Genomic DNA, 57671 nt, shown 5'->3' with positions numbered 1-57671 from the left:
TCAACCTTGGCTCACATACCGAAAGCTAAGTACGGAAAGTTGAAATTGAAACAGCATAGAAATAAAAGTAAAAATGATGAGGATATTCCATATGCGAAAACTATCTACTAATTCGACATCAGTCGCCTTGAAGCAAATTATACATAACTCCACGACCTCAGAAGCATATCGTTCATTGAGATTTAATATTGAATGCTCCGTATTCGGTCGTGAGGCCAAGACCATTACGATCACTTCAGCAAGTCGGGGTGAAGGCAAGACAACAACTGCGGTTCAATTAGCTGTCGCCTATGCTCAGATTGGAAGTAAGGTCATGCTGCTTGATGCGGATTTACGAAATCCATCGATTCACTCGGTATTTGGCGTTGAGCCTAGTCATGGGTTAACGAACTATCTGGAAGGGCAAATTTCCATTAATGAAATCGTACGAGAGACGATCGTAGAGAATCTCGAATTAATCCCGTCGGGATCGAGGACGCAGAATCCTTCGGGATTGATAGCCTCTAAGTTAATGGATACCCTACTCGCAACGCTGAAAGAGAACTACGATATTGTCATTATTGACTCCTCCTCGTTACTGACAATTACGGATGCCAAAATTATGGGATCCAAGAGTGATGGTGTCCTGCTTATTGTTGAACATGGCAAACTCAAACGTGACATTGCGAAGAAAGTGAAAGAAGAGCTCATGTTAACGAATATGAAGTTGATTGGCGTTGTACTTAATGAAGTGAAAGACCATCAGGCAGATGCTTATCTCTAATCAATTCTTTTGAAAAAATAAAGTAAGGGGAGAGAGTTTATAGCGAATGAGACAAAAAAGAAGAAAGCCACAGTCGCGAACTGTAAGAATTGCTTCTATTTTAACACTCAGTATTGGAATTTTGGCGGGATGTTCGGACACCGCGATTGTGAATACAGACGCAAATTCAGTCTACACTGATCAATCGCAACAACCGGTTAGAGTGTTCAAAGTGATTCCACAAAAAATTGGAGACTCGCCAGAGCGCGTCGCAGAAGTACAATTTTCTGCTCAATTTAAAATAATGTCTAAAGCAACCGGTGAAATTGAGCAAATTATGAAGAAGCGCGGCGATATGGTTCAAGAGGGCGATGTCATTCTGAAGTTAAAATCCAGTGAAACTCTTGCAGGGCGGGAAGCAGCTGCTGCAACCGTTCAATCGCTGCAGGACGCGATTGAAAAAGCGAGAGTAAGAGGAAAGAAGGAAACAGAAAATCAGAAATCTGAATTAAGTAATAGCATTCAAAAAATGGAACTGGGGATGACCTCGCTTGTCCGCAGCTACAATAAAATGAAGAATGACTTTGATATTGGACTCGCAACCAAAGCTCAGCTGTACCAAATGGAAACACAGATGATGAATGCTCGGATGGATCTAGATCAAATGAAGGTTAAATTACAAACATTTGACCCCATTGATATGACATCGGAAATGGATTCGCAACTAAAAGCAGCTAAGCTTACCTTGCAGCAGGTTGAGCAATCGATCCAGAATCTTGAAGTAAAGGCTACCGTCAGCGGTCTTATGACGGAGATGCCATTTGAAGCTGGAATGGGTATTCAGGCAGGAGCCCAGATTGCCATGATTCAAAGGTTGGATCCTATCAAAATTAAGTCTCAGCTATCCGATGAAGAGATGAAGCTAGCCAGTGGGAAGAAGGAAATGTCGTACTTACTTCCTAACAACAAAACCAAGTATCAAGGGGCTATTAGCTACCTCTCCAAAGTCATGGACCCTGAAACGAAAGCATATGAAATTAATCTTGAAGTACCAAACAAGGATCTTAGCTTAAAGCCAGGTACAAAGTTGAAACTGCAACTGTCGGAGGAAAAGGATCTCATCGTGTTGACCGTACCGACCTATAGCATTGTTAGAGAAGGCGATAGTGCTTATGTATATGTAGTCTCGGGTGATACCGTAGAGAAACGTAACATTCAACTGGGCAGATTAAACGAACCTAAGCAAGAGGTGCTTTCTGGTCTTAAGGAAGGCGAGATGGTTGTGAAATCCAATCCTAGCGCTTTAACGGATAAAGCGAAAGTTCAAGTAGCGGCAGTTGAAGAGCAATAAATAAAAATGGAGTGACTTTATTTGAAAATACATTGGAAAAAAACAACGATAATGTTCATCCTAGCCGTTTCTCTGGTCATTCCATCGGCATCCTTCCATGTTGCTGCTGATGAGAAGTATTCACAATCCTACACACTTAGTCGTTACCAACTGACGGAATCTCTACAAGTTGATGTTAAAAGCGTATTAAATGAACCTACTTCAGAGGGAACCAGAATCGGCGCTGTTGTTCGTTACTATAACGCTGGTGAGCGCTTAGTCGGTGTCCCTGAGTATGAAGTTCGTGTCAAAACGAACGAGGGTTTGGAATACATTATGCGTCCTAGTCAAGCAAATGCGAGAAATATTCAGCCGAAGGAAACCATCGAGCTCAGCTATTTCAATGTCGTAGATCGATATGATGTATTTGCCTTAGATGAGCTATCATGGTCGGATGTGGATGAATTCGTCTATCCGAAGGTGGAAAAGCGAATTATCTCTCTGCCTATCGCGGATCTGGAGTGGAAAGGGGATAAAGCAAACCTTTCAGACCCAGCTCAAATCAAGCAGTGGCAGGATACATTCACCATCCCTATGCTTACGGACAAAATTCAATATCAACCTGTGAGTTTGAATGAACAGAATACGGCCAATGGGATCAAAACAGTCGTCGGATTCCTTGCAACCAACATTGGAGACAAGCCCATCACTGTGCCTGATTTTCGAATAAATGGGAAGTCAGGGAATAAAGTATTTATTGGTGAAAGACTAGAGCAAGATGAGCTGATACTAGATCCTGGTGAGAAGAATTATGTGCACTACGCCATACCGGTTAAGAGCCGAGCGGAGTTGAAAAACTTAACAGTGCTAACGCCGGAGGATTTTGTAGCAGATGATAAAACGCATACCTCTTACACCATCGGTAGATTGATGATCAATTTAGTAGGTGCAACCAATTCAACTCGATTACTGAATCCATTAGGGTCTTATGAGTTGAATAAGCCGATTCAGTTCGATCCCATCAGTCAATTGATTCGATCGGATATTGAGGTATCCATGGTTGACCTGAATATGAGCGAGAGCGCAGGCGGCGGTTTCAAAGCCGTGGTTGCCAAGTTTAAATTACTGAATAAAAGTGGCGATTCCGTCCCAGTTCCTTCCTTCCAGACGGTGCTGACAATTGCTAATGGTAAAAAGTTCTCAGGTACTAGGCAGGATACGAAGGTAGATTTGCTGATCCCCAATATTAGCTACGTTATCTACTATACGTACATTGTGCCAAACTCAGAGACAGGTGAGCGTCTAACGATGGAGATTCTTGATGGCAAAAAGGTTGAGCCCTATAACTTCACCATCGCTGCGTTCAAGACGAAAGTTATGGATACAACAGACAGCACCCTAGCTTTCTATCCATTTCAGGTTAAAATAAATGACACGTCATTGCAAAGAAGCTTCAATGTAGGAAACGGACCTAATTATTCCTATAAGTTAGGTGTGGCCTTTGATATTAAACTGCAGGATGAGATTGTCGTGGATCAGAGCTTTTCCAAGCTGAGATTAGAGGTAGCGGATGCCTCAAACCGAATTATGACATCGAAAGTATATTCGTTCGTGGGCGAGAAAAAGCTGGTGACGGGTACAGAAATCCTGACCTTCGATGCAGATACTTTAGAAGCTACGTTAACCCTTCGTCTCTATGAGGTGATAGATACCCCATTCGGAGAAGTAAGAAAACTAGTTCAAACGTTGAAAGAATAGGAGAGAAGAAAAGATGGAAAATGAGGATCTGAAACAAAAAGTGTATTCTCCACCCATGGTGTTAAGCCAGCAACCAGTCAGGTTTGAAACAGCCCAGAGCTGGAATAAGGGTCATGGTAATCTAAATCATCCAGGGAACGGTAATGGTGGCATTAACTATCCGAATCCTCCCTACACAGGGCCGCATAATGGAAAGGGCAATGGAAAGCACTAGAAAAAGCTATTCTGTGGAGGTCAATGAGATGCTGTATGGAGCAAGTTGGCCTCCCCTATTAATGAAGTCTCGAGGGGTAGAAGCATGGAACACATATATACGATAATTGGTGAGCATTGTATTCAAGTGCAGAGTCAGTCGAAGAAGATCATAGATTGGATCCGGAGAAATTTCACAATTATACCCGCGTCACCGTCTACCCCTCATCTAAGGGTTAGGCTTCATGAAGGATATGGTGTTCCGTTTGTAAATTATGAGGTATCCATCAAACAGGAAGAGAACAATCAAATTGTCTATCGAAGGTCTGATTACMTCATCGTGGTTGATAGTGATTATCGTGAAGCATCGATCTCTGTGCACAATGAATTAGCATTAAAGCATGCGTTCATGAATCTTTACAGCTCATTTCTCGTGCATACGCAGTGGGGACTACTCATTCATTCGTCTTGCGTGATCGAGAAGGATAAGGCTTATTTGTTCGCTGGTCACTCTGGCGCTGGCAAATCAACCGCAGCGAAATTGTCTGATCCTCGTGAGCTTCTCTCCGATGAAGCTACGATTGTCAAAATTACACCAGATACCATAACGGTGTTTGATTCACCTTTTCGAAGTGAATTATCTCGATCAGGCAGTATGGAAAAGAGTTCACTAGCAGGTATTTATTTATTGAATCAAGCTTCCTCTAATCATATGGTCACACTTAGCAAGTCAGATGGTTTTCTACAACTTGTTAATAAAGTATTTTATTGGTCACATAGCTTGGAAGAAACGGTTAATATCCTGCATTTGTTACTGGATTTAGCCAAAGCAGTCACGATTTGCGAATTGCATTTTCAGAAAAATGATACTTTTTGGGAGTTGATCTCGTAATGACGCAATATGTACGAATGAATAATTATGAGTCTATTGAGCTGGATATGGAATGGATTATTCTCAATACGGATGAGTATACGTTAACGAAGCTGAATGGTGTGGGTGGATTTTGCTGGTCTCTTCTCGGCACGGCACAGTCTATAGATACAATTGCTGATGCGGTACGCAATGAATTTCAGTCGGTTCATAGCGATGTTGAAACAGATGTCGAAGTATTTTTGCATGATATGATGAATCGGGGTCTTGTTCAGCTTGCTGGATCATAAGGACATCGATCAGGTCATTGCACAAACCATGGAGAAACGAGGTTGGATTGATCTGCCTGCGCAAGGTATGAGCATGTATCCTTTTATTAAGAAGGGGGATATTTGTAGATTTGTGCGCATAGAAGCATCACATATGAAAAAAGGAGATATTCTCTTATTTCGCGCCCGAGACGGTCATTTGATCGCCCATCGGTTGTCCCGTATCGTGATGAACAATCAACAACCACAATATCTGTGCAAAGGTGATACGAATGTAACGTATGACGAATGGATTGGACAGGATCAGATCATCGGAAGAATGATTTGGAAAAACCGCAATGGCCGGCTTATTCAAATTACGAATCTAGCTTCAAGTACATGGGGCTGGGCTATACTTACACTCCCTCAGTTATCGCGATTAGTTCAATTCTATTTGGTTCGAAGCAAACTGGCGAAATCGTAGAATGAGTAATGGAGTGTCGATGAAATGAACGGTTTATTGAAAATGAAAGAAACCCGCAGAACGTATAACGTTTTGAAGCCCTACATCAGGAAACATCGCAGATCTTACATAAGTCTCCTCCTCTTACTCTTCGTTGAAATTATGCTAACTATTGGATTCTCATGGTTTTTTGGTTCGATCACAGATGCAGCAATTCATAGTAACATCTCACGGATGAAATGGTTAGTACCTCTTGGTATCGCACTTGTTCTACTTAGTATTACCTCCACTTATCTGAATACCCTTTGGGAGACGATTGCCACCAATGCCGTTAAAAGGGACTTCTCCGAGCACCTATTCAAACACATTTTACAATTACCAGGCAAACAAGTAGATCGTATTCATTCTGGCGATTTATTAGCTCATTTCACGAATGATATTCATAACTTAGATGGCATTATTGGCAGCAGCCTAATAAATTTGATTAAGTTACCTTTTATTTATGGTGCTGTTCTCATTTATTTACTGCACATCAATTGGAAACTAGCGCTTATATGTGCATGTGTAGCACCAGTGGCCATGGTTTCTGGGGTTATCTTTGGCATATTACTGCGAAATAATAATCGGCGAATTCAGAATTTAGTTGTTCAATTCAATGTGCTGTTAAATGAAACATTTCAAGGCTTTTTCGTTATTCGCTCCTTTCTTATGGAGAAAGCCGTATTTACGAAATATGCAATTAAAAATAAGAAGCTCTATGCGTTGGAACTGAACAATGCCAGGCTGCGTGGATGGTTTTATGTGGGGAGTCAAGCTGCCGCTTCAATAACATTTCTAGTCAGCTTATGTTTGGGTTCCTATTATATCTCCATGGGTCTGTTATCTGTAGGAGCTTTACTAACTTTTATCAACCTCGTCAATCATTTGGTGTATCCATTAACCGAGTTCGCCGGACAATGGGCTGGCTTGCAGAAATCGATGTCTGCAATGGAGCGAATATTTAAAGTATTGGAGATCAAAGCGGAATCAGATGATTTCCCAGCAGCGATGAAAGTTGAACCCTTTGTGTCCTCCATTGCCTTCCACGATATTACGTTCCAGTATGAGGGGCAAGCCACTTTATTTGAACATCTGAATTTACACATTCCAGCTGGGAAAATCGTTGCCATAGTAGGTTTAAGCGGAGCTGGGAAGACCACTTTGTTCAATTTGCTCCAGGGTTTCTATAAACCGCAGGCGGGTGAGATTTCAATTAATGGACGCCAAATTTCATGCCTGTCGCTTTCTGAGCGAAGAAGTCTGTTCGCTCATGTTTCTCAGGAAACGATGCTGTTCAGTGGTACTATAAGAGATAATTTGCTAGTTGCGCGGCCTGATATTACCGATAGGCAAATGATCGAAGCGACTAAAATGGCGGGAATTCATGCCTATATTTCATCGCTGCCTCAGGGCTATGATACAGAAATTGGTGAAAACGGGATGAAGTTTTCGGGTGGACAACGACAACGGTTGGCGATCGCAAGAGCGATTTTGAAAGATGCACCTATACTTTTATTAGATGAGGGCACGTCAGCCCTAGATAGTGAGACGGAATACCATGTGAAAGCGGCATTGGATCGCCTAATGCATAATCGGACCACGCTCATTATTACACATCGCCTAGCTTCCATTCACAAAGCAGATTACATTATCGTGATGGACAAAGGGGAAATTGTGCAAATGGGACGACATGAGGAGATTATGCAAAAGGAAGGGGTATATCGTCGTTTACATGGAATGGAATCAATGAGGGGGGAGTGGGGCTATGCTGATGCCTTTAATCAAAGCGTTGTATGATCCCCAAGCTTCTCTTCCGGAGGAGTCGATATTGTATGAGAAGGCACTCGAGGAAATCAAACGATATTCCATAGGGTCACAAATGTATGGTTTAATCCATCAGCAGGGAAAATGGTCCCAGGTTCCTACCTTTTTTCAGGAACGTTTAATGCAGTTCTCTGATGAGACGCGTTGTCTTAATTTTTTCATCAAAAATCAACTTGACCAAATCCTTCGACAGTTTGAGACATCGCGTATTTCCGTCATTCCGTTAAAAGGTGTTCGTTTTGCTGAAAAGTATTTCGGCCATTTTGGCGCTAGAGCGACTTCGGATATTGATGTATTAATCCAGAAGTCCGATTTATATACCGCGATTCGATGTCTAAAATCTCTCGGATTCGACATTGAGGAGCTGAGGTCTCCATCTCATTTCCATTGGAGTTTCTCCAAACGATTGCCGTCTAGTCCGATTCCAATGACCGTTGAGCTTCATTGGAATGTACTTGTGGAACAAACATCCAATATCAATATGAGTGAATTCTGGGAGCATGCGACGCCATTCGCATCGTATCAGCATGTGAAGGAACTTTCCGTCTATCATACGTTCTATATGATTTGCTTGCACGGTTGGAGTCATTACATGGACTCGCCTAAATATTATATGGACATTATGCAAATGCTCCATCGGCATCCTGATGACATTAACTTTGAAGTGCTCTTTAAAGATGCTGCATCTCATCAAACGTTAAGAAGAATACACCGAACCTTAGTGAACGTGTACGGCCATTTCCCTCATCTAGGGGATATTAAAGAGCTGCCTGTCTCTTATAAGAAGGCAAGTAGTACGTCTGGCAGCCGTTATTGGGTGGCTTTAGCGAATAAGATTCATAACAAATTCTTTAACTTTGATTCGGCTTCGCATACCTGGGCTGCGCTGATCCATGCCTTCTATAACTTGGGAAATTCAAGGTTTTCTAGCAGAATAAAAAAGTTTTAGAAAGGCAGTTGACAGTGCAGATTGAAGGTGATATTCTGATATTGTTCTCGATAAAGAACGGCAAGTGATCGAAAGAGAATCTTACTAATGAAATGAAATTTCCTAAATATAAAGTTAAATTGCATAGGAACGTTCTTTAATAAGAACTTTGAATAAAGATGATTCATTAAGTGAAGAGGGTGAACTGATGAGTGCCATTGCTGGAATATACAACTACAATCAAGAGCCAATTCAAATCGAGAATGGATATCGCATGATGTTCGATTTAGAGAAATTTCCAGCAGATGACATTCAAACATGGCACCAAGATCACGTATTCCTCGGCTGCCATGCACAATGGATAACGCCAGAATCCGTCGGTGAGCGATTGCCCTACTATGATTTTGCAAGAAAATTAGCCATCACTGCGGATGCAATCATTGATAACCGAGATGAGTTATTTGACAAATTACAAATTGAACGCGAACGAAGAGCGAAGATGCCGGATAGTGAGCTGATCTTGCTGGCGTACCATAAATGGGGCGAGGAGAGTCCAAAGCATTTAATTGGGGATTTCGCTTTCATGATATGGGATGAGAGAAAGCAGCGAATGTTTGGGGCTAGGGATTTCTCGGGGAGTAGGACGTTGTATTTTCAACGAACCTCGAATCGGTTTATCTTTTGTACCATAATAGAACCCCTGCTTTCTTTACCAGGAGTTGAGAAAAAACTTAACCAACAATGGGTTGCTGAGTTTCTTGCTATTCCTTTGACTACAGATGCATTGGATTGCTTTTCTACCGTATATGAAAATATAGAGCAATTGCCACCTTCTCATTCAATTACTGTAGCAAATGGAAGAGTGCATTTTTCAAGGTACTGTACGTTAACTAAAGGAAAAACATTGAAGTTAAAGTCAAATAACGAATATGAAGAAGCATTTCGTGAAGTTTTTAGCCTAGCGGTAAGAGCCAGGATACGAACACACCGACAAGTCGGCGCGCATCTAAGCGGGGGGCTAGATTCCGGGTCAGTTGCTAGCTTTGCTGCAAGAGCGTTAAAAAATGAAAATAAACAATTACATACGTACAGCTATGTTCCAGTTGATGATTTTACGGATTGGACACATAAAGGTAGATTTGCTAATGAAAAACCGTATATTCAATCAACTGTTGACTATGTGGGGAATATTAAAGAAAACTATCTGGATTTTAAAGGGCTTAGTCCATTATCTGAAATCGACGATTGGCTCGATACGATGGAGATGCCTTACAAATTCTTTGAGAATTCTTTTTGGCTGAAAGGGATTTACGAGAAGGCTCACCAGGAAGGCGTGGGTGTTTTGCTCAACGGGCAGCGAGGCAACTGGACCGTATCTTGGGGGCCAGCGCTTGATTATCAAGCTATTCTAATGAGAAAAATGAAATGGATTCAGCTTCACCATGAAGCCAAACAGTATAGCTTGAATATGGGGACTGGAAGGAAGCGAGTCCTTTCGTTGGTAGGAAAGAAAGCTTTTCCATTTATAGGGAGAATGATAACACCTAAAGAGGCCGAATTTCCGAGTCTAATAAACCCGGATTTTGCACAAAGGATTAATGTTCACGCAAAAATTCATGAGCATGGTTTCGATAGGATGGATTACTCCAATCAAAGTGCGTATGAAATCCGAAAAAACCAGTTTGAACAACTTTACTATTGGAGTTTGAACGGTACGATTGGGACGAAATTATCTTTACGCTACTCACTCTGGGAACGGGACCCAACTAATGACTTAAGGGTCGCTCGTTTTTGTTTATCTGTACCAGAAGAGCAATACGTTCAAAATGGTGTTGATAGATCATTAATCAGGAGAGCAACCAAAGATTATTTACCTGACAAGGTGAGACTGAACCAGCGAACGCGAGGTGTTCAAGGTGCAGATGGTGTTCACCGGATGGCTCCATCGTGGGATGCATTTATTCATGAGCTAGAACAGCTTATCCAGAATCCTATGGCTTCAGAATATTTGAATATGAAAGAATTGCAATCTGGACTCGCTGCAATAAAGTCAGCAGCTAAACCTCAATATGTATACGAATTTGGTTTTAGAATATTAATGCGAGGCTTAATATTTTCTCGTTTTATTAAAAGTTTCACATGAGAGGGGGTGACTAAATGCAAACTAAAAAAGTATGGGAAACTCCGACAATAGAAGTGCTTGATGTTAAGATGACAATGGCAGGGCCTGGGAAGGCAACCCCTGACGCTGTTCAACCTGACCCGGATGAGATAACTCATTTCAGCTAATCGACTTATAATTAATTAGGTAGTACCAACTGCCCTTATACAGTGACAGGTATAAGGGCGTTTATTAAAAAAGGAGCATACCTAAACTTGGAGTGAAAATAATGATACAAACGATAAATAAAGTCGTTTATAAAGCATTTGGATTAAGTATAAGTAGTGAGATCAAAATGCCTGAATTAATAAAGACGGTTAACCCTGATGAGCAAGTGAACGTTTTCATTCAAATAACAGACCTAACTGATTTGTGGAACAAATCGATTATGCAGGGTGAAATCTATGTCGTAAGAGAGAATTTATTTATGTTTCAAGTACCCGAGACAGCTATATTCGCTATACAAAACGGGGATACCATTCATGTTTCTCCCATGATAGGAGCAGATGAATCCCAAATACGGCTATTTATTCTCGGCACCTGCATGGGGGCGCTTTTAATGCAAAGGAAGATACTCCCTCTCCACGGTAGTGCAATTGCCATTGGTGGTAAGGCATATGCCTTCGTAGGTACGTCAGGAGCTGGTAAATCTACACTTGCATCGGCTTTCATATCTAAGGGGTATGAATTACTAAGTGATGATGTAATAGCCGTGACTTTTTCTGAAGCTCAAGTTCCTATGGTGATGCCTTCCTATCCGCAACAAAAACTCTGGCAAGAAAGCCTAATGGAATTTGGGATKGAAACAAGCAGCTATCAACCTATATTTCAGAGAGAAACTAAATTTCTAGTTCCAGTTTCTAACCAGTTTCTAACAGACCCGTTACCCCTTGCAGGCGTGTTTGAACTAAGTAACATGGCAAGTGAAAAGGTTGAAATTCAGACAATCGAAGGGCTAGCGCGGTTAAGTACTTTATTTCGTCAAACTTTTCGAAGTTCACTACTAGAACGACTACAACTAATGGAATGGCATTTTGAAACTACTGTGAAAATATTGAACAACATTGATATCTTTCAACTGCGTCGACCAACTGCCGGATTTACTGCTCCGCACATGGTATCCTTAATATTAAAAACCTTACAGAGAGGGGAATAACTATAATGATTATTCTAAATATCCCATTACATTACCAATTTGTTCAAGGGAAGGGTAACATTGTTAGTGACATGGACGGCGATAAAGTATTAATGAACATAGCGAATGGTAGATATTATAACCTAGGCAAAATAGGTGGTCGGATATGGGAGTTAATCGCTACCCCTAATTCTGCTATAGAATTAGTAACTAAGCTATTGTCAGAGTATGATGTAGAACAGACCATTTGTGAGGAGCATGTAATATCTTTTTTGAGGCATTTATTGGATGAAAAGCTTATTTATGTTGGTGAAAATCTGTGAATAAGGTAAGAGTACTTATTTCTCTTGATTTTAAAACAAAGTTGTTACTGTTTGAGGCCTTGATTTACCTAGGGTGGGCACGTATTCTTGTAATTTTGCCGTTCTCTAAAGTAGCGCCTTCTTTGGGAACTCCCATGCAGGAGACTTCAAATATGAAATTGGAAACAAATAGAATAACCCTTAGGGAAATAGCCAGTGCAATTGATCTAATGAGTAAGTACACGTTCTGGGAAAGTAAATGTCTAGTAAGGGCTATCGCAGGTATGAAAATGCTCCATCGACGTCAAATTGAAAGCACCCTATACTTGGGGGCAGCTAAAGATGAATCTATGAAGATGATTGCTCATGCATGGCTGCGAAGTGGACACTATTATGTAACAGGCAAGGAAGGCATGGAACGGTTTACAGTTGTGGGGAAATTCGCAAAGATGAGCGGTAAATGAGATAAGGGAGACATGGAATGAATACAGATGTGAAGTTAGATCTAACCGACTTATCGAAAGAGTTGAAACTGCTGCTCGAACTCGTGAAGTGTGAGAACGACGGAATAACGCTTTCTGACCAACATCCATTGATGAAAGATACAAATTGGGATATCTTCTTAGAATTATCAAGGCATCATCGCGTATATCCCTATATCTACAATCAAGTGAAAAGAATGAATAGCACTGCGATTCCATTTTATGTTATTGAAGCTTTGCGCAGGGCATATCAACAGAATACATTTCAAATGCTTCACTTAAGCGGTGAGATGGAGCAAGTATGCCAATTGCTAGCTAAGAATGAGATCCCAGTTTTGTTGCTCAAAGGACCTGCGCTCGCGGTGGATCTCTATGGAGATCTGTCCAAGAGAACTTGCAGTGATTTGGATGTGCTCATTTCTTTAGATCAGTTAGAGAAGGCACATGATCTCCTCATCCAACTTGATTACGTGAAAGATGACTACTTCTCAACGGTGTTGAATGATTGGCAGTGGAGACATCATCATGTCACCTACTTCCATCTTCACAAAAAGATAAAACTTGAAGTTCACTGGAGACTCAATCCTGGGCCTTCGTATGAACCAACCTTTCAAGAATTGTGGGACAGGCGAAGAGTAAGCACAATGGCTAGCCAACCCGTATTTATGCTAGGTTATGACGATCTCTTCCTATTCCTTGCTTCACATGGCGCTCGTCACGGCTGGTCAAGATTTCGCTGGCTAGTAGATGTCGATCGCATTATGAGGCTTCAACATGATTGGAGCAATGTGTCTTGTTTACTGAAAAAGTATCAAATGAATCATGTTGGCGGTCAAGCACTCCTCTTATCCTCGCAATTGTTAGGTACTCCCCTAGGMAAGGATTTATACACGGTAACAAGTGGTAAGCGACCGAGGGAACTAGCGCAAGACGCCCTGTTTTATTTGAAACAGATGATTCATCTTCATCAAGAGCCTTTACCTGCTGATGTTGCTAGCTACCATAAATGTTACTTATTCTCGTTAATGTCCTTTCAGTTGAAGCTTCTTTATATCATTAGTTTCCTATATCCGTATCCCATGGATGTGGAAATACTTCCACTGCCAAGGAATCTACATTTCCTGTATTTCCCACTAAGACCTGTACTGTGGGCTTGGAGGAAAACAAGGAATCACGCATGGCAATAGGGGGAAAAGACATGGAGTACGTCTTACATTTTACCAAAAGACTGTATGCATTTACTGGCAATAAATTGATGTTTAGTATTCTGGGAATGGTATTGATTAGTCTATTAGAAGGAGCAGGGGTATTCTTATTGCTTCCAATTATCAGTGCAGCCGGCCTTATGGATGTCAATACAAGCGGTTCTCCTATTTCGCGATTCTTGGCCTTTTTTCAAGAGTTTCCCATGGCACTAGGATTGCCCATTATTCTTGGCATGTTCGTCCTATTGAACATAGGGCAGAATATGATTCAACGATCTCTCAGTTTGCGAGATACCCTCATACAACAAAATTTTCTCTGTCATTTACGATTGGAGATCTATTCGGCATTGATGCAATCAAATTGGATTTTTTTTGTGAAGCATCGAAGATCAGATTTAATTAATTCATTAACAACGGAATTAACTCGTGTAGGGTATGGAACTAACTTAATTCTTCAATTTATTGCGTCTATTATTTTTACGTTGATTCAAATTGGCATAGCTTTCTGGTTATCTCCGACGATGACGGTTTTCGTATTAACATTTGGCATTATTCTTACCTTCTTTTCACGCAAATTTATTAAAAAGGCGAAATCAATAGGTGGTCAAACCTCCCAATTGTCCCAAAGCTTTCTGGCAGGCATTACGGATCAACTTGGTGGTATGAAAGATATTAGGAGCAATACGCTGGAGGAATCCAGGCTAGCTTGGTTTCGCTCCCAAACTCAGAAATTAATGAGCGAGCAGATCAATTATGTCAAGTTAAGATCTGATTCTCAGCTATTCTATAAAGTGTCATCCGCAATGTTGATTGCTGCTTTTATGTATCTATCCTTTACCTTATTTCAAACCAAAGTAGAGCAATTGCTTCTCATAATCGTCATATTTTCTCGATTGTGGCCACGCTTCACAGGTATTCAGTCCAATTTAGAAAATATCTCTTCTACGATTCCCGCGTTTCAATCAATCATTAAGTTGCAGGACGAGTTGCGGATTGCCCAGGAGTTCCATATCGCCCCTGATTCCAACCAGCAAGAAGTGCAGCCAATAGCTGTGCATGAGCACATTGAATGCCAGCATTTGTATTTCCGATATCAGCCTGACGAAKAGACGTTTGCGCTTACGGATATTAATCTTCAGATTAAATCGTTGCAAACAACGGCTATCGTGGGTCGTTCAGGTGCCGGTAAAAGTACGCTTGTTGATGTTATTATGGGGCTCATACAACCAGAAAAAGGGCAAATACGGATAGATGGAGTACCGCTCCAGTATGATCAAATTCGCTCATTTAGAAGATCGATTAGCTATGTGTCACAGGATCCCTTTCTCTTTCATACAACGATTAGGGAAAATCTGCTTATGATAAGCCCAGACGTATCTGAAGAAGAGATGTGGGAAGCACTGGAGTTTGCGGCAGCAACTGAGTTCGTTGCCAAATTACCGCAAGGGCTCGATACGGTTATCGGCGATCGGGGAGTCCGATTCTCAGGAGGCGAAAGACAACGGCTTGTGCTAGCCCGTGCAATACTAAGAAAACCGGCAATTCTTGTTTTGGATGAAGCGACGAGTGCACTTGATACAGAGAATGAGGCTGGGATTCAAGCGGCACTGGATCGTCTAAAAGGAAAGACTACAATTATCGTTATTGCCCACCGACTATCGACCATTCGAAATGCGGATCAAGTCATCGTGCTGGATCAAGGGAAAATCATTCAACGGGGTGGGTTTCACCAGCTGGCAAAAGTTGAAGGCGGATTATTTTCTGATTTATTRGGAAATCAAGTTTGGGATGCGACAGCGACTGCATAAAAACAATTATGTATTGACTTGTTCTTTATAAAGAACTAAAATAAAGACAAAGAATAGTTTATATTTTTTTCTTACAAAGTTCTTTATAGAGAACATTATTGAAATGCTTAGGTTTAATTCCCCATATTTATTAAAGTTCTTAACTATGTGGTTTTCTGCGAGAACACTATAGTTAAGAGCTTTAAGCTTAATAAATCGACGAGTTAGGCGGATAAAACAATGTTACCAAAAGTGAGTGTTGTAGTTCCTATCTATAAAGTTGAAAAGTACCTGAGCAGGTGTGTAGAAAGTATTATGAATCAATCTTATTCCAACCTACAGATCATATTGGTAGATGATGGGTCTCCAGATCGGTGTGGGGAAATGGCAGAATGCTATGCTAAGGCAGATCCCCGGATACAAGTTGTCCATAAGGAGAACGGAGGATTGTCCGATGCCAGAAATGCCGGTATTGAATATGTTACAGGGGAATATACATTGTTTGTTGATAGCGATGATTGGTTAGAAAAAGAGATGGTTGAGGAAATGGTTAACAAAAGTATTCATTATAAGGCAGATATTGTGCAAACCGCTTTTTACTATGCTTTCGATGACCATTTACTAGTAGATAATCGTCATTACTCAAGTACGTGTAATCCTATTCTTTTAGATAATAAACTTCTTATGTTTGAGTTAGTGATAAATGAAAAGGTTAAAAACTTTGCATGGGGTAAGCTGTATAAAACCAATCTGGTTAAAGATATTCCTTTTAAAAAAGGCGTTCTGTTTGAGGATGTTTATTGGGCGCATCAAGTTATGCACCGTGTTCATAACTACGTTATCTTGCATCAACCGATGTACTACTATTACCAGCGCACTGATAGTATCGTAGCTACCTATACACCAAGAAATCTGGACATAATTAGGGGGGCGAAAGAGAGACACCATTTTATTGAGAAGTATTACTCTGAACTAACGAATGAATCTTATAAAACAATCCTGAAAATGTGTCTCATACATTATTCTCTTCTCTTGGTGAACAGAAAAAAGGATACAGGTGGTTTATATAGGAAAGAGATATGTTTATATGTTAAAGAAATTAATAGCCAATTAAAAAAGGCAGTCCAAACTGATCAACATTTAAGGAGAGAATTGTTTTTATTCAATCTACATCCTTACCTTTATGTCAGTTATTTATTGGTGAAGAAGATATTAAGAAACTTAAAATTACTGCCGCGGCCGATAGGACTGAAGAGATTAAATCTCTAGATAAGCAAGGAGACGCATATGTACAAACTTATTGCAAGGCTCAAAATACTTACTTCATTCGCTATTATTTATTTTTTCAACCTTTTTCCGATAAGGAAAAATAAAATATTATTATTTAGCTACTATGGGAGTCAATTTGGATGTAGTCCTAAATATATAACGGAATACATTGTTTCAAACTTTCCTAAAGATAAGTTCGATGTGGTATGGGCCTTTAATGACATAAAGTCGAAACAGCATTTAATTGGATTTAGAAAAGTAAGGATCATGTCCTTAAGATACTTCTATGACTTATGTACATCGAAAGTCATTATTACAAATTATAGATCAACAGATTTGTTCGTAAAAAGAAAAGATCAATATTATATCCAAACCTGGCATAGCTCGTTACGGTTAAAGCATATCGAAAAAGATGCGGAAGATGTTTTGCCTGAACACTATGTGGAAATGGCTATAAAGGATTCTTTAAAGTGTGACCTATTATTATCCGGATGTAAGCTCAGCACAGAGATATTTCAGAGATCATTTTGGTATAATGGGGAAATTTTTGAATATGGTACTCCTAGGAATGATATGTTTTTCCGAAGAGGTGTTGGTTTACGAGATGATATTTTTAAGAGGCTTAACATATCAATTCAAACCAAGGTAATCTTATATGCTCCTACATTTAGAAAAGATCATAGCTTAGAAATATATAATTTAGATTACGATGAAATACTTAAATCACTAAACCAACGGTTTGGAGGGGAATGGATATTTTTAGTGAAATTACATCCCCATCTGATATCCAAATCTAGTGAGTTACCTTTTGGTATACAGGTGAAGAATGTGACTGACTATGATGATATTCAAGAACTATTGAACATTTCTGATGTTCTAATTACAGACTACTCCTCCCTTATGTTTGATTTCTCCAACACAAGACGTCCATGTTTTCTATACGTGCCTGATAGCGATGACTATATTAAAAATGAAAGAAAATTATACTTTGATTTAAAAGAACTTCCATTCATAAATACTATTAACAACACTGATTTACTACATAAAATCGAAACATTTTCTGATGAAGCATATCAAAGTAATTTACAAGAGTTTTTAGCACAAATTGGATCCTTTGAAGAAGGTAATGCATGTGAAAGGCTGCTTAAACGTATAGAAGAGGTTTGTAATAGAAAAGGGAGGTTTATCCATGAAGCCGTATAAGATTGGCTATACAACCGGTGTTTTTGATTTGTTTCATGTTGGACATCTTAATATCATAATGAAAGCAAGAGAGCAGTGTGATTACTTGATTGTGGGAGTTAGTACTGATGAGCTAGTGATGAAGTATAAAAACAAATGGCCCGTAATTCCCCAGCAGGAGAGGATGGCAATCGTAGAATCGCTTAAATTTGTTGATAAAGTTGTACAACAGACCAATCGCGATAAGTTCTCAGCGTGGGAACACTTGAAATTTGATGTCATGTTTGTAGGTGATGATTGGAAAGGTAACTCCCTCTTTAATGAACTGGAGAAACAGTTTAATCAAGTAGGTGTTGAAATCGTATATTTCCCGTACACCGAAGGCGTTTCATCTACGATGGTGAAGCAAAAAATAATTTTATAAGGAAACGATAAATATATGAAACCGGCCATCAGTATCATTGTTCCTGTATATAATGTTGAGTCGTATCTTAAGCAGTGTCTAGAAAGTTTACTTGCACAAACTTTTACGGATATAGAAATTATTCTTATTAACGATGGATCAATGGATAAAAGTGGAGACATTTGTGATGAGTATGCAAAACATAATAGTCGAATAAAAGTTGTACATAAAGAGTATGGGGGAGTCAGCTCTTCTAGGAATGTTGGGATTAAACTAGCTCAGGGTGATTATCTAGGTTTCGTAGACAGTGATGATCGAATTGATGTAAACATGTATAAAGAGTTGTATGAGTTATGCGTACAATCGAAAAGTGACATATCTATTTGCATGTTGGGCCGAGAAATCAATGGTGAACTATTAAATAGAAATGAAGAAGAGATTATAAAGAAAGAAATGAATAATACGGAGGCAATGAGAGAGTTGTTTAAAGGGGTTTTGTATAGGTTCTCTTTATGTAATAAATTATTTAGAAAAAGTTGTTTTATTGATATAACATTTCCAGAAGGCCGTATTCATGAAGATTTATCTACTACCTATAAGTTATTTGCTAAATGTAACCGTGCAATCTTTACAAATTATATTGGGTATATTTATATTAAACGGGAAAATAGTATACTAACAAAAAAATTTAGCGATAAAAGGTTAGATGCTTTTATTGGCTGGGGGGAAATATTACCCTTCATGAATGAAAAGTATCCCCAACTATCTAGAGAGTTTTTATCCTGTTTCGTATATGGGTGCGTGGATAATGTAAATTATATATTAAATCAAGTTGAGAACAAAAAAGATCAGGAAAAGTATTTAAGCAGTATTCAGCTACTAGTTAGAAAATATTTTAGAGGAATACTAACAAATAATGCCTTGTCCATAAAATATAAATATTTGATTACATTGCTAAATTGCAATATCGGTTTTTTAATAGAAACAAAAAAAATAAAAGCATACATAAAACGTATTGAGGTGCTGAAATGAAACCTAAAGTTCTTGTACTTGCATATTTTGCTATGAACTTTGGAGATGATTTGTTTTTAAAAATATTATTTGATAGATACCCTAATGTGAAGTGGGATTTATTAACGGCAAATAGGAATTATAAAAAAATATTTAGCAACTATAAAAATGTAAATATTCTATATACATACAGAGATATAAATATAGAAGAAAATAAATATAATCTGTTTTTCAAAATAAATGACCTTTTTTTCGATTACAAAAAATACAATGCTTTGGTGAATATTGGTGGTTCAATATTTAAGCAAAGCCCAGCGTGGGAAATGAAACTAAGAGAAAGGGAATATTTAAATAGCAAATTTAAACAGAAAAATAAGAAGACATATGTAATAGGTGCCAATTTTGGACCATTTTATAATGAATTGTTTATAGATAAGTACAGACAATTGATTGCTGAGTTCGATAATATTTGTTTCTGGGATCATTATTCTTATAATCTTTTTAAGGAACTTAATAACATACGGGTGGCACCTATTATTTTAACATTAGACATTGGAGAATCTGAACAAATCGCAAAAAGTGTATGGTTTTCTCTATTAGATGTAGACAATATAGAAGGTTTAGAAAAATACTCTCAACAATATTATGAAAAAATGATTGAACTTATTTGTATTTATTTAGAAAAGGGATACAAAGTTAAATTATTTTCCTTCTGTCTTAATGAGGGTGATTTAAAAATAAATGAATTGATAAAAAGTTGTATAGAGACCAAAAACCATAATGATTTGGTGATAGTTAATTATATTGAAAACATAAATGAGTTTTTAAATGAATTTAAATCATGCGAAGTAATTATAGGAACTAGATTTCATTCAATAATATTRGCATTCTTATTTAATCAAAGTGTGTTCCCTCTTATTTACAGTGATAAGACATACAACATGCTTAAGGATATGAATATGGAAAACAATTATTGCTGCATAAAAGATATATACGATCTTGATTTAAATGAAGTTATAACTAAGGCATCACATAATAAATTGAAAAATAGAAATATACTGAATGAAGCTCACAAGCAATTTGAAGAATTAGACGAATATTTAAAAGTTTTTTGTTTGTAAATGATGTAAGAATTAACCGACAAGCGAGGTGACATTAAAAAGATGAAAAAAAATCTATTGTTTGTAATCGACTCATTAGTTTGTGCAGGTGCAGAGAAGAGCTTAATAACATTACTGACATTATTAGATTATTCAAAGTATAGTGTAGATTTAATGTTATTTACACACGGTGAATTACTTGAGGGATTAGTTCCGAAAGAAGTTAATATTTTAAGACCATTAAAGTATACGGATTTTTCGAGGTTACCTTTAATAGAAGCTTTAATGGATACTGTGAAGAAAACGGATATTAAGATGCTTTCTTCAAGAATGAAATACTCCATTGGGATTCGAGTGAAAAAATATTCTAACGCTCAAAAAGCAAGGATTTACTGGGAAAGTATATCAGATGTAATAGAACATAATCCTAAAACCTACGATGTTGCGATAAGTTATGCTCAGGGAATTCCTACATTTTATGTAGCAGAAAAAGTAAAAGCAAATAAAAAAATTGCCTGGGTAAATGTTAGTTATCGATTGGATGAGCGAGAAGAAAAGTTCCAGAAAAAATTTTATGATCTATATGATAGGATAGTTGCTGTGTCTGACTCAGCTAAGGAGATATTATTAGAAACATTTCCATATTATTCAGACAAGGTCGATATTATTTACGATATTAATGATCCTGATATTATTGCTAATATGGCTAATTTAGGAGATAAATATGCTGATGACTTTGATGGGATCAGAATATTAACCATAGGAAGACTCGCCCACCAAAAAGGATATGATATTGCTCTGGAAGCTTGTAAAAAATTAAGAGAAAGTGGAATTAAGTTTAGATGGTATGTACTAGGTAAAGGCCCTTTAAAAGAAGAAATTGAAGAATATATTAAAAAAAATGATTTATCGAGTCATTTTATTTTATTAGGAGTTACACCAAATCCATATCCATTTATTAAAGAAAGTGATATATATGTGCAGACATCAAGGTTTGAAGGTTTTGGTCTTGCTATTGCTGAGGCCCGAATGCTTAATATACCGGTTGTCACAACAAGGTTTGATGCTGTATTCAATCAAATGATAGATGGGGAAAATGGAATTGTAGTCGATATGGATGCCGAAGCTGTTTGTAAGGGGATATTGAGAATGATGAATGATACAGTACTAAGGGAAAGTATTATTAAATATTTACAACTCGAGAAAAAAGGAAATGTTGAAGAAATAGAAAAATTCCATCAATTAATGAAATAGTGAAGCACTATGAAAGTGAGTAGAAAACTAATGAAAAAAAAATTATTATTCATGGCGATAAACATGAATGTGGGCGGAACTGAAAAAGCACTGCTTAATATGTTATCAGAGATTCCAAAAGATAAGTACGATATAACAATATATTTATTAGAGGAGTATGGTGGATTTTTAAATTTTATCCCAAGTGGAGTTCAAATTGAATATTTCAAGAATTATAAAGACATAAAAGAAACACTAAATAACCCACCACAAAAAACTGCTTTAAATTATTTCAAGAAAGGTAAATTTATAAAGTCCGTTACGATATTACTTCTACACATAATTTCCAAGATTAACAAAGATAGAAGTATCTTTTTTAAATATATTTTAAAGAGTTATCCATCAATAAATACTGAATACGATGTTGCTGTAGCTTATGACGGACCAATGGACTTCATAAGCTACTTTGTTATAAATAAAATAAAAGCAAAGAATAAAATTCAGTGGATTCACTTTGATATTACAAAAATTGGATTTAACAAGCAGTATGCATCTAAAATCTACAATAAGTTCAATAAGATTTTTGTTGTATCTAAAGAGGGTAGAAACAAGCTAATTAATGTGCTACCAATTATTAGTGACAAGACTGAGGTGTTTTCGAACGTAATATCATCAAAAATGATTTATAGTCAAGCCAAAGAAGGTAATGGATTTAATGATAAATTTAATGGTTTAAGGATCTTGACAGTAGGTAGATTGACGACCGAAAAAGGTCAAGATTTGGCAATACGAGTACTAGCGAAATTAATTGAAAATGGATACAAAGTGAAGTGGTACTGTGTCGGTGAGGGAAGCTCGAGAAGAGAGTACGAAAATTTAGTAAAAGCATATAATTTGCAAGATAAATTTATTTTTTTAGGTACCGACTCAAATCCATATACTTACATTTCACAGTGTGATTTATATGTGCAACCATCCAGACATGAGGGATACTGCATTGCACTTGCAGAAGCAAGATGTTTAAAAAAACCTATTGTAACTACTGATTTTACTGGAGCGAAAGAACAGATTAAAAATAGGGAAACTGGGCTGATTGTGAAGTTTAATGAGGATGAAATCTATGATGCTATCACAAATTTGATTAACAATAAAGAGATGTGTATTAGGTTTTCTGACAATCTTGCAAAAGATAGATTTGACTACACACTTGAAATGGAGAAAATATACAATATTTAGTGTTTTACTGTCTACTTTTATAAGTTTATTGAAAAGGATTTGTTAGAAATGAGAATAGAGAATTCGATAAAAAATATCTCAGTTGGTATTATCTCCCAATTAGTTATTGGGGTATTAGGTTTTATTTCAAGAAAAGTTTTTTTGGACAGTTTGGGTGTAGGGTATCTTGGAGTTAACGGATTAATTGATAATCTTCTATCTATGCTTTCATTAGTGGAAAGTGGTATAGGAGTAAGCATTGTATATAATCTCTATAAACCGTTAGCCGAGAACGATAGGCCTAAGATTATAGCACTAATACAATTATATAAAAAAGCTTATACTGTATTAGCAATCATTATTTTTGTTTTAAGTTTAATTCTCTATCCATTTTTAGAAGAACTAATGAAGGGTAGCAAGTCAATCCCGTATATCACCATTGCATATTTTATATTTGTGGCTAAGAATATGATTTCATATATGAATGCGCACAAAGTATCTTTAATTAATGCAGATCAAAAAGGTTATGTATTAAGTAGAGTGAATTTCTTTTTTCAAATAATCACAATTACTTCTAGGATATTGGTTTTAATTATAACAAAAAACTATATTTTATATTTATCGATAGAAATTGCCATTTTTTTCATACAAACTATTTGCAGTAGTAAAATAGTTGAAAGAAAGTATTCGTTTATCAAAACTAAAGTTAGATATTCGATCGATCAACAGGAAAAAGATAGTTTAATTAAGAATATCAAAGCACTTTTTTTTCACAGTATAGGTGGATATTGTGTTTTCGGAACAAATAACATATTAATATCCTCATTTATTGGTATTGTAACAGTAGGACTTTATTCTAACTATACAATGATTTTGGGACAACTAACAGCACTTATAGCTCCCATATTAGGTGGAGTTGGAGCTAGTATAGGAAATTTAATTGCTGTAGAGAGCAATGATAAGAGTTATTCGGTATTCAAGGTATTGTACTTAATAAATTTTTGGATATATTCAGTTTGTGTAATATTTTTATTCAACTTATTAGAACCCTTTATTATTTGGTGGCTTGGGAAAGGGTATTTGTTAGACTCGTTTACATTTTTAATTATAATTATTAATTTTTACATAAATGGGCTAAGATCATCGGTTCTAACATTCAAGGTAAAAGGAGGCATATTTGTTCAAGACAAATATATGCCTTTAATAGAATCCGTAATAATTTTAGGAGCATCATTAATTTTAGTAAAATATTTTGCATTAGCCGGGATTTTTTTAGGAACAACTATAAGCATTTTAAGTACTGTCTTTTGGAATGCTCCGCGGCTAATATATAAGAAAATATTTAATACCCCAGTAAGGTCATATTTTTATAATTATGTATTTTATGCTGCTTTGACAATTTTTTCTTGCATCATAACTACATATGTTTGTAATGTACTGGTATCAGGAAGTAGCTTTATTTCTTTAGTAGTAAAAGGGAGTATCTGCTTAATTATTCCAAATGCAATTTATGTTCTTATTTTTTATAGAAGCAAAGAATTCCAATATATAAAGAATGTGTTGACCAATGTATTAAGKGGATTAAAATTAAAGATATTTCAACAAATTAAATTTGAACAGTAGGTTGATTTTGATAGCCTATAATATCTGCTGGTAATAGTAAAGAAGAAATAAAGGGATGGTGTCTTAGTGTATATTTTACTTGCTATTATCACTCTTATTTTAGTGATTTTTCTGAGTAGATTAATTAAACGAACAATAACTGTTGGTATTTGGTCAATAAAAGTATTTAATTCTGATAAGTTAATTTCTGCTCCGCCGCATGAGAACGTCTTGGAAAGTCCAACGTTACAGGCCCTAGATGTTACTGATGTGCCAGCTGAATTTATTGCAGACCCGTTTATTATTTCTCATGACTCTAAGTTTTCAATGTTTTTTGAGGTTCTTGATAAATCCTCAGGTAGAGGAGTTATTGGACTAGCAACAAGCTTGAATGGGGAAAAATGGAATTATGAAAGAATTGTTCTAAAAGAGAACTATCATCTGTCTTATCCATATGTGTTTAAGTTTAATAATGAGTTTTATATGATTCCAGAGTCGAGTGAGGCGAATCAAGTAATACTTTATAGAGCCAAAAATTTCCCTTACGAGTGGGATGTGGTTTGTGAATTAATAAGTGGGCGATACGTAGACGCAAGTATATTTCAATATAACAATAAGTGGTGGATGCTCGCTGGAAAGAGTGGTAAATTGCACTTATTTTTTTCGGATAGACTTGAAGAAGGCTGGGAAGAACATCCGAAAAGCCCTCTAATAACTGATAATCCAACTATTACTAGACCTGGTGGTAGAGTAATCGTAGAGAAGGATGACATATTTAGATATACACAAGATGGAAAACCCCATTATGGGAGTGCAGTGAGAGTATTTAGAATAAAAGTACTTTCAGAGACAGAGTACGAAGAAGAGCAGATTAATTTAGTTTTAAGTGGAACTCAGAAAGAAATTGATTGGAGAAAAGATGGTATGCATACTATCGACCAAATAAAAACCGCGGAAGATAAATGGCTAATTGTTGTTGATGGCCATAGATTAGAAAAACGTAATTATCTATTATGGAGGATTGACTCTATCTTATGCAAAGGCTCAATTTTGTTAAAAGTGTTAGGATTAAAAATGAAAATAAGTAGATTGTAAATTTTATTAAGGGTATATTTGAATGAGATCTAGCGCTATTAAAGAATTTAAGAGGGGGATAACTTGATATTATTGGATAATAAATTTATGAGTGCACTTAGATCCTATAGAATGAAATCTTTTCAACATAAATATTGGAAAAGCATACTCAAAATCATGGAGAGACAAAACGGGGAATTTTATGATAATACAATTGAGCCAATGCTACCTTTTATTAATAAACCTGGAATTGCTCTTTCTTTTGATGATAGTTTTAGAGTGAACCATTGGTATACTTATGGAAAAGACATATTTGGATATTATGATGTTAAAGTGACATTTAATATAAATACATTTCACCATTTTGAAAATCAAAGAGAGCATTCACAGAAAGAAATAGATATGTTGTTAGAACTGCAATCAAATGGCCATGAAATAGCTCATCACGGTTTTAAACATACAAGGGCTGCAAATTATTCTAATGAATTTGGAATAAGTAGATGGGTAGAAGAAGATATACTCCCTCTAATTAATTGGATGGAAGAGCAATCGCATTCGAGAACCAATGAGAAATTCAAAAAGCCAGTAACTTATGCGTTTCCATTCTTTAATTATAACAATGATAACATAAAGGAGTTAGTCCCTAAATATTTTAAAATTATAAGAGGTCATCTATACGGAGATAATCTAACGGCGTTTAATTATACTGGTTTTGCTCCTTCTATTTGTATTGATAATAATAAATTATCTGATGTTAAATATATTATAAAGATGTTGAAAGTCGCTAAACAAACAGGGAGAAATATCATCTTAACTTGCCACTCTATTTTACCTGAAGAGGCTGTCTGGGAGGATTCCGGCTGGGGATGGGAGAAAGCTGGGGAGTGGAGAATATCGCCGAAAACTCTTCAGACATTTATAAATGAAGCAAAAAAAAATGATATGGAATTTTATACAACATCTGAAATTGCTGGAGTAGCTACTTTCATTGATCGCAATTTGGAAAAATGCATTAGAGAACATATTTCAAATCCAATAGAACCGTGGGTGAAAATATCGGATTTAAGCTCAATCAAAGAATTAGATCTTAGTAATAAAAACATATCTAACCTGGATGGATTGCAGTATCTTGTAAATCTTGAAAAAATAAATCTAAGTAATAATAATATAGCTGATCTTAGATTATTAAAAAAACTTCCAAAGTTAAAAGATATTAATCTCTAATAAAATATAACTCGATTACATTTTACAAGGTCGAATATCGAACGGGCGAATCTCAATTGGTTCGTCTCTTTTTGTTTATATCATTTCCAAAAAAGTAATGCAATTATTTCAAAACTGGCTGACAGTTTCAAAATGAGTAAGATAGTCAGGTGCATTCATACAAGCGAAGTATCAATTACTAAAATATAATATAATTGGGTGAAGAAAGGGAACGGGAATTAAATTTATATGAATATGAAGTGAGAGGGGAGTGGGATGATGTTACTCTTTGTGTCTCAATTGTTTGGTTATAAAGGCACATATGATGCTTCTACTAGTTATAAAAAGGGCAATATCGTTTTAGATCAAGGTGCTTCCTTTATATGTATTCAAGATAGCAGCGGGATTCCAACAAGTAATACTTCGTATTGGGCTTTTTTAGGTAGTGAGTCTTTTCTAATAGATGATATTAATTTAAGTAGCACAACTACTACGTTGTCAGCTTCAAAATTAGTTAGTCTATTATCTCAAAAAGCTAATGCAACTCATTTACACAGTATTGTGGATATAAATAATTTACAACCAATTCTGGATGGAAAGGCACTAACAAATCATTCTCACACGCTGAGCAGTCTCACTGATGTTAATGTGGAAGACACTCTACCTGTTAATGACAATGTATTAACATTTGAAAATAATAAATGGGTACCTAAAGCTCCATCATATGGAGGAKCGTCAATAACGTTAGAGAATTGGAATGTAGGTGCAGGTGAAATAGTGGAGTTGTTTGATGACATACCACCAGCAGATGTATCAGGAGTTAATATAACTTATTTGGATAAAACCAATTTAGTCTTAAATTGGACAGAGAGTCTGTCTTCAGATACCAAAGAATATAACATATATAACGGAGCAACTTTGGTAACAACAGTACCAGCGACCGCCTCTAAGTTGCAGCCTTTAATGTACCAAGTAACTGGACTAATCCCGGCTACTAATTATACTTTTTCAATTAAGGCAAGAGATTACTCTAACAATGAGGCAATTGGTGTAGGAATATCAGTTAGAACATATGGAACTTACACCATATTAATGAATGGTACTACGGATTTTATTAAATTGCCTAGCCTAACTTTTGACACCGTAGAACTAACTTGTCAAGCTAATCCAGGACCTGCTGGTGTTTGGTACACTTATGTAGATGCTCGACCAGGAGTTTCTACATCCTTTTTTTCAATTAATGATAATGGAAATATACAATATGGTCCCGTATGGACAAAGATTTTAATAAATGAAGTATCACCTATTGATATTAATTACGTGAAAAATAATAAAATAACACTTACTTTAGGTCTTTTTTCCACTGCTACAGACGAAATAAACATTTATTCGGATTATCAGAATAATTCTAAAATGCAGGGTAAGATCTATTCAATTAAAATACTGAATCGTGGTAATGTCGTGGCATTTTATAATTTGACTGAAAAATTTACAGGGACAGCCATTGTAGATGCAAGCGGAAATGGAAAGACTGCCACACTTACTGGAGGTACTTGGGCAGCGGGATAACTAAATTGGAGAGGAGGGGTAAGATATGAAGGGGAGAATTAATAAGTTAAAAGGATCGAATGGTGACTATATATATCCAATAACAGTATCAGATGCTGTTTACGTTGATCCAACAACCAGTCTGAAGGATAAGTTTCTCGAACTAAGCAAAGTGATGGGGAAAGTCCTTGGTTCATACGTGCTCGACCTTAGCCGATGGGAGTTGAACAATACTTCTGTTGACTACAATGATAAAAAAATAGCGAAAGCTAATTCAATTGGTATTAATGCCGCGATTCAATGGGCCTCAGGGCAGGGATACTCAGAAATCATCTTTCCATTGGGGACCTATCTTCTTGATGAATATAGTGCAATAATTCCAAGTAGTTACATGACCTTGAATTTAGGTGGAGCCAAACTAAGAATAAGAAATAATGGTTACTCGAATTATCATATTATAGATATAAAAAATCAAGTAAATGTACGAATCATGAATGGTAGTATTGAAGGTGATAGAGAGTATCATGACTATTCTAGTGGAGGCACACATGAAGGCTCAATGGGGGTCAACATAGGTAGCAACTCCGTTGTCGATAATTTAGGAAACCCAGAATATATCATTTTGGATAACTTAGAAGTATACAATTGTACAGGTGACTCCATAGGGGTAGGTATGACTCCAAATTTCCAAAGCGGTTATAACATGTCAGCTTGGGAACAGGGCAGTATTAATCTCACAAATGGTACTTTGCTAACGGATACAACTAAAATAAGAATCGCGAATAAAATCATGCTGAATAAGCCTGATATGATTAAATACGGATATTTCTCAATATGCGGAAATGGTTGGGGCGACTTTGGGAGTCAGATAAATACTACTGTTTGTGATGTTATCTTTTACAATAGTTCAGATGCGTATGTTTCATCTCTCAAAACTGTTAATTTCTTCGAGGACGTCCCTATCCCATCAGGTGCTGCTTATGCAAAAGTAGTATTATACCAAAGCAATATTCCAGTAACATCTGTGTCTGATAGCGTTGTTTTAAGTATAGGCGTTCCATTATATCCTAGAAATGTGTTTATTGAAAAATGCAATTTGCATCACTCAAGAAGATGTGGAATAAGCGCTGGAGGAAAGTACATTTATATTAGTAACAACAAGATACATGATATTTATGGAACACCTCCACAGGCGGCCATTGATATTGAAGATGGTTACGGCTTGAATCAGTTCTATTTTATTGAAGGAAATCATCTTTATGATTGTAAGCTAGGTATTAGTTTAGTTTATACACAACATGTAATCTTCTCCAAAAATGTTATGGACAGACTTGGACCTAGCCAAATTTGGAACGAATGCATTGATATTATTATAGATAGCAATCATGTATTAAGATCAGGGTTTACATTGGATGGAGAAGTTATATTTACAAACAACGTACTGCATCTATGTGAAATATCCTCGCGTAATTCTACGGAGTGCGTAATTGGAAATAATTATTTCCATAATAGCTCTCTAAATTTGACAAAGACCTTACCACATAAGGTATCTGTGAATAATTGCCATTTCTATCATGATGCTGATTCTTCTCTTATATCTAATCAACAACCAACAATCTTCTACGGGAAAGAGCCACAAACAATTTCTAACTGCGTATTTGAGGGCAAGACTTCGGCAGCAAATACATTTTCTGGGCAAGATGACGCTTACGAATGGCAATTAATAAATAATACTTTTATCAACACTAAATCACTTACACTACCAGCGGGTTCTATAAGGGGATGTGTGTTTGATAACTCGATGACTTTCGGTTTACTTAAAAATTCCGTGTATGATTTCGTGGATTGCCTTTTTAAAAACTGGGATAGTAATAACAACCTCTTTTTCCTCGCGGCTACTGATAATATGGAATTAATCAGAATTAGGAACTGTAAATTTATAGGTAAAAATAAACCTGCAATTTATCTGCGCAATATTCAAGGGAGACTTGAAATAATCAATAATTTATTTGAATATAAGGTTGCAACAACGAGTTTTAACATAATAGATTTCTTAACTAGCACGTTTACTTGTCAATATTTAATTGTCGATGGAAATGAGTTTGTATCTAATCAGCCTTTAACAGCAGTTAACTTAAATAGACAAATCACCACAAATAAAATATTTTTTAGAAACAATATATTAGATACAGTAATTCAACCTATCACAAGTGATATTGTATTTACTTCTAATAACTACATTAATGGGGTTTTGGAGCCATTTAAAAGTATTGTCACTGTTCCTACAACGGGTAAATATTTGTTAGGGCATACATTTAATAAAGCTGTCCCTATTGCTGGTGGAAATGTAGGCTGGGTTTGTACAACAGCTGGTTATGCTTGTGGGTCATTGTGGAGCTCAAGTGGATCGTCATCAGGATATTATAATAAAGGTGATAGAATAACAAGCAATTCTCGCGTGTACGAAGTAATAACACCGGGGAATCCTGGTGCAACTAAACCTAATTTTACAGGTTCTCCAGGAGAGCAAGTACAAGATAATACAGTAACTTGGAAAGAAATTGGTGCTTTAGCAATATTTAAGGAATATGGATTAATTTCGAACAATTGAAATCAAATGTAGAATTTAAATCCCCAAATTCTTTATTAAGAATAACCGACTCTTAATAGTGTGTTTGGGGATTATAATGATCGCTTTTCGCAAGAGCGAGTCCTAATTAATTCTTAATTCGGTAAGAATAGTTGTTCTCAATAATGGAAAAAATGACGTTGACATGTTCATTATAAAGAACTAAAATGAAGGTATAGTAAATATTATTCAAAGGTGAATGTATACAATTGGATCGCATAAAAATCCAGTACACAGCCACAAATGTTCTTTATAAAGAACATTTGGTTTTTTTCTTTTAAGATTAGTCTAATTTATAAGTATTGGGCAAGATCACCTAGTGAACTACTAATGCAGCAAAACCGATGTAATTATAAAACAAAGGAATTTTTATACTTCAGAGTTCTCTATTGAGAATAATTTGTTCCCTAGCTGAAGATAGATCTCATTCTTAACTATAAGTTCGGTGATGTCTCCTTACCGCTATCAATGGAGGCACTCGATCATGCTGTGGGTTGAAATATACCTTAGACGCGAGTCGTCAAAAGTGTGGTGCGAGGAAGGGTTAGATGCCCTATTGCTTAAAGGGTTTAATTATAAGGTCTTTTTTCAAAGGCCCTATACTTAAGAACTTTAAAGAAAGGGTGGATTTATTTGTCATATAGCCAACGGTTGTCACTTTTAATTATAGCGGACTCCTTTATTGTATTAACCTCTATTTTCTTTAGTAGATTTCTATTGAGCGCAGAGCTAGGAGTCATTACTTTACCATTAGTTGTAAGTTCAATTGCCMTGTTAGTAAGTCATCATGTATTTTCACTCCGCTACAAACTTTATAAAAAAGCGTGGGAATACGCGAGTATAGGCGAGTTACTAATTGTTTTGAAATCCGTTTCATTCACCATTATTACGGTTGCTTGTGTTCAGCAGGTCGTTGTTCAGGATGTTTACTTCCGGCTACTTGCTGTTACATGGATGCTGCATGTTCTTCTAATTGGCGGCTCTCGCTTCTGTTGGCGATTACTACGCGGCACGTTGATTAAGAAGTCAGACAATAAGAAGCGAACGCTGATTATTGGCGCTGGATCCGCAGGTACTATGGTTGCAAGACAGCTAATTAAGAATAGCGAAACTGAGCTTCTGCCGATTGCGTTTATTGATGATAATGTGCGTATTCATAACCTAGATATTATGGGAATTCCAGTTGTTGGAGGCATTAGTCGAATTGAGAAGACAGTCGACGAGCTAGGCATAGACAACATTATTATCGCGATTCCTTCCTTAGGAAGGAAAGATCTGAATGTGATTTTCCAAGAATGTGCCAAAACGAATGCCAAAACACAAACCTTGCCTATGCTAGAGGATCTTGTTACGGGCAAACTTTCGGTCAATCAATTCATGGATGTTCATGTTGAGGATCTATTGGGTAGGGAGCCGATTGAGCTCGATATCGCAAGTATTTCTGAGTTTGTCACCCACAAGGTGGTCTTGGTAACGGGAGCAGGAGGCTCTATTGGCTCTGAAATTTGCCGTCAGGTTTCTAAGTTTCAGCCTAGCAAGCTCATCTTATTAGGGCACGKGGAGAACAGTATCTACTCCATCGAAATGGAATTGAAGGATATAAGCGAATACGCACAAACGGAATTTATTACGGAAATTGCAGATATTCAGGACTCTCGTAAAATGATGGCTATTATGAACCGACATCGCCCTGATGTCGTGTACCATGCGGCAGCTCATAAGCATGTACCGCTGATGGAACGCAATCCCGAAGAAGCGGTTAAGAACAACGTGATTGGAACGATGAACGTTGCGATTGCTGCAAGTAAGTATGAAGTGAACACCTTCGTCATGATCTCAACGGATAAAGCCGTGAATCCAACTAGTGTCATGGGAGCCACGAAGCGTATGGCCGAAATGATTATTCAAGACATGGATAAAAGTAGTGCTACGAAGTTCGTAGCCGTTCGATTCGGCAATGTCTTGGGAAGCAGAGGCAGTGTCATTCCAAGGTTCAAGCATCAAATTGAAAAAGGCGGTCCTGTATCTGTTACCCATCCGGATATGATTCGCTACTTCATGACGATACCGGAAGCCTCTCGGCTCGTTATGCAAGCTGGTGCATTAGCCAAGGGAGGAGAGATTTTTGTCCTCGATATGGGTGAACCTGTAAAAATTGTTGATTTGGCCAAAAATCTAATTAAGCTTTCGGGTAACTCGGTGGAAGATATCGGTATTGAATTTACCGGCATGCGGCCTGGAGAGAAGCTTTATGAGGAGCTTTTGAAGGCTGATGAAATTGAAGAACAACAAGTATATCCTAAGATTTATATAGGTAAAACAGCGGATCTATATATGGAAGAAATCAAAGAGATCATTTCTATTTACAACACGTTAGATAAAGATAGCTTAAGAGAGCATTTGCTCAATATTGGAAACAGCAATGTTCTTCTGTTATCAAAGAAACTATCATCTGTAGGCTGAAAAGGAGCATTCACTTATGAAAGTTAGAAAAGCAATTATTCCAGCTGCTGGTCTAGGGACAAGATTCCTACCCGCAACCAAAGCAATGCCAAAAGAAATGCTACCCATTGTTGATAAACCGACTATTCAATATATCGTTGAGGAAGCTGTTGAATCGGGCATTGAAGATATTATCATTGTGACGGGTAAAGGCAAAAGAGCGATTGAGGATCACTTTGATAACTCCTTCGAGCTTGAGCAAAATTTATTGGAGAAGCAGAAGTTCGAGCTGCTATCGGAAGTGAAAAAGTCTTCTAATGTAGATATTCACTATATTCGCCAGAAGKAGCCTAAGGGCTTAGGGCATGCGATCTGGTGTGCACGCAAGTTTATTGGCAATGAGCCATTCGCTGTATTGCTCGGGGATGATATTGTTCGAGCGGATAAGGCTTGCTTGCAGCAATTGATGGAACAATATGAATATCACGATGCATCCATTATTGGCGTGAAGCACGTACCTGATGAAGAGGTATCCCGATACGGGATCGTGGATGGCTTTGAGTTGGAGAACCGCCTACATAGCGTTAATCATCTTGTTGAAAAACCACTTAAAGAGTTAGCACCTTCCAATTTAGCGATCATGGGGCGTTATATTTTAACACCTAAAATTTTCGAGATCCTTAATAACCAGCAACCAGGAGCTGGAGGCGAGATCCAGTTAACCGATGCGATCGCACAACTAAATCGGATTGAATCGGTGTATGCGTACGAATTTGAAGGTACCCGTTATGATGTCGGAGAGAAAATGGGATTCATTCAAACGACGATTGAATATGCGTTGCAGCGTAAAGATTTAAGATACGGACTATTGAAATATCTTTCCGAACTCATGGAGAAAGAATTAATTAAATAGGTGATGCCACGATGTCTAGAAAAGTTTTGTTTTGCGCAACGGTCGATTATCACTTCAGAGCCTTTCACCTGCCTTACTTGAAATGGTTCAAGGATCAGGGCTTCGAAGTCCATGTTGCTGCTAGTGGGAATATCGAGCTTCCCTATGTCGATGCGAAGTTTGACATTCCGATACAGAGATCGCCATTTCATCTGAAAAATGTGAAAGCATACTCCCAACTCAAATCCATTATCATTCAAAATAATTATGATATCATTCATTGTCATACCCCAATGGGTGGAATGCTTACACGATTAGCGGCGAGAGGGGCACGGAAACGTGGAACAAAGGTCATATACACAGCGCATGGGTTCCATTTTTGCAAAGGCGCACCTTTTAAAAATTGGTTGCTGTATTACCCGATTGAGAAGGTTTTTTCAAATTATACGGATTGTCTCATTACGATAAATGAGGAAGATTTCGCCTTGGCAGTAAAGCATCGGTTTAACGCCAAAAGAATCGAGCATGTTCATGGCGTTGGGGTTAATACAGAGCAGTTTCAACCGATTACTGACTTGCACAAACAAGAACTGAGAAAAAGCTTCGGATATGCACCAGATGATTTTCTTTTGTTCTATGCAGCTGAATTTAATGAAAACAAAAATCAGCAACTGCTCATACATGCATTAGCTTTAATTAAAGAAAAGGTTCCCTGTGCAAGGTTGCTATTGGCCGGAAGTGGTCCATTACTGCAAAGCTGTCGTGATCTGACGATTCGTCTTGGTGTTGAGAACATGGTGGATTTTCTTGGATATCGAAATGATATCTGCAAGTTATTACAACAATGTGATGTAGCTGTTGCGTCAAGTCTTCGTGAGGGTTTACCAGTCAATATTATGGAGGCTATGGCGTGCGGTTTGCCGATTGTAGCAAGTGAAAATAGAGGACATGCGGAGCTTATTAAAGATAGGGTGAACGGTTATATCATTACAGAGCTAAAGAGCGATCAGTTTGCAATAAGGCTGAACCAACTCTATCAGGCTAAAAAACTACGAAAAGAATTTGGGATTGCGAGTGTACAAGGAGTAAAACGATACTCAATTGATCAAGTTGGAACTGAACTCATGGGGATATATACAAATTACTTTTTGGGGGATAAGGATGGGACCAAAGGTAAGTATAGTAGTGCCTATATATAATGTTGAAGGTTACTTAGGTAGATGTTTGGATAGTATATTATCTCAAACAATGCAGGAGATTGAAGTCATAGCCGTAAACGACGGTTCAACCGATACAAGCGGCGCGATTCTCGATCACTATGCTGTTAAAGATACTCGTATCGTAGTGATTCATAAGAGAAATGGCGGAGTATCCGCGGCTCGAAATGATGGGATACGGTTGGCAAGAGGAGAATATATTGGATTTGTTGATCCAGATGACTGGATTGATCACGATATGTATGAAGTTCTGTATCATAACGCAATGGAAGAAAATGCTGACATTGTGATGTGTACGTACATGCGCGAATTTGGAACACACTCCAAGGAAAAGAAATTTAATCTTCCCAATAAGGTGTGTTATCGGAACCAAGAAATTCGGTCCAATGTGCTAAGACGTTTAGTTGGACCAATTAAGGAAGAAATGGCGAATCCTGAGTATTTGGACGCGTGGGGAACTGTTTGGTCCAAATTGTATCGAACTGAACTTGTTAAGGGAAATAACCTCAATTTTATCGATCTTAATGTTGTGGGTACGAACGAAGACTCTCTATTTAATATCCACATCAGTTATTATGCAAAAGTGTTTGTTCTACTAAATAAGCCGTATTATCATTACTGGCGGGTAAATACGACATCGTTAACATCCAGTTACAAACCCGAGTTGCAGGACAAATGGTTTAAACTCTATAGTTTTATGGAAAGTTTCATAAAGGAAAAGGAACTGCCTTCTGAATTCTATGAAGCTTTAAATAATCGTATTTGTCTTAATATGTTAGGACTTGGCTTAAATACGATAAGTAACTCAGAATCCGCATTTTTGAAAATAAGTAGATTAAGTACAATTTTAAATGACAATCGAATAAAACGTTCCTTTCAACAATTTGAGACAGTTTATTGTTCATTTGTTTGGAGAACGTTTTATTTTTGCGCCAAATTTAGGCAAGCAGTTGGACTCTATGTAATGCTTGTAACCATTAATAGACTTCGAAAAACGATTAGATAGGAGTGATAGTTTTGGAACCTACTCGTGTACTTCAGGTAGTTACCATCATGAACCGCGGCGGACTTGAAACCATGTTAATGAATTATTACCGACAAATAGATCGCAGCAAAATACAATTCGATTTTATGGTACACCGAGAAGAAAGAGGGCATTATGATGATGAAATTTTAAAGCTTGGTGGGAAGATATACACGATGCCGCAAATTCGTCCGGGGAACTACAGACTATATTTTAAAATGCTGGACGAGTTTTTTGAGCAACACTCGGAATATAGCGTTGTACATTCACACATTAATGAAAATAGCAGTTTTGTACTGAGAGCAGCGAAGAGTGCGAATGTTCCCTGCAGAATTGCGCATAGTCACCTAAGTGATTTGGGGATTGATTTAAAACTGCCTTTTCGTATGTATGCAAGATTTGTAATGAAGAATAATCCAAACAAGTTTTTTGCATGTTCCAGAAATGCCGGTCAGTGGTTGTTCGGAAAGGGAGTATCGGATTCCGATGACATGACAGTTCTTAACAACGCTGTTGATGTAGACAGTTTTAAGCTTGATAAAGGTATAAGAAATCAGATTAGACAAGAATTGCAAGTGGGCGATAAATTGGTCTTGGGACATGTGGGGAGATTTAACAAGCAGAAAAATCACGATTTCTTAATTGACATATTCAAGTCTGTTCATGATAAATGTCCTGAATCTATGCTTGTGTTAGTTGGTGATGGATATTTAAAACCAGCTATAGAAAAGAAGGTTGCAAGGTTAGGTTTAAGTTCACATGTAAGATTCCTAGGAGTGAGAGAAGATATTGAAGCACTTCTGCAGGGGATGGATTTATTTGTTTTTCCTTCTCGCTTTGAAGGACTTCCTGTTGTACTTATTGAAGCGCAGGCAGCTGGTCTAATGTGTCTTGTTTCTGACGCGATCACACGAGAAACTGATGCTACGGGGCGTATTCAATTTATTAGTCTAAAGCAATCCCCTGTGGAGTGGGCGTCTCAAGTGCTTGCTTCTACTTACGAGCATGAAGATACATCTAGACTAATGCGTACAAATGGATTTGACACTATTGAAATGTCTAAATGGCTAGCAAATTATTATATAAACAATGGAACATATACAAATCAAGCTTAAATGTATGGAGGTAATGAAATGGTTCCGGTAGTAACAGTTTTCACACCAACATTCAATCGTGCGTATACTCTTCATTTATGCTATGAAAGTTTAAAAAGGCAAACTTCCAAAAAATTTGTTTGGCTAATCATTGATGATGGTTCAACAGATGACACTGCTGAACTAGTTCAACAATGGATATTGGACGGAGTTGTTAAGATTCAGTATCATTACCAAAATAATCAAGGAATGCATGGAGCTCATAACACGGCTTATGAACTTATTAACACTGAACTCAATGTTTGCATCGATTCAGATGACTATATGGCCGATAATGCCATTGAGCTTATTGTTGGTTATTGGGGGAAATATGGTAATGATAAATATGCTGGTATTGTAGGTTTAGATGCTGCACCTAATGGAAATATGATTGGCACAAAGTTACCAAATCATATTAAAGCCTCGAAAATATCAGAATTATATGCGAGACACAAGATCACAGGTGATAAAAAACTTGTATATCGGTCTGAATTAACACGTAAATGTCCACCATATCCGATCTTCGCAGGAGAAAAATATTGCCCATTAAGTTATAAATACCTTTTAATCGATCAAGAGTGTCCATTACTAATTATGAATGAAATATTATGTCATGTTGAGTATCTAGCTGATGGGTCCAGTATGAACATAATCAACCAATATAAGAGAAATCCAAAGGGTTTTTTACATTTCAGAAAAGTAGCTATGAGGTTTGCTCCAACCTATAAAGACAGATTGCGTGAGTCTATTCATTACGTTTCAAGTAATTTAATGATCAATAATTATAAATTTCTAATGGAGTCATCCTATAAATGGACTACGTTACTAGCAACGCCATTTGGTATATTACTCTATTTTTATATTTTGAATACGAATAGGAAGACAGTACTAAAGAATAATTAATAAGAAGTATTTTGCTTTGAATGAAAGGAATTGGTATCTTGGCCATTTTCTATATTAATCTTGTTCTAGTTTATATTTCTTCTTTGTTATCAAGATGCTTTGTTAAAAAAACGCCGTTATTAACTCTTCCTAGACCGAACTTTTTAATGGCTTTGTTTGCTTTGGTATTTATGGTTCTTGTTTCAGGGCTTCGTAGAAATATTGGTGATACTTATTTTTATATGAACTCCTATGCTCAAACTGATTTTAACTGGGAAAGTATTATAGGTGAAAAAGATATTGGATTTAATATCTTTCAAATGCTTTTACAAAAGATATCCCATGATCCTCAGTTACTAGTTTTCGTAGTAGCATTGCTAACGAATGTACTTGTTTTTATCACCTTGTATAATTATTCAAGATTATTTGAATTGAGTCTTTATATTTATATAACTAGTGGAATGTTTCTAATGTCGATGAACGGAATAAGGCAATTTTTGGCAGCTGCGATTGTATTTTCTGCGACTAAATACTTATTTAGTGGAGATTGGAAAAAATATATTTTAATTATCCTTTTAGCAGCACAATTCCACCAAAGTGCTCTTATTCTAATCCCTATCTATTTTATCGTAAGACGGAAAGCATGGACGTGGGTAACTACATCACTTCTTTTTGTAGCAATATTAATAGTGATTGGGTTTAATCAATTTTCATCGGCATTATTTTCCGTATTAGAAAATAGTCAATACAGCGAATATCAAAACTTTTCGGAAGGGGGAACGAATATTCTTCGAGTTGCTGTTAGTGCGGTTCCTATCCTTTTTGCATATCTKGGAAGACATAAACTAAGAAGTCTCTTTCCCCAAAGCGATTATGTTGTAAATATGTGCTTGTTAGCATTTGTTTTTATGGTCATTTCTACTCAAAATTGGATCTTCGCTAGATTCACCTTTTATTTTGGTTTGTACATCCCATTATTATTATCATGGATTGTACATCTATTTGCGGTAAGAGAACAGAAGTTAATCTATTACTTAATAATTGTCTTCTATTTTATATACTATTTCTATGAAAACGTTATAGCTTTAAAAATAGTCTATCATAGTAACTTTATTAATTAAAAAGAGGAATCGGAGTTAGTAAATAAGATTCGGAAGTCAGGTGGAAGTATGATAAATGTTGAAAATAAGCACAGAATTTTGCATATTGTCAGTGCTATGAAACGGGGGGGGGCCGAGACTCTATTAATGAATGTTCATAGAAATCTGAACACATCAAAAATCCAGTTCGATTATGTTTCTCATAGTAGTGAAACATGTGATTATGACGACGAGATAAGTTCGCTAGGCGGCAGAATATATAGAGTTCCAAGCTTGGGGCAATCGGGACCTCTTTCCTATATTAATCACTTGAAAAAGATTATGTCTAGTCAGGATTATGATGCTGTACATGCACATACCGATTATCAGAGTGGCATCGTTACACTAGCCGCGAAAATGGCAGGCATACAAAAAAGAGTCTGCCATTCTCACAGCAATAATTGGGGTAGGGGCGATGGTTTTAAGGAAAAAATGATATTAAAAACTTTACGAGCAATAATTAAATATTCCGCTACCGATTACTGTGCGTGCAGCATTGATGCTGCACGCTTCCTTTTTGGCGAGGTATATACGAATAAGCAGAGGGTGCGATTATTAAAAAACGGAATAGATATCAATCAATTTACACAATACACGGACACTGACTATTGTGTTAGGCAAGAACTCGGCATAGCGATTGGAAGTAAAATAATAGGTCATATTGGTCGGTTTTCAGAATCGAAGAATCATCAGTTTCTGCTGCGGATTCTAAAACAAATGCTAGAGGATGGCAAAGATGTCGTTGCAGTTTTGGTCGGCGATGGTCCGTTAATGCAACTTATCGAAGAAGAATCAACTCGTATGGGAGTTTACAATCAAATAAGATTTCTGGGTGTAAGAAGTGATATCCCCAGATTGATGAGGGCATTCGATGTTTTCGTATTCCCGTCATTATTTGAGGGGTTTGGTATCGTGATGTTAGAAGCACAAGGTTCAGGCACACCATGTATTGCTGCTGATACGGTTCCTAAGACCACTGATTTAGATCTAGGACTAATATCATTTGTTAGCTTAAATGACCCTATCGAAAAATGGACTAAAGAAATCGATAAGGCTTTCTTAAAAGAGAGACCGGATGATCACCAAATTACAAGTCACTTCGTAAGATCAGGTTTCGATATCAAACAAAATATTCAAGATTGGATGGTTTTATACGGGTTAGGGTGAAGGGGGAATAATCGATGAATAAGAAAAAACTATTAATCACCTCCTTTGATATGGCTATTGGAGGTGTTGAACGCAGTTTGATCGGATTGCTCAATCAGATTGATTACAGTAAATATGATGTKGATTTAATGTTATACAAACATGAAGGGGAACTATTCTCTCTGATACCCATTGAACCGAATTTATTACAGGAGATTCGAGAATACTCAACGTTTAGAAAATCAACGAAAGAAATTTTAAAAGAGGGTAATGTMTCCATTGGAATTACAAGACTTCTAGCAAAATACATAGGGACATTGCATGGCAAGCGTATTAAAAGTGAAGAACCGGGATATCTGGTGATTCAGTACGGGTGGAAAATGTCTCTTCCCTTTCTTCCTTCATTAAAAGATGAATATGATGCGGCTATTAGTTTTTTATGGCCTCATTATTTCGTTGGAAATAAGGTGCGGGCTAAAAGGAAAATTGGATGGATACATACCGATTATTCGAATATTTCCATTAATAAAGCACTAGACGATCAAATGTGGAACGCCATGGATAACATAGTTGCTGTTTCAGAAGGTTGTAAAGATTCCTTTCTAAACGTGTTTCCTTCCCTCTTGAGTAAGGTAGCAGTAATGGAGAATATCATTTCACCATCTTTTATTCGAGAACAAGCCAAAGACGACGTTACTTATGAAATGCCGATTATTCCGGGACGAACTAAGCTCCTTACGGTTGGCAGATTTTCTTACGCAAAAGGCATTGATGATGCTGTATATGCTTGTCGAAATCTCTTGGATAAGKGGTTTGATATTGAATGGTATGTGGTAGGTTATGGATCCCAAGAAGGCGAACTTCGTGAATTAATCAACAAATTAAGTCTTCAGGATCGATTTAAGATTCTGGGGAAAAGGACTAATCCTTATCCCTATATTAAAGCGTGCGATATCTATGTGCAGCCCTCGAGATACGAGGGGAAAGCTGTAACCGTTCGTGAGGCTCAAATACTTGGAAAGCCTGTACTTATTACTAATTTTCCAACTGCAAATAGTCAAGTTTACGATGGAGTTGACGGACTAATCACCCCAATGGGCATTGATGGTGTAGTTAATGGAGTCAGCAAACTTATTTCAGACAATGAGTTAAGAAGAAGATTGATAAAGAATACATTACTTAACGATTATAGTAACGGTAGTGAAATTGAGAAGTTGTATGCTCTGATAGATGTGTAATCTAATAATTATTTGGAGGACGAAAAATCATGGCAATTCTCGTAACAGGTGGAGCAGGCTACATTGGAAGTCACACATGTGTGGAGTTATTGAATGCGGGGTATGACATCGTCGTCGTTGATAATCTAAGTAATAGCAGTGCTGAATCTTTGCTGCGAGTAACGGAGCTTACAGGCAAAGAATTCGAGTTCTATCCCATCAGTTTGAACAATCGACCGGATATGGAGAGCATCTTTAGGGACCACAATATTGAAGCCGTGATTCATCTTGCTGGGCTTAAAGCCGTTGGCGAATCCGTTTCTGTACCTCTACGTTATTATCATAATAATATCTCGGGTTCAATTGTCTTATGCGAAATTATGCAAGAATTTGCAGTGAATAAGATTGTGTTTAGTTCATCCGCTACGGTTTACGGAGCGTCGGAACGTGTACCGATCGCTGAGAATGCGCCGCTTGGAGCAACCAATGCCTACGGACGTACGAAACTCATGATCGAAGAAATATTGAGAGATCTGTACGTATCTGATCCAACATGGAGTATTGCGCTACTGCGTTATTTTAACCCAATAGGCGCTCATGAAAGTGGTCGATTAGGAGAGGATCCGAAGGGGATCCCTAACAATCTGATGCCTTATATCACGAAAGTAGCGATAGGTGAATTAAACGAGTTGCAAATTTATGGCCATGATTATGAAACCGTAGATGGTACAGGTGTAAGAGATTATATCCATGTAGTGGATCTAGCACGTGGACACTTGAAGGCACTTGAGAAGGTTATGACAAACGCAGGGGTAGAGGCTTACAATCTGGGAACGGGTCACGGATTCAGTGTCCTCGAGATGGTTACTACTTTCGAGCGTGTAACTGGCATGCGTATCCCTTATAAAATAGCAACTCGAAGGCCGGGAGATATCGGTATATGCTACTCAGATCCAACCAAGGCAGCAAGAGAATTGGGATGGGTTGCTGATAAAGGTATTGATGAGATGTGTCTAGATGCTTGGCGTTGGCAGTCCAATAACCCCAATGGTTATCTGGAAGAAGAGGACACCTTTGACGGGGTTCACAATCCACGACTTATTGTGATGTAGGAGTTAGGAGTAGATCATTTATGAAAAGATTGTTTGATGTGATTGTCGCTATCTCGTTACTACTAGTATTTCTACCGATTATTGGTATCGTTGCCCTTCTGATTAGACTGAAACTAGGATCGCCAGTCATTTTTAAACAGCAAAGGCCAGGCTTACATGAAAAGCCGATTAATCTACTAAAGCTGCGCTCCATGACGGATGCCAGAGATAACGAAGGAAACTTATTGCCTGATGCAATGAGATTGACTCCCTTTGGTCGTTTTCTTAGGAAATTCAGTCTGGATGAATTATTACAATTGATCAATGTGATCAAAGGGGATTTAAGTCTAGTTGGGCCTAGGCCGTTACTGATGGATTATTTATCCCTCTATTCAGAAGAACAGGCAAAACGTCATTTAGTCCGACCCGGTATTACGGGATGGGCGCAAGTGCATGGCAGAAATGCGATTTCATGGGAAGAAAAATTCAAGCTCGACATTTGGTATGTAGAGAATAGAAGCTTTATGTTGGATCTCAAAATACTAGTATTAACGGTCGGCAAAGTGCTGAAGTCCGAAGGTGTCAGTCATGGGAATCATGTGACGATGGAGAAATTCTCTGGATCTAATCTTTCGTGAAAAGAAGTGATCGGTTGTGCAGTTTGTCGTGATTGGTGAAGGTGGTCACAGCAAGGTAATTAGAGAAATAATTCGAGCAAACAAAGCCAATGAAATCGTCGCTATTTTAGATGATAAGTATGATGCCCTCATTTTGAAAAATGGTTTGTATCAGGGACCAATTTCCTCAGCACATCAAATATTTGGTCTCGGAAATGAGTTGAAATGGGTTGTTGCCATTGGCAATAACGAACGAAGAAAGTCAATCATTGCGAAACTAGGCATACCCCATGAGCACTTTGCAACCCTTATCCATGAGACAGCAGTCATTAGCTCAAGTGCGTCCCTAGGTCATGGTACAGTCATCATGGCTAACACGGTTATTAATGCAGACGCCCATATTGGTCACCATGCCATTATTAATACAGGGGCAATCGTTGAGCATGATTGTCGGATTGAGGATTATGTTCACATCGCACCTAGGGCAACGTTGACTGGCGCTGTTGTTATCAAGGAAGGAAGCATGTTAGGAGCAGGAGCGACAGTCATCCCTGGCAAACAGGTTGGCGAATGGGCCATGGTAGGAGCGGGAGCAACGGTTATCCATGATATTCCCTCGTACCGGACAGCCGTAGGAACCCCAGCGATACTAATTAACCAAAAGAATTGAATGAAAGGTGTGGTTCATCTCATGTTTACCAACAAAAAAAGAATCTATCTGTCCCCCCCGCATATGAGCGGTAACGAAATAGCGTATATCCATGACGCCTTCGATACAAATTGGATCGCTCCGCTAGGACCGCATGTCGATTCCTTCGAAAAAGAGCTAGCAACCTATGCGGGTCTTGTTGATGCGGCAGCAGTTAGTTCGGGCACAGCGGCCATTCATCTTGCCTTGCGACTATTGGATGTTACAGAAGGGGACACTGTTTTTTGTTCAAGTTTAACTTTTGTGGCTAGTGCCAATCCAATTGTCTATTTAGGAGCTACGCCTATTTTTATCGATTCAGAACCAGATACGTGGAATATGTCTCCGCAGGCTTTGGAACGTGCTTTGAATGAGGCGGCTCGTAATGGGAAATTGCCTAAAGCTGTCATTGTCGTTAATTTATATGGTCAAAGTGCCAAAATGGACGAAATCTCAGCCTTGTGCAAATCGTTTCAAGTGCCAATCGTTGAAGACGCGGCGGAATCCTTAGGCTCGACCTATAAAGGAAGAGCAAGCGGATCGTTTGGAAAGTTTGGCATCTATTCCTTCAATGGCAATAAGATTATTTCCACATCAGGCGGAGGTATGCTGGTATCTAATGATACTGAGGGGCTGAACAAGGCACGTTTTCTAGCGACACAAGCACGAGATTACGCTCCACATTATCAGCATAGCCAGATCGGCTACAATTATCGTATGAGTAACGTTTTGGCAGGGATTGGCAGGGCGCAGCTCGCGGTTTTGGAAGAGAGAGTTGCTGCTAGACGTGTTGTATTTGCACGCTATTATCACGAATTAGCTCATTTGCCAGGTATTCAATTTATGCCGGAGTTGGCTGATACACGATCTAATAGGTGGCTGACAGCATTGACAATCGATGCGAAGGAGGCTGGGGTGACGGTTGAGTCATTAATCAATCTCCTGGCGGAAGAGAATATTGAGGCTCGTCCCGTTTGGAAGCCGCTGCATATGCAGCCTCTATTTGAGGGTGTCGCCTATTACCCGCATAGTGAGAATGACAATGTGTCGGAGCGATTATTCCAATCAGGCTTATGCCTGCCATCGGGTTCAAGTATGACTGAAGAAGAGCAAGATCGCGTCATTGCTTGTATTCAGAAATCTATACAAAAAGCCAAGAGTATCAGTGCTTAAGTAAGGTTTGCTTACTTATTTTTGTCCATTTTGGCGCGATGATGAATCATTTTCTGGAATAAGGTTATTTTCATTTGTATGTCAAGACAGTCTCGATAGAGGATATAATTGTAGTCATGCATGAATTTATGGTACGCATGTATCACACTTTTCCATCCTTTGATCCTAAATGAGGTCATTGCATGATTCCCCCCTTCAGTACAATCGTATGAGTAAATAGATAAATCTATTCAAGTATTACTAAATACTGACTTGCTGTTCTTTATTAAGAATCATAGATGAGGAGGCTATAATAATGTGCGGAATTGTGGGATATATCGGGAGTCAGGATGCGAAGGAGATTTTGGTAAAAGGATTAGAAAAGCTAGAATATCKAGGGTATGATTCTTCGGGTATTGCGATTTTAAACGACAGTGGTTTACATCTGTATAAAGAGAAAGGCAGGATTGCAGCACTTCGGGAAGTGATCGATCCTGAGCAAGAGGCGTTGGTAGGAATCGGTCACACGAGGTGGGCGACGCATGGCAAACCAAGTAAGCGCAATGCACATCCTCATCAAAGTCACAATGGTAGATTCACGGTCGTACATAATGGTGTGATTGAGAATTATCAAGAGCTGAAGGAGAAGTGCCTTGCTCATATTCCATTCTCCAGTGATACGGACACAGAGGTCATTGTACAAAAGATGGAGCAACTCGTGGACAGCGGATTATCTGTCGAGGAGGCTTTTCGGCAGTTACTACTAGCCATTAAAGGTTCATACGCTGTTGCAGTATTAGATAGTCAGGATACGGAAACCATTTATGTTGGCAAAAATAAAAGTCCTTTACTCATCGGGCTTGGAGCCGATTTCCATGTTATTACGAGCGATGCGATGGCGATGCTGCAGCTTACGAATCAATTCGTCGAATTGATGGATGAAGAGATGGTGATTCTTCGCCAGCATACCAAAATAATTAAAAACTTAGATGGTGAAACGATTCAAAGAAGACCTTTTCAAGTAAAACTGGATGCCAGCGATATAGAGAAAGGGTTATACCCGCACTATATGCTCAAGGAGATTGACGAACAGCCAGTGGTTATTCGCAAGGTAATATCCAAATATCAGGATGGCCAAGGGGGAATCTTAATTGACTCGCAGTTGCGCGAACGTATGACTATGGCGGATCGCATCTATATCATTGCATGTGGAACCAGTTATCACGCTGGATTAGTTGGTAAGCAACTGATCGAGAAAATCGCGAACATCCCAGTTGAAGCACATATCGCCAGCGAGTTCCTGTATAACAGGCCTATATTGTCCGCGAATCCGCTGTTTATCTTTATTTCGCAGAGCGGTGAGACGGCAGATAGCCGAGGCGTATTGGTTGCGATTAAACAGATGGGTTATCCTACCGTCACGATAACGAACGTACCTGGCTCGACGTTATCTCGAGAAGCCGATTATACGTTACTGACGCATGCAGGACCAGAGATCGCTGTAGCTTCAACGAAAGCCTACACGGCACAAATTGCTGTATTAGCGTTGCTAGCCTTCGATAGTGTAAGAGAGAAAAGCATGGAGCAGTTGCATGGTATGAATCCTTTTCATGAGCTGAGTATCGCTGCGAACGCGATGGAAATTCTGATTAATAAGAAGGAGATGATGGAAGAGGTCGTTTGGCAATATCTCACTTCCTCACGAAATTGCTTTTTTATCGGCCGAGGGGTAGATTATTACGTTGCATTAGAAGGCGCGTTAAAGCTGAAGGAGATTTCCTACATCCAAGCTGAAGGGTTCGCAGGCGGGGAACTCAAACATGGCACAATTGCCCTAGTTGAGGAGGGGACACCTGCCATTGCTCTCATTACACAGTCACATATTCGTGCGAATGTTCGGAGCAATGTGCAAGAAATCATGGCACGAGGTGCCAATGTGTGTATGATTACTATGGAAGGATCAGAGGAGAGCGGCGATCAAATTGTGCTGCCTGCGGTACATGAGTTGCTAACTCCTTTGGTGTCGGTGATTCCATTACAATTAATTTCTTATTATGCAGCTAAATATCGGGGCTGTGATATTGATAAGCCCAGAAATCTTGCCAAAAGTGTCACTGTGGAGTGATGATAACGATGATTGGTCACAATATATCGAGCATTCGTAAGCAAAGGGGGTATACATTGTCCGAGCTCTCGGAACGGACAGGTATTTCCAAGTCGTATTTAAGCAATATTGAGAGAAATTTGAAACAGAATCCTTCCATTCATGTCATCGAGAAAATTGCTTTGGTTCTTAAGGTTGATCTGAAAATACTTTTGAAAATTGCTGTAGAGGTGGAAACCAATCAGCAACTTGATCAGGAATGGATGGATTTTATTGCGGACTTAAAAAAGTCAGGAATTAAAAAGGAACGGATCCATGAGCTGAAAATCTTGATCGAGTTTATGAAATGGCATAATGACAAAATAACGAGTGTGTGATGAGATCTTATGAACTTATTCATGATAGATAAGCCAACACTAGCCCCTAAGGGGGCTAGTGTTGTTCTTTATTGGGAACAATATTTGTTCTTTAATAGGAATTCTGTTATACTAATAAGAGCAACTATTCCATTTTAAAGGGAAGATCTAATATGATTGGTAAACGCGTACAACAATTAAGGAAAGAAAAGGGCCTGTCCCTCACAGAATTAGCTGAGCGGGCAGGTGTGGCCAAATCGTATATTAGCAGCCTGGAGCGTGACATCCAAAAGAATCCTTCTATCCAGTTTCTAGAGAAGATTGCAGCTGTATTAAAAGTGCCTGTCGACCGGCTTATTGATGATCAAGAAGAGACAGTTGCAGGTGAGCGAGAGTTAGATGAGGAATGGTATGAAATCATTAAAGAAGCAATGACCTCTGGTGTAGATAAGCAGCAATTTCGGGAGTTTTTGGATTTCAATAAATGGAGAATGAAACGGCCTAACGATGAATAGCTAGCTTTGCTATGTAAACTTATGGGGACATACAAGGATCATTTTCATTTGTGTTTTGTGTTAGTTTCTTGGGTTGGAAGGGGTTTCTTAAGAATGCGCGGATATCTTCCATAGTAAGTCCCATCTTACGAGCGCTCATAATAAGATTGATCCACTCTGCATCATACTCTTCTATATCCATTTGCTTTAGCATATTCACAACCGACCCCTCCAAAACTTTCTGTGTAAGATACGCTTTGTATCGTTATATGTATTATCGCATGTTTTTTCTCCGAAATCAATCCCGTTAACATTAAAATTATACAAACTGTATCATTAATTGAGAAGAGGATTATGTATTATTTTGTATGCGATACAAGTCTTTAGACCTAGTTAGGAGGCGGACGCAGCATGGATGATACCCCCTTAAGTCGCAGGTCATTCCTCAAGCATAGTCTATTGGCGGTTGGTTCTCTAGGGATATTAGCGGGAATGAGCGGTGCATATGGTATTTTCGGTGAGCCGAATTGGATCCAGACAACGACGGTCAAACTATCATACAAGCGTTATCCAGCTTCGTTCGCGGGTATGCGAATTGTACAATTCAGCGATACCCATATTAGCAAGTATTATGGCTTAGCTCATTTAACTAGATTGGTCCAGCTGCTGCAGCGACAAGAACCTGACATCCTTGTTTTTACTGGCGATTTATTTGATTCCAGACAAGGCGAAATATCGGATGACGTAATTCCAATTCTATCTCAGCTTCATGCGGCGTATGGGAAATTTGCGGTACTAGGCAATCATGATCTGCGTATGGATGCGGCACGAATAACGAATGTATTGGAGCAATCTGGTTTTAAAGTACTCGTCAATGAAAGCCAAAGAATCAGCCGAGGAGATGAAAGTATTCATATCGTCGGTGTGGATGAGATGTTTCATGGTAACCCTAATCTACCACTCGCCCTAAAAGGGATAGACCAAGATGAATTCGTCCTCTTGCTTGCACATGAGCCTGATTTCGCTGACTGGGCTTCGAGATATCCTATCGATTTACAACTTTCAGGCCACAGTCACGGTGGGCAGATTCGTATTCCTTTCTATGGAAGTGTATTCACACCAGACCTGGGCCAGAAGTACTCGATAGGTTTGTATAACTTCGACGGAACGGAATTCCATGTGTACACCAACCGCGGTATTGGTACGACTTTATTACCGATTCGATTTAATTGCCGACCTGAGATCACTGTATTCGTCCTCGAGACGAATTCCATATAAACGCAAAAACTCCGCGGCACAATGGATGCAGCGGAGTTTTCTATCAATAGCAGAACCACTTTTTCCAGATATTATAGGAGTCTTCGCATTCAATATCTTCGAAATCGAAATCATCCCAACAATCATCCCAATTATAATCGTCCCAGTCGTTATTGTTGTGATTGTTGTTGTTGTTGTTGTTGTTGTTGTTGTTGTTGTTGTTGTTGCCCTTATCTTTATCCTTATCGTTATTCTTGTCTTTGTCGTTCTTGTCTTTGTCGTTCTTGTTTTGATTGTTGTTATTGTTGCTATTGCTGTTGCTGTTGTTATTGCTGTTCGTGTTGCCATATGTATTTGAATTGAATATTTTACTTAAATTATTCATGAATTGAGATAGTAGCGTATTCTTCTGTGAATTTCCGTTATCATAGCCTGAAGCAAAGGCTGATGCAGGAAATAGAATGGTAGTCAAGAGTATGACAATAAGAGGTATTCTTAGCATTTTTTTGAACATAGATGGCGCGACCTCCTTTCTTAATAGTATAGTAGTGTAGTAATATAGTATTGTTCTTTATTAAGAATTATACATTAAATTTTCGGGTTTGAGAACAGCGAAAGGCATAGATCATTTCTTAAATTTATGATACAATATGTAACATAATAGATGGAAAGGGAGTGGTATGCMAATAAAATGATAGCTTCACATATAAATAGATACATATCGTAACATATCCTATGAAACTAATTAAGGTCATGTGAGGTGCTACTCATGCAAGTTGTTCAACCAATTAGAGAACAAGAGAAGATTGAGCAAATCCAGGAAGTGTTGAAAGAACAATCGGTTCGTGACTGGCTGCTTTTCACAATTGGAATTAATTCAGGGCTCCATCTTAGTGATATTCTCTATTTAAAAGTAAAAGATGTAACCGATCGCAATATTGTGAGTGTAAGAGAGGAGAAAACGGGGAAAGTAAAGACATTCCAGCTTTCTTCGCAGCTGAAGGCTTATATTAAGGAATATGTCCAATATATGGATGAAGACAATTACTTATTTCCTTCTCAGCGTACGGGTCACCCTATTAAGCGAATTCGTGTTTATCGGATTCTTAATCAGGCTGCAAAGCAGGTAGGCTTAACAGATATAGGTACGCATACCCTTCGTAAGACCTATGGCTATCATTACTACCTCAAAACGAGAAATGTCTCTGTACTTAGAGATTTGTTTAATCAGTCAGCACCATCCGTGACTTTAAAGTATATTGGTGTCAATAACTAATRGAAGGCTGAGCGTTGAGAGCAGCTACTAATTACTCTAATGAACGCTCAGCCCTAACAAAAGCAATAAATCTTCTTGCTTCCTCGGCAGATAATCGTTTTCCATCCACTGTTAATGAAAACTTCTGTAGTATACCCTCGTCTGTTAAATCGAGATTTTCGACAAAGTCTCGCACTTCTTCGTCCAAGACCGTTTGTTGATGGTTCGTGCGGCCTAGCAAATAATCAATAGAAACATTGAAAAAATTTGCAATCTTATTAATAGTTWCATAATCAGGTTCCCGGCGATTGGTCTCATAGTGAGACAGGGATGCTCGGGAAATACCTATTTTGACGGATAAATCCTCTTGGGTTAGTCCTCTTTTTTCACGTAAAAGTGCAATTCGATCTCCGTATTTCAGCTTGATCAGTCCTCACTGTTCATAATCATTCACTTATTATATCCACTATCATTAACGAAATATACCAGAAGATAATTATAACAAAGCAGAGATTCATTTGACTAGATACAAAATGTATTTGAAATAATTAATAACCTCTTGATAAGTTACGAAATGTATCATATAATGAATATTATATACATATTGTAACAGGTTACGACATTTAGTCATACATTAAGKGGTGGGAAAAGATGATTAATTATGAAAAAGTATTTTGTGTCGAATGTAATGCCATGATGGACAAGTGCTATGCCAAAAAGATTTTTAAGACGGGCTACTACCATACCACAATTCCATTGGCCCATTGTATGAAGTGCGAGACTATGCAACCTATTTACTTTCCGAGCTATGTAGAAGGAATGGCTGTTGCGAGTTGGATTTGATCGGATAAGGCGGGAGCAACATGAGAGACATGAAATGGACTTGTGATCACCAATAAGCCACATTCTCTTAGTTGCATAAGAGACGTGGCTTATTATTTGTTTTCTTTCTTGTAATTCTATAATCTCGATGATACAATACGTATCTGATAAATAGATAAGTTAAAGGAGTGACTACATGCGTCGTTGGGTAGTGTACACTGCAGGCTGTCTTTTTGTTGGAATCATCGGGGGGGGATTAGGTGTTTATAGGAAATATGAGCCCGTTCATCACTTTGAGCAAGTAGATGCTACCGATAAAATCATTCAATGTGCTTCTTCTTGGGACAGACGCAAGAAGTGATGAGAATTCTAGATCGGATGTTGTTATCGTTATGCACATTATTCCCAGCACGCGTAAAATCAATATGATCTCCATCCCCAGAGACAGTCGCGTCTACATAGAAGTGTGGGATACACCAAAATAAACCATGCTCATATCCTTGGTGAGATGCGGGGAGGTAACGAGGAGGGGACGAAAGAAGCTCTTCAAACCGTATCCAATTTTTTAGATGTACCGATCAATTATTACATGAAGACTAATTTTAAAGGGTTTGAAGATTTCATCGATACCATTGGCGGCGTGAATGTAGAGGTTAAAAACGATATTTATTTACTTCATTCTGGGGTGACACTACCTCAAGGCAAGCAGCATATTGATGGCAAATTGGCGCTGAGTCTGGCAAGAGAACGATACGCCTTTGCGAATGGAGATTTCGACAGGCAGAGCGAGCAAACACAGCTACTAAAAACGATTGCTACAGAAATTCTGAGACCAGAGCATATTGGTGAAATCGCAGGTTTGCTAACAAAGGTCAAGAAAGATATCGTGGATACGAATTTCCAAGATAGCGATATCATTAGCTTAGCCTGGCTATTCAAAGGAATGACTGCGGACGATTTTACAACCAAGCAAGTACCTGGCCAAAGTGGCTATGAGATGGATCCGTTAGTACAATCACGGCTATATTATTGGATTCCGGATATGGTGAAAGTGAAGGAAATCAGCGCTACGTTATTTAAAGATTAAGCTTTGCAGTCAAAAAAGAACTAACTTTCGCACTTTAGATACGTTTCGTATCTGAATAATTGGAATTATTTTTTTTCAAAATGACATCGTACGAGAGCCGCTGATTCTATCAGACTTGGGTGCGCTTACAAGATTTCTTGCCCAAATCAATACAGGATTCTAATCATATCCGAGGTTTTACGGGCATAACTTTGAAAACAGATGATGTAATTTTCACACGTGCTATACAAGTCTTTGAGGATCTATTGAACTTTCTTATTTTGTGAAATTCTCTTGACAAGATACGAGATGTATCATAAATTGAAAGCAGAATTAAAGCGAAATGTCATAAAACATAACATGATCAGGAGTGGTGCTCTTTTATGGAAAAAGATAAGCCAGTTACACTTGAGATTAAAGATGTTTTAAGACATTTAGGACTGGATTTGCAGCAGTTTCTGTTGTGGAAAGAAGACCAGTCGAAGAAAACCCTCCAAGTTCATCCAAACAATGCTCCCCTAACTCCCGAGCGATAAGACACATCGCATCGCGTCCAAACAATCCCCTATATACTCATTAACGTACGCCACACTAATCGCACATGGAAGTCAGCACCTGTTGTAGTCAGGCTCGAGATGATACATATCGTAACATTAAGGAGGGGAATAGATGACTACATCTTTTGCTGAAGGATCAGAAATGGTTTTGAAATATCCTTGTTATGGTTTGATGAATATTAAACAGATTGACGGGCGAATGCTGGATTCCAAGTACACGCCGTTCAAAGTGATCGACATTAGTCCTTCGCAAATGGGCTTTACTTCTTATTTAAGTCTACCCATCAATGAAAATGTGATTTGGTGTTTCCAATTTAAGTTGCATAACGAAGACATATCGATATGCGGCGTGCTTCGTGAAAGAAGCCAGTTTGAGAATGGCTATGTCTATGCCGTGGAGTGGTTGGAGGAAGAAACCTTGACAGGCGCCATCGTGCTGCAGACTCTCCGTTACTGGGAGCATCAATTTAAGAATGAATTTGAGAAGGCTGTTCGTGGCTATGTCAATGCCATGGAGATAGCCAATAAGACAACAATGGATGTTTCATGCTGATTGATACAGGCCAAGAAGTTAGAGTCTCTAAGGGACTCCTTCTTGACTTGGATGTATGTTTGCAAATCGATCGCAATTAGCTCATTTGATCGCCTCAGATGCGCATAATTTGGCCAGTAGGAGGAGTCGTTTAGCAGACGAAATGAAACGATCATAACAGAGACCTCTCTGTATAAACGGAGATTGTGGTCTCTACCATTACATTAACTATTGGAGGTCACAATGGAAATTGAACTCAGACAATATTTGACCATTGTTCAAAAAAAGATAGGGTTGATTGCAAGCATTGTGCTCCTGTCAAGTATAGTTACTGGGCTTGTGACTACTATTTGATTGCTCCGCTGTATGTATTAGCTTCAGGCATTTCAGAGGGGGCCATTGCTGCACTGTCCTATGCCTTTAATTTACGGGGAATAGCGACCGGTATCTGTATTACCCCCGTAATTACACTTACATTCCCTGAACTATCGCGGCTTTCGCATAACCAAGATTACGAGAAAGTTAGTACACTAACGCACAATAGTTTGTTTTCATTGTTCATTCTCTTAATGCCTCTAACCGTCATATTCATGTCCTTTAGTCATGTCATCGTTCAAACCCTTTTAGAAAGAGGAAGCTTCGATGCGCAAGCCACGGCAATGACCTCAGCTATTTTTTGGGCCTATTCCATAGGGATCATTGCTATTGGGTTTAGAGAGGTCACATTGAGAGCTTTCTATAGTTACGGAGATACGAAAACACCAACCTATATTATGATTTCTGGCACATTGGTCAACATTGTTCTCAGTTTCATTTTAGTGAAAACGATGGGGATTATAGGGCTCGGGATAGAATCATCAGCAGAGAAGTGCTGGAAGGAATAGACGCCGGGCATGCGGAGTTATTGACGTTTGATTTCCACCCCCGGGAATTGAAATATTTATATTCTAAAATGGATATGTTTGTTGGGACTAGGATGCACTCCAATATYTTTGCTCTCTCCAATCATATTCCCACTGTCGCCATCAATTATGAACATAAAACGAGAGGCATTATGGAAATGCTTGGTTTACACGACTATGTGGTAGATATCTCGGATATTGAACCCGAGTCCTTCATACAGATGATCCACCATTGTTGGCTGAATAGGCAGGAATTAAGGGCTAAACTTGCGAGAGAAATTCCCCTTGTTGTAGAAGAAGCCGAGTTGCCAGCCCAAATTCTTAAAGTTCTATAAATGAGCTTAACCAAATGGATATATGAAGGGGTGAGATGCCTTGATTACTTATCTAAGAGCTGACATTCATCGTTATGTAAAAGTAGGAAACCACGTGAGTTTCGTATCGAAAATGAAAATGCTAATTCTTCATGAACCTATGTGGTATCTCATTATCTATCGAGCAGGGAGTTATGTAAAAGATCATGTTAATATTCCAGTTGTTAAACAATTGTTATATATCATCCTGTTTATCCTTCATAAATTTTTTTCCGTACTGATGGGCATTCAAATTCCGCTCGGAACCAAAATTGGCAAAGGGGTCTATTTACCTCATTATGGTACGATCGTGGTTCATCAAGATGCCATCATCGGTGAGAATTGCAACATTGGACAAGGCGTTACGATCGGGATTGCCGGCAGCGGGGAAAAGAAGGGAGTACCACAAATAGGAAATAAGGTCTATATCGCACCTGGAGCCAAAATTATTGGGAAAATCGTGATTGGGAATAATGTGATGATTGGTGCGAATTCGGTCGTAACGAAAGATGTACCTGATAACGCCGTTGTTGCTGGTGTTCCTGCTAAAATTATTAGTTTCAAAGGATGGGAATAGACTCGAAAAAACACGCCCTCTTGATGAGAGAAGGCGTGTTTTCTTCATTTTCTAATTCAATAAGTGCTTGAACGCACTGTAATCAATCTGTTGCTTTTCGAGAAAGCTCGTCAAGCTCCGATAGTCTCGTTTCGGCGTTGCAAGTATGTAACCTTCGATGCAGTGTTCTCTTGTGACCTCATTGGCATGAGCCTCTAAGGCCACTTGTCCGATACGCGCGGCGATGGAATGCTTGGCAATATCACGGAAGGCTGTTGGAACAGGTGATACTAACTGGTCGAGAAATGCTTTGGAATCTGCTGTCCATAGGTGTCGAGAAGTGTCCACATAATGATTTTGCCAATCGAGTTTGGACTTGCCGTCCTCTTTGGGCAGGACCTTAATAAACTTGCGAAACATGAAGAACCCGCCGATGGACATGAAGGCAAGCAACACGCATACCCAGAAAATGATGAAATACATAAAGAAATCATTCGCCATTTATTTGTCACCTCACTAATTGTCTTCCATAAAGATAGTAAGAATTATACCTTATTTCTAGATTTCTTGCGACAATACGAGTAAAATAGGAGGGTAGCAGCTACTAATAAAGGAGTTATGAACTATGCCAAAAATTGGATCACACGTTTCGTTCTCAGATAAAGGCTTGTTAAATGCAGCAGAAGAAGCCGTTTCCTACGGATCATCCACCTTTATGATATACACGGGCGCACCGCAAAATACGCGCCGTAAACCGATTGAAGAGCAATATATTGAAGAAGGCAAAGCTGTGATGGACAAGCATGCGATGAATGAAATCGTTGTTCATGCGCCATACATTATCAACTTAGGTTCCTATAAGAATGATACCTTTGAACTCGCAGTGCGTTTCCTTCAAGAAGAAATCCGCCGGACGGATTACATCGGCGTCCGCAATATCGTGCTTCATCCAGGTGCTTACACGGACAAGGATGCCGACTATGGGATTGCGAGAATCGCAGAAGGTTTGAATGAAGTGCTTGCTGGTGTTAAAGATACGAATGTAAACATTGCACTGGAGACGATGGCAGGCAAAGGGACAGAAATCGGCCGCAGCTTTGAAGAAATCGCGGAAATCATGGAGCAAGTTGAGTTCAACAATAAGTTGACGGTCTGTATGGATACTTGCCATATTCACGATGCAGGGTATGATATCGTGAATGATTTGGACGGCGTGCTGCATCATTTTGACCGTACGATCGGACTTGAGAAGCTCGGTGTCATCCATTTGAATGACAGTAAGAATCCGCGCGGAGCGAGCAAGGATCGCCACGCACCACTAGGTTCAGGCTGGATTGGCTTTGAAGCGATGAATAATATCGCTAACCATGAGAAGTTGCAGCATTTGCCGATGATTCTAGAGACTCCTTGGATTGGAAAAGAAGACAAAACGCAGCGTCCGATGTATGAAGCGGAAATTGCCTTGCTTTCCGGCAACTTAAGCAGTCGTTTTGGCGGCGAGTTCCTGGACCAAGTGGAGCGAATTGACTTTTTGATGAACAAAAAAGATATTCACTATCGTGACTTCGTTCTTAAAACATGGGAATTGCTCAAAAATGATGCAAAAGCGAAGAAAGCGGATGGACGCGAGCCGCTGGAACGTTTATATGATATGCTTCATGAGGAAAGCCTTTTCGCTGATCTAAGCGAAGAACAAATCAATCAACGATTGATTGTTTGGCTTGCTGGAAATAGCATCTTGAAGAAGGTTTAAGTTTCACATAGATAGATATTGCTAGGGGGATACAGATGGAAGCGGGAACCACGAACAGCTCAATTCGCCGGGAGAGCGAATTGATGAA

General features: G+C 38.2%; 61 protein-coding genes and 1 pseudogene (2 of these 62 only partly in view). 58 read left to right on the top strand and 4 right to left on the bottom strand.

Annotated features, from left to right (window positions below; translation table 11 throughout):
- From AC1DLM_RS05455 to AC1DLM_RS05235, 45 genes are all read left to right on the top strand, one after another.
- A protein-coding gene (locus tag AC1DLM_RS05455; protein ID WP_477569346.1) for a YveK family protein crosses the window boundary here: on the top strand, positions 1 to 111 show its 3' end. Its footprint begins 651 nt before the window's first position; the window shows 111 of its 762 coding nt (coding positions 652-762); its start codon lies off the left edge, out of view; it ends in the stop codon at positions 109 to 111.
- On the top strand, positions 92 to 763 hold the full coding sequence (locus AC1DLM_RS05450; RefSeq protein WP_477569345.1) for a CpsD/CapB family tyrosine-protein kinase: 672 nt from the start codon (positions 92 to 94) through the stop codon (positions 761 to 763). Before AC1DLM_RS05455 ends, AC1DLM_RS05450 begins: the two co-directional genes overlap by 20 nt.
- Before the next feature lie 46 nt (positions 764 to 809).
- The gene (locus AC1DLM_RS05445) at positions 810 to 2093 is read left to right on the top strand and encodes an efflux RND transporter periplasmic adaptor subunit (protein ID WP_441988791.1); all 1284 of its coding nucleotides are present in this window, start codon (positions 810 to 812) and stop codon (positions 2091 to 2093) included.
- A 21-nt stretch (positions 2094 to 2114) separates the two neighbouring features.
- Positions 2115 to 3830, top strand: a complete 1716-nt coding sequence (locus AC1DLM_RS05440; protein ID WP_441988792.1) for a hypothetical protein — start codon at positions 2115 to 2117, stop codon at positions 3828 to 3830.
- Positions 3831 to 3843: 13 nt separating this feature from the next.
- Positions 3844 to 4044: a hypothetical protein gene (locus AC1DLM_RS05435; RefSeq protein WP_441988793.1), complete on the top strand. Its 201-nt coding sequence runs from the start codon at positions 3844 to 3846 to the stop codon at positions 4042 to 4044.
- Between the two features lie 84 nt (positions 4045 to 4128).
- Positions 4129 to 4914, top strand: a complete 786-nt coding sequence (locus tag AC1DLM_RS05430; RefSeq protein ID WP_477569344.1) for a hypothetical protein — start codon at positions 4129 to 4131, stop codon at positions 4912 to 4914.
- Positions 4914 to 5183: a PqqD family protein gene (locus tag AC1DLM_RS05425; protein WP_171631034.1), complete on the top strand. Its 270-nt coding sequence runs from the start codon at positions 4914 to 4916 to the stop codon at positions 5181 to 5183. The genes AC1DLM_RS05430 and AC1DLM_RS05425 overlap by 1 nt, the downstream gene beginning before the upstream one ends.
- Complete coding sequence (locus AC1DLM_RS05420) at positions 5170 to 5625, top strand: signal peptidase I (protein WP_441988795.1); 456 nt, start codon at positions 5170 to 5172, stop codon at positions 5623 to 5625. The genes AC1DLM_RS05425 and AC1DLM_RS05420 overlap by 14 nt, the downstream gene beginning before the upstream one ends.
- 24 nt (positions 5626 to 5649) lie before the next feature.
- Positions 5650 to 7440, top strand: coding sequence for an ABC transporter ATP-binding protein (locus AC1DLM_RS05415; RefSeq protein ID WP_477569343.1), 1791 nt, complete (start codon positions 5650 to 5652; stop codon positions 7438 to 7440).
- On the top strand, positions 7409 to 8416 hold the full coding sequence (locus tag AC1DLM_RS05410) for a nucleotidyltransferase family protein (RefSeq protein WP_477569342.1): 1008 nt from the start codon (positions 7409 to 7411) through the stop codon (positions 8414 to 8416). The genes AC1DLM_RS05415 and AC1DLM_RS05410 overlap by 32 nt, the downstream gene beginning before the upstream one ends.
- Positions 8417 to 8603: 187 nt before the next feature.
- The gene (locus tag AC1DLM_RS05405) at positions 8604 to 10538 is read left to right on the top strand and encodes an asparagine synthase-related protein (RefSeq protein WP_477569341.1); all 1935 of its coding nucleotides are present in this window, start codon (positions 8604 to 8606) and stop codon (positions 10536 to 10538) included.
- 14 nt (positions 10539 to 10552) lie between these two features.
- Positions 10553 to 10684 carry a paeninodin family lasso peptide gene (locus tag AC1DLM_RS05400; protein ID WP_441988799.1) on the top strand — a complete coding sequence of 44 codons (132 nt, stop codon included), beginning with the start codon at positions 10553 to 10555 and terminating at the stop codon, positions 10682 to 10684.
- Positions 10685 to 10785: 101 nt separating this feature from the next.
- Complete coding sequence (locus AC1DLM_RS05395) at positions 10786 to 11712, top strand: aldolase (protein ID WP_477569340.1); 927 nt, start codon at positions 10786 to 10788, stop codon at positions 11710 to 11712.
- Between the two features lie 5 nt (positions 11713 to 11717).
- Entirely contained in the window at positions 11718 to 12014 is a 297-nt protein-coding gene (locus AC1DLM_RS05390) for a lasso peptide biosynthesis PqqD family chaperone (protein ID WP_441988801.1), read from the top strand.
- Positions 12011 to 12457 carry a lasso peptide biosynthesis B2 protein gene (locus tag AC1DLM_RS05385; RefSeq protein WP_441988802.1) on the top strand — a complete coding sequence of 149 codons (447 nt, stop codon included), beginning with the start codon at positions 12011 to 12013 and terminating at the stop codon, positions 12455 to 12457. The genes AC1DLM_RS05390 and AC1DLM_RS05385 overlap by 4 nt, the downstream gene beginning before the upstream one ends.
- A 17-nt stretch (positions 12458 to 12474) precedes the next feature.
- Positions 12475 to 13662 (top strand): nucleotidyltransferase domain-containing protein, encoded by a 1188-nt coding sequence (locus AC1DLM_RS05380; RefSeq protein ID WP_477569339.1) that lies wholly within the window; start codon positions 12475 to 12477, stop codon positions 13660 to 13662.
- 11 nt (positions 13663 to 13673) lie between these two features.
- On the top strand, positions 13674 to 15488 hold the full coding sequence (locus AC1DLM_RS05375; protein ID WP_477569338.1) for an ABC transporter ATP-binding protein: 1815 nt from the start codon (positions 13674 to 13676) through the stop codon (positions 15486 to 15488).
- A 219-nt stretch (positions 15489 to 15707) separates the two neighbouring features.
- On the top strand, positions 15708 to 16736 hold the full coding sequence (locus AC1DLM_RS05370) for a glycosyltransferase family 2 protein (RefSeq protein WP_441988805.1): 1029 nt from the start codon (positions 15708 to 15710) through the stop codon (positions 16734 to 16736).
- 18 nt (positions 16737 to 16754) lie between these two features.
- Entirely contained in the window at positions 16755 to 17939 is a 1185-nt protein-coding gene (locus tag AC1DLM_RS05365; RefSeq protein WP_441988806.1) for a CDP-glycerol glycerophosphotransferase family protein, read from the top strand.
- Complete coding sequence (locus AC1DLM_RS05360; RefSeq protein ID WP_441988807.1) at positions 17926 to 18342, top strand: FAD synthase family protein; 417 nt, start codon at positions 17926 to 17928, stop codon at positions 18340 to 18342. The genes AC1DLM_RS05365 and AC1DLM_RS05360 overlap by 14 nt, the downstream gene beginning before the upstream one ends.
- A gap of 15 nt (positions 18343 to 18357) precedes the next feature.
- Positions 18358 to 19353 carry a glycosyltransferase family 2 protein gene (locus AC1DLM_RS05355; RefSeq protein WP_441988808.1) on the top strand — a complete coding sequence of 332 codons (996 nt, stop codon included), beginning with the start codon at positions 18358 to 18360 and terminating at the stop codon, positions 19351 to 19353.
- Positions 19350 to 20453 (top strand): polysaccharide pyruvyl transferase family protein, encoded by a 1104-nt coding sequence (locus AC1DLM_RS05350; protein ID WP_477569337.1) that lies wholly within the window; start codon positions 19350 to 19352, stop codon positions 20451 to 20453. Before AC1DLM_RS05355 ends, AC1DLM_RS05350 begins: the two co-directional genes overlap by 4 nt.
- Positions 20454 to 20495: 42 nt before the next feature.
- Positions 20496 to 21686, top strand: coding sequence for a glycosyltransferase (locus tag AC1DLM_RS05345; protein WP_441988810.1), 1191 nt, complete (start codon positions 20496 to 20498; stop codon positions 21684 to 21686).
- A gap of 30 nt (positions 21687 to 21716) precedes the next feature.
- Positions 21717 to 22901 (top strand): glycosyltransferase, encoded by a 1185-nt coding sequence (locus tag AC1DLM_RS05340; protein WP_477569336.1) that lies wholly within the window; start codon positions 21717 to 21719, stop codon positions 22899 to 22901.
- A gap of 48 nt (positions 22902 to 22949) precedes the next feature.
- Positions 22950 to 24503, top strand: a complete 1554-nt coding sequence (locus tag AC1DLM_RS05335) for a lipopolysaccharide biosynthesis protein (RefSeq protein ID WP_477569335.1) — start codon at positions 22950 to 22952, stop codon at positions 24501 to 24503.
- A 66-nt stretch (positions 24504 to 24569) separates the two neighbouring features.
- The gene (locus AC1DLM_RS05330; protein ID WP_441988813.1) at positions 24570 to 25577 is read left to right on the top strand and encodes a glucosamine inositolphosphorylceramide transferase family protein; all 1008 of its coding nucleotides are present in this window, start codon (positions 24570 to 24572) and stop codon (positions 25575 to 25577) included.
- 63 nt (positions 25578 to 25640) lie between these two features.
- Positions 25641 to 26780: a polysaccharide deacetylase family protein gene (locus tag AC1DLM_RS05325; protein WP_441988814.1), complete on the top strand. Its 1140-nt coding sequence runs from the start codon at positions 25641 to 25643 to the stop codon at positions 26778 to 26780.
- A gap of 255 nt (positions 26781 to 27035) precedes the next feature.
- Positions 27036 to 28328: a fibronectin type III domain-containing protein gene (locus tag AC1DLM_RS05320; RefSeq protein ID WP_477569334.1), complete on the top strand. Its 1293-nt coding sequence runs from the start codon at positions 27036 to 27038 to the stop codon at positions 28326 to 28328.
- A 25-nt stretch (positions 28329 to 28353) separates the two neighbouring features.
- Complete coding sequence (locus tag AC1DLM_RS05315) at positions 28354 to 30918, top strand: hypothetical protein (RefSeq protein ID WP_477569333.1); 2565 nt, start codon at positions 28354 to 28356, stop codon at positions 30916 to 30918.
- 651 nt (positions 30919 to 31569) lie between these two features.
- The gene (locus AC1DLM_RS05310; RefSeq protein ID WP_477569332.1) at positions 31570 to 33399 is read left to right on the top strand and encodes a polysaccharide biosynthesis protein; all 1830 of its coding nucleotides are present in this window, start codon (positions 31570 to 31572) and stop codon (positions 33397 to 33399) included.
- A gap of 16 nt (positions 33400 to 33415) precedes the next feature.
- Entirely contained in the window at positions 33416 to 34291 is an 876-nt protein-coding gene (gene galU / locus AC1DLM_RS05305) for a UTP--glucose-1-phosphate uridylyltransferase GalU (RefSeq protein WP_477569331.1), read from the top strand.
- 11 nt (positions 34292 to 34302) lie between these two features.
- Positions 34303 to 35469 (top strand): glycosyltransferase family 4 protein, encoded by a 1167-nt coding sequence (locus AC1DLM_RS05300; protein WP_477569330.1) that lies wholly within the window; start codon positions 34303 to 34305, stop codon positions 35467 to 35469.
- A complete protein-coding gene (locus tag AC1DLM_RS05295) occupies positions 35432 to 36493 on the top strand; it encodes a glycosyltransferase (RefSeq protein ID WP_441988820.1) in 1062 nt (353 codons plus the stop codon). The genes AC1DLM_RS05300 and AC1DLM_RS05295 overlap by 38 nt, the downstream gene beginning before the upstream one ends.
- Before the next feature lie 11 nt (positions 36494 to 36504).
- On the top strand, positions 36505 to 37626 hold the full coding sequence (locus AC1DLM_RS05290; RefSeq protein WP_441988821.1) for a glycosyltransferase family 1 protein: 1122 nt from the start codon (positions 36505 to 36507) through the stop codon (positions 37624 to 37626).
- 18 nt (positions 37627 to 37644) lie between these two features.
- Positions 37645 to 38547: a glycosyltransferase family 2 protein gene (locus AC1DLM_RS05285; protein WP_441988822.1), complete on the top strand. Its 903-nt coding sequence runs from the start codon at positions 37645 to 37647 to the stop codon at positions 38545 to 38547.
- A 38-nt stretch (positions 38548 to 38585) separates the two neighbouring features.
- Positions 38586 to 39647, top strand: a complete 1062-nt coding sequence (locus AC1DLM_RS05280) for an EpsG family protein (protein WP_441988939.1) — start codon at positions 38586 to 38588, stop codon at positions 39645 to 39647.
- Between the two features lie 48 nt (positions 39648 to 39695).
- Complete coding sequence (locus AC1DLM_RS05275; protein WP_441988823.1) at positions 39696 to 40832, top strand: glycosyltransferase family 1 protein; 1137 nt, start codon at positions 39696 to 39698, stop codon at positions 40830 to 40832.
- 14 nt (positions 40833 to 40846) lie between these two features.
- Entirely contained in the window at positions 40847 to 42049 is a 1203-nt protein-coding gene (locus AC1DLM_RS05270; RefSeq protein WP_477569329.1) for a glycosyltransferase, read from the top strand.
- Between the two features lie 29 nt (positions 42050 to 42078).
- Entirely contained in the window at positions 42079 to 43140 is a 1062-nt protein-coding gene (gene galE, locus AC1DLM_RS05265) for a UDP-glucose 4-epimerase GalE (protein ID WP_477569328.1), read from the top strand.
- A gap of 20 nt (positions 43141 to 43160) precedes the next feature.
- The gene (locus AC1DLM_RS05260) at positions 43161 to 43757 is read left to right on the top strand and encodes a sugar transferase (protein WP_477569327.1); all 597 of its coding nucleotides are present in this window, start codon (positions 43161 to 43163) and stop codon (positions 43755 to 43757) included.
- A gap of 16 nt (positions 43758 to 43773) precedes the next feature.
- Positions 43774 to 44406 carry an acetyltransferase gene (locus AC1DLM_RS05255; protein WP_441988827.1) on the top strand — a complete coding sequence of 211 codons (633 nt, stop codon included), beginning with the start codon at positions 43774 to 43776 and terminating at the stop codon, positions 44404 to 44406.
- A gap of 21 nt (positions 44407 to 44427) precedes the next feature.
- A complete protein-coding gene (locus AC1DLM_RS05250; protein ID WP_441988828.1) occupies positions 44428 to 45597 on the top strand; it encodes a DegT/DnrJ/EryC1/StrS family aminotransferase in 1170 nt (389 codons plus the stop codon).
- Between the two features lie 295 nt (positions 45598 to 45892).
- Positions 45893 to 47701 (top strand): glutamine--fructose-6-phosphate transaminase (isomerizing), encoded by a 1809-nt coding sequence (glmS, locus tag AC1DLM_RS05245; protein WP_477569326.1) that lies wholly within the window; start codon positions 45893 to 45895, stop codon positions 47699 to 47701.
- 8 nt (positions 47702 to 47709) lie between these two features.
- Complete coding sequence (locus tag AC1DLM_RS05240; protein WP_056608965.1) at positions 47710 to 48057, top strand: helix-turn-helix domain-containing protein; 348 nt, start codon at positions 47710 to 47712, stop codon at positions 48055 to 48057.
- 152 nt (positions 48058 to 48209) lie between these two features.
- Positions 48210 to 48551, top strand: coding sequence for a helix-turn-helix domain-containing protein (locus AC1DLM_RS05235; protein ID WP_441988830.1), 342 nt, complete (start codon positions 48210 to 48212; stop codon positions 48549 to 48551).
- 19 nt (positions 48552 to 48570) lie between these two features.
- Here AC1DLM_RS05235 and AC1DLM_RS05230 read toward each other — a convergent pair whose 3' ends face one another.
- On the bottom strand, positions 48571 to 48744 hold the full coding sequence (locus tag AC1DLM_RS05230) for an anti-repressor SinI family protein (protein ID WP_441988940.1): 174 nt from the start codon (positions 48742 to 48744) through the stop codon (positions 48571 to 48573).
- 197 nt (positions 48745 to 48941) lie between these two features.
- Between AC1DLM_RS05230 and AC1DLM_RS05225 the strand changes: the two genes are divergently transcribed.
- Positions 48942 to 49808 (top strand): metallophosphoesterase, encoded by an 867-nt coding sequence (locus tag AC1DLM_RS05225; protein ID WP_477569325.1) that lies wholly within the window; start codon positions 48942 to 48944, stop codon positions 49806 to 49808.
- Positions 49809 to 49851: 43 nt separating this feature from the next.
- Here the strand turns inward: AC1DLM_RS05225 and AC1DLM_RS05220 are convergent, their stop codons facing one another.
- Positions 49852 to 50301: a hypothetical protein gene (locus tag AC1DLM_RS05220; RefSeq protein ID WP_477569324.1), complete on the bottom strand. Its 450-nt coding sequence runs from the start codon at positions 50299 to 50301 to the stop codon at positions 49852 to 49854.
- A 255-nt stretch (positions 50302 to 50556) separates the two neighbouring features.
- Here AC1DLM_RS05220 and AC1DLM_RS05215 point away from each other — a divergent pair, with 255 nt between their 5' ends.
- Complete coding sequence (locus AC1DLM_RS05215; protein WP_056608974.1) at positions 50557 to 51063, top strand: tyrosine-type recombinase/integrase; 507 nt, start codon at positions 50557 to 50559, stop codon at positions 51061 to 51063.
- A gap of 31 nt (positions 51064 to 51094) precedes the next feature.
- Here AC1DLM_RS05215 and AC1DLM_RS05210 read toward each other — a convergent pair whose 3' ends face one another.
- On the bottom strand, positions 51095 to 51463 hold the full coding sequence (locus tag AC1DLM_RS05210; protein ID WP_477569362.1) for a helix-turn-helix domain-containing protein: 369 nt from the start codon (positions 51461 to 51463) through the stop codon (positions 51095 to 51097).
- 597 nt (positions 51464 to 52060) lie between these two features.
- Between AC1DLM_RS05210 and AC1DLM_RS05205 the strand changes: the two genes are divergently transcribed.
- The 9 genes and pseudogenes from AC1DLM_RS05205 (at position 52061) to AC1DLM_RS05165 (ending at position 55851) form a co-directional block, all read left to right on the top strand.
- Positions 52061 to 52225: a hypothetical protein gene (locus tag AC1DLM_RS05205; RefSeq protein ID WP_477569364.1), complete on the top strand. Its 165-nt coding sequence runs from the start codon at positions 52061 to 52063 to the stop codon at positions 52223 to 52225.
- Positions 52170 to 52349, top strand: coding sequence for an LCP family glycopolymer transferase (locus AC1DLM_RS05200; protein ID WP_477569323.1), 180 nt, complete (start codon positions 52170 to 52172; stop codon positions 52347 to 52349). Before AC1DLM_RS05205 ends, AC1DLM_RS05200 begins: the two co-directional genes overlap by 56 nt.
- Positions 52331 to 52951, top strand: a complete 621-nt coding sequence (locus AC1DLM_RS05195; protein WP_441988834.1) for an LCP family protein — start codon at positions 52331 to 52333, stop codon at positions 52949 to 52951. Before AC1DLM_RS05200 ends, AC1DLM_RS05195 begins: the two co-directional genes overlap by 19 nt.
- Before the next feature lie 362 nt (positions 52952 to 53313).
- Positions 53314 to 53466 (top strand): hypothetical protein, encoded by a 153-nt coding sequence (locus AC1DLM_RS05190; protein ID WP_171631099.1) that lies wholly within the window; start codon positions 53314 to 53316, stop codon positions 53464 to 53466.
- 133 nt (positions 53467 to 53599) lie between these two features.
- Positions 53600 to 54040, top strand: a complete 441-nt coding sequence (locus AC1DLM_RS05185) for a hypothetical protein (protein WP_441988835.1) — start codon at positions 53600 to 53602, stop codon at positions 54038 to 54040.
- A gap of 329 nt (positions 54041 to 54369) precedes the next feature.
- Positions 54370 to 54903, top strand: coding sequence for a lipid II flippase MurJ (locus AC1DLM_RS05180; protein ID WP_477569322.1), 534 nt, complete (start codon positions 54370 to 54372; stop codon positions 54901 to 54903).
- A pseudogene (locus AC1DLM_RS05175) lies at positions 54888 to 55046 on the top strand (polysaccharide pyruvyl transferase family protein); the annotation flags it as partial. The gene AC1DLM_RS05180 and the pseudogene AC1DLM_RS05175, both read left to right, overlap by 16 nt.
- A 33-nt stretch (positions 55047 to 55079) precedes the next feature.
- Positions 55080 to 55256 carry a hypothetical protein gene (locus AC1DLM_RS05170; RefSeq protein ID WP_477569363.1) on the top strand — a complete coding sequence of 59 codons (177 nt, stop codon included), beginning with the start codon at positions 55080 to 55082 and terminating at the stop codon, positions 55254 to 55256.
- 40 nt (positions 55257 to 55296) lie between these two features.
- Positions 55297 to 55851 (top strand): serine O-acetyltransferase, encoded by a 555-nt coding sequence (locus tag AC1DLM_RS05165; RefSeq protein WP_477569321.1) that lies wholly within the window; start codon positions 55297 to 55299, stop codon positions 55849 to 55851.
- Between the two features lie 51 nt (positions 55852 to 55902).
- Here AC1DLM_RS05165 and AC1DLM_RS05160 read toward each other — a convergent pair whose 3' ends face one another.
- Positions 55903 to 56331 (bottom strand): DUF2621 family protein, encoded by a 429-nt coding sequence (locus tag AC1DLM_RS05160; RefSeq protein WP_477569320.1) that lies wholly within the window; start codon positions 56329 to 56331, stop codon positions 55903 to 55905.
- Between the two features lie 124 nt (positions 56332 to 56455).
- Here AC1DLM_RS05160 and AC1DLM_RS05155 point away from each other — a divergent pair, with 124 nt between their 5' ends.
- Positions 56456 to 57583 carry a deoxyribonuclease IV gene (locus AC1DLM_RS05155; RefSeq protein ID WP_477569319.1) on the top strand — a complete coding sequence of 376 codons (1128 nt, stop codon included), beginning with the start codon at positions 56456 to 56458 and terminating at the stop codon, positions 57581 to 57583.
- A gap of 35 nt (positions 57584 to 57618) precedes the next feature.
- Positions 57619 to 57671: the beginning of a formyltetrahydrofolate deformylase gene (gene purU / locus AC1DLM_RS05150; RefSeq protein ID WP_477569318.1), read on the top strand. It continues 847 nt past the right edge of the window; the window shows 53 of its 900 coding nt (coding positions 1-53); its start codon is at positions 57619 to 57621; its stop codon lies off the right edge, out of view.

It is taken from the genome of Paenibacillus sp. 01T442 (assembly GCF_056398345.1).
This window is presented reverse-complemented; position numbering and strand designations above follow the sequence as displayed.

What these genes read in the sequence shown, in the direction of transcription:
- AC1DLM_RS05315 (WP_477569333.1), top strand. Translation starts at nt 28,354, where the DNA reads ATGAAGGGGAGAATTAATAAGTTAAAAGGATCGAATGGTGACTATATA.
- AC1DLM_RS05205 (WP_477569364.1), top strand. Translation starts at nt 52,061, where the DNA reads ATGCGTCGTTGGGTAGTGTACACTGCAGGCTGTCTTTTTGTTGGAATC.
- AC1DLM_RS05155 (WP_477569319.1), top strand. Translation starts at nt 56,456, where the DNA reads ATGCCAAAAATTGGATCACACGTTTCGTTCTCAGATAAAGGCTTGTTA.
- AC1DLM_RS05185 (WP_441988835.1), top strand. Translation starts at nt 53,600, where the DNA reads ATGACTACATCTTTTGCTGAAGGATCAGAAATGGTTTTGAAATATCCT.
- AC1DLM_RS05405 (WP_477569341.1), top strand. Translation starts at nt 8,604, where the DNA reads ATGAGTGCCATTGCTGGAATATACAACTACAATCAAGAGCCAATTCAA.
- AC1DLM_RS05415 (WP_477569343.1), top strand. Translation starts at nt 5,650, where the DNA reads ATGAACGGTTTATTGAAAATGAAAGAAACCCGCAGAACGTATAACGTT.
- AC1DLM_RS05220 (WP_477569324.1), bottom strand. Translation starts at nt 50,301, where the DNA reads ATGTTCAAAAAAATGCTAAGAATACCTCTTATTGTCATACTCTTGACT.
- AC1DLM_RS05225 (WP_477569325.1), top strand. Translation starts at nt 48,942, where the DNA reads ATGGATGATACCCCCTTAAGTCGCAGGTCATTCCTCAAGCATAGTCTA.
- AC1DLM_RS05300 (WP_477569330.1), top strand. Translation starts at nt 34,303, where the DNA reads ATGTCTAGAAAAGTTTTGTTTTGCGCAACGGTCGATTATCACTTCAGA.
- galE (WP_477569328.1), top strand. Translation starts at nt 42,079, where the DNA reads ATGGCAATTCTCGTAACAGGTGGAGCAGGCTACATTGGAAGTCACACA.
- AC1DLM_RS05230 (WP_441988940.1), bottom strand. Translation starts at nt 48,744, where the DNA reads ATGCTAAAGCAAATGGATATAGAAGAGTATGATGCAGAGTGGATCAAT.
- AC1DLM_RS05400 (WP_441988799.1), top strand. Translation starts at nt 10,553, where the DNA reads ATGCAAACTAAAAAAGTATGGGAAACTCCGACAATAGAAGTGCTTGAT.
- AC1DLM_RS05425 (WP_171631034.1), top strand. Translation starts at nt 4,914, where the DNA reads ATGACGCAATATGTACGAATGAATAATTATGAGTCTATTGAGCTGGAT.
- AC1DLM_RS05345 (WP_441988810.1), top strand. Translation starts at nt 20,496, where the DNA reads ATGAAAAAAAATCTATTGTTTGTAATCGACTCATTAGTTTGTGCAGGT.
- AC1DLM_RS05170 (WP_477569363.1), top strand. Translation starts at nt 55,080, where the DNA reads ATGCTTGGTTTACACGACTATGTGGTAGATATCTCGGATATTGAACCC.
- AC1DLM_RS05275 (WP_441988823.1), top strand. Translation starts at nt 39,696, where the DNA reads ATGATAAATGTTGAAAATAAGCACAGAATTTTGCATATTGTCAGTGCT.
- AC1DLM_RS05260 (WP_477569327.1), top strand. Translation starts at nt 43,161, where the DNA reads ATGAAAAGATTGTTTGATGTGATTGTCGCTATCTCGTTACTACTAGTA.
- AC1DLM_RS05355 (WP_441988808.1), top strand. Translation starts at nt 18,358, where the DNA reads ATGAAACCGGCCATCAGTATCATTGTTCCTGTATATAATGTTGAGTCG.
- AC1DLM_RS05295 (WP_441988820.1), top strand. Translation starts at nt 35,432, where the DNA reads ATGGGACCAAAGGTAAGTATAGTAGTGCCTATATATAATGTTGAAGGT.
- AC1DLM_RS05450 (WP_477569345.1), top strand. Translation starts at nt 92, where the DNA reads ATGCGAAAACTATCTACTAATTCGACATCAGTCGCCTTGAAGCAAATT.
- AC1DLM_RS05410 (WP_477569342.1), top strand. Translation starts at nt 7,409, where the DNA reads ATGCTGATGCCTTTAATCAAAGCGTTGTATGATCCCCAAGCTTCTCTT.
- AC1DLM_RS05340 (WP_477569336.1), top strand. Translation starts at nt 21,717, where the DNA reads ATGAAAAAAAAATTATTATTCATGGCGATAAACATGAATGTGGGCGGA.
- AC1DLM_RS05200 (WP_477569323.1), top strand. Translation starts at nt 52,170, where the DNA reads ATGCTACCGATAAAATCATTCAATGTGCTTCTTCTTGGGACAGACGCA.
- AC1DLM_RS05435 (WP_441988793.1), top strand. Translation starts at nt 3,844, where the DNA reads ATGGAAAATGAGGATCTGAAACAAAAAGTGTATTCTCCACCCATGGTG.
- AC1DLM_RS05250 (WP_441988828.1), top strand. Translation starts at nt 44,428, where the DNA reads ATGTTTACCAACAAAAAAAGAATCTATCTGTCCCCCCCGCATATGAGC.
- AC1DLM_RS05285 (WP_441988822.1), top strand. Translation starts at nt 37,645, where the DNA reads ATGGTTCCGGTAGTAACAGTTTTCACACCAACATTCAATCGTGCGTAT.
- AC1DLM_RS05390 (WP_441988801.1), top strand. Translation starts at nt 11,718, where the DNA reads ATGATTATTCTAAATATCCCATTACATTACCAATTTGTTCAAGGGAAG.
- AC1DLM_RS05360 (WP_441988807.1), top strand. Translation starts at nt 17,926, where the DNA reads ATGAAGCCGTATAAGATTGGCTATACAACCGGTGTTTTTGATTTGTTT.
- AC1DLM_RS05370 (WP_441988805.1), top strand. Translation starts at nt 15,708, where the DNA reads ATGTTACCAAAAGTGAGTGTTGTAGTTCCTATCTATAAAGTTGAAAAG.
- AC1DLM_RS05235 (WP_441988830.1), top strand. Translation starts at nt 48,210, where the DNA reads ATGATTGGTAAACGCGTACAACAATTAAGGAAAGAAAAGGGCCTGTCC.
- AC1DLM_RS05445 (WP_441988791.1), top strand. Translation starts at nt 810, where the DNA reads ATGAGACAAAAAAGAAGAAAGCCACAGTCGCGAACTGTAAGAATTGCT.
- AC1DLM_RS05160 (WP_477569320.1), bottom strand. Translation starts at nt 56,331, where the DNA reads ATGGCGAATGATTTCTTTATGTATTTCATCATTTTCTGGGTATGCGTG.
- AC1DLM_RS05365 (WP_441988806.1), top strand. Translation starts at nt 16,755, where the DNA reads ATGTACAAACTTATTGCAAGGCTCAAAATACTTACTTCATTCGCTATT.
- AC1DLM_RS05240 (WP_056608965.1), top strand. Translation starts at nt 47,710, where the DNA reads ATGATTGGTCACAATATATCGAGCATTCGTAAGCAAAGGGGGTATACA.
- AC1DLM_RS05190 (WP_171631099.1), top strand. Translation starts at nt 53,314, where the DNA reads ATGGAAAAAGATAAGCCAGTTACACTTGAGATTAAAGATGTTTTAAGA.
- AC1DLM_RS05215 (WP_056608974.1), top strand. Translation starts at nt 50,557, where the DNA reads ATGCAAGTTGTTCAACCAATTAGAGAACAAGAGAAGATTGAGCAAATC.